This window comes from Arthrobacter sp. C152 (assembly GCF_054890965.1).
Genome location: NZ_JBTZSU010000001.1, coordinates 57,333 through 113,517 on the forward strand (window position 1 = coordinate 57,333; position 56,185 = coordinate 113,517).

Sequence of the window (56,185 nt, forward strand, 5' to 3'; positions counted from 1 at the left end):
CCCCAACTACGTGAAGCAGCAGGCGCGCGACCGCATTAACATGGTTATGCCGGGCGAAACCGGCTACTGGGTTTTCGGCAGCGACCTGCCGGCCGGAGAAAGCAGTAGCCCCACCGGCGCAGCAGCACAAGACCCCGCCGATCTGCCGTGGGTGGATTCCCTGTGGGAGTCCATCAGGCGCGCGGCCACAGACTGAACCGCACAGGAAGGACGGCCCGCGACAGTGGAAAACAACACGGCAGCCGCCCGGGACGAATCCCGCCAACCGACAGCACGAGACCTTGAAGTACTGAGCCGGCAGCTGGGACGCCCCGTCCGCGACGTCGTGGAAATCCCGGCACGCTGCGTGTGCGGCAACCCCCTCGTCGCCGCCACCGCGCCGCGGCTCAGCAACGGCACGCCGTTCCCCACCACCTTCTACCTGACGCACCCGGTCATCACGTCCGCGGTTTCCAGGCTGGAAGCCGGCGGAACCATGAATGACATGAACGACCAGCTCGCCGCCGATCCCGGCCTGGCCGCGGCCTACCGTGCCGCCCACGAGGCGTACCTTGCCGCCCGCGACGCGATCGGCCGGCGCTCGGGCATCGGAGCCGTCCCGGAAATCGACGGCGTTTCGGCCGGCGGGATGCCCACCCGCGTCAAGTGCCTGCACGTCCTGGTGGGCCATTCCCTGGCGGCGGGCAGCGGCGTCAACCCGCTGGGGGACCGGGCGCTGGAGATGATCAGCGAATGGTGGACCGCGGACAGGTGCTACTGCGACGGCGCCTGGGACACCGCCGGCGAAGCCCCTTCCAGGGACCTCAGCCGGCACGGACCCCAGGGCCTGCCGGACATCGTGGGCCGCCCGGCTCCCGTGCGGAAGTCCGCCGGCTCCGGGAAGGCAGCCGAATGACCCGCGTCGCCGCCATCGACTGCGGCACCAACTCCATCCGCCTCCTGATCGCCGACATCGACCGCGGTGACGACGGCACCAGGCTCACCGACGTCGTCCGCGAGATGCGCGTCGTCCGCCTGGGACAGGGCGTGGACGCCACGGGCGAGCTCGCGCCCGAGGCCCTGGAACGGACTTTCGCCGCCACCGCAGACTACGCCCGCCTGATCCGTGAACACGGCGCCACCCGTGTCCGGTTCGTGGCAACCTCAGCGAGCCGTGATGCCCGCAACCGCGACGTGTTCGTGGCCGGCATCAGGGACCTGCTGGGGGTGAAACCCGAAGTGATCTCCGGGGACGAGGAAGCGGCGCTGTCCTTCGCCGGCGCCAGCAGCGTCCTGCCCATCCTCGACGGCCACGAAGTGCTGGTGGTCGACCTCGGCGGGGGAAGCACCGAGTTCGTGCTGGGCACAGCCGCTGGCGTGACGGCGGCCAAGTCGGTGGACATCGGCTGCGTCCGGCTGACCGAACGGCACCTGCGCGACGATCCGCCCACCGCCGGCCAGATCGCCGCCGCGGAAGCCGACGTCGACGCCGCCATAGCCCGCGCCGGACGCGACGTGCCGCTGGAACGTGCCACCGCCGTCGTCGGTGTTGCCGGGTCCATCACCACCATCACCGCGCACGCCCTGCGCCTGCCGGAATACCGGCCCGACGCCATCCATGGCGCGGAACTGCCGATCGGCGAGGTCCGCGCCGCCGCCACCGACCTGCTCACCATGAGCCGGGACAAGCGCGCCGCCCTGCCCTACATGCATCCGGGCCGGGTTGACGTCATCGGCGCCGGGGGGCTGGTGTGGCGGCGCATCCTGGAACGCGTGGAAGCGTTGAGCGGCGGCAGGATCACGGCGGCCACCGCCAGCGAGCACGACATCCTCGACGGCATCGCCCTGAGCATCGGGTAGGCGGATGCAAACACCATCACCCGCACCCACCCTTTTCCGGCGGCTGGGCGCCGGCATGCTGGCCCTGCTGCTGCTTGCCTGCTGCCTGTGCGCCGGCCTGTTCACAGCCCCCGAAGCCAGTGCTGACGAATGGCGTGACAAGGAGTACTGGCTCGGGGACTCCGGCATCACCAAGGCCTGGGAGGTGTCAAAGGGCGCCAACGTCAAGGTGGCTGTGATCGACAGCGGCGTCGACGCCCAGCACCCGGACCTCAAGGGCGCTGTCACCGGCGGGTATGACGCCTCCGGCTCCGGCCAGCCCGACGGGCAGAAGAGCGTCGGTTCCAAACCGGAGCACGGCACCCTCGTTGCCACCATGCTGGCCGGACGCGGACACCAGCCCGCCAATGCCACCCCCAGCGCCAGCCCGAACCCCGGGCCGCCGCCGGAAGGCATCCTGGGCGTGGCCCCCGAAGCTCAGATCCTGTCCGTTTCCACGTGGCTGGGCTCACCCAACCCCGCCGGCAAGAGCGACCAGGACCAGATCCCCGAGGCCGTCCGCTGGGCCGTGGACAACGGCGCCAAGGTGATCAACATATCGCTGGGCAGCACCACGCCCGAGTGGCCACAGAGCTGGGACGCGGCGTTCCTCTATGCCGAACAGAAGGACGTGGTGATCGTCGCGGCCGCCGGCAACCGGGTGGGCGGCAACACCCAGGTGGGCGCTCCGGCCACCATCCCCGGCGTACTCACGGTGGCGGGCCTGGACCGCAAGAACGTGGCCAGCGTGGACGCGTCCTCCCAGGGGATCAGCATCGGCGTCGCTGCACCCGCCGAGAACCTGGTGGGCGGCCTTCCCGGCGGCAGCTACGCGGAATGGGCCGGAACCTCAGGGTCCACCCCGATCGTCGCCGGCGTGGCGGCCCTGATCCGTTCCAAGTGGCCCGACATGACCGCCGAGCAGGTGATCAACAGAATCGTCTCAACGGCCAAGGACGCCGGTGCCCCCGGGAAGGACCCGCTGTACGGTTACGGCATCCTAAACGCCGAAGCCGCCCTCAAGGCGGACGTCCCCGAGGTCACCGCCAACCCGCTGGGCTCGATCGCCGAGTGGATCCGCGTGCACCGGCGCGGCAACGCCGCGGCCCCCGCAGCCCCGCAGCCGGCGCCCACCCAGGTGCCGAGCGCCGCACCCACGCTGCCGGAGGCAACCGTACCCGCTGCCAAGGCGCCCTCCCAGCGGGACAGTGCCATTGGCGCCGCCGTCGTAATCGGGTTCGCCGCCCTCTTCGTAGCCATCATCGCGGCCGCGGTGGTGCAGCTCCGCCGCGCTGCCCGCAACCCGGCACTCGCCCGCGAGGAAGCCGATACCGGCGTGGTGGAAAAGGTGAATTCACGGCCGAATCCCTAGGTTACGCACCGGCCCGTGGCGGCTAGTGAAGATTTTCACAAACTCCTGTATCCTTAAATCATGGCAACCACCCCACAGCTCCAGGACCGTCCCCGCGTGCTCGTCGTCGGCGGCGGGTACGTCGGCCTGTACGTAGCACTGAAACTGCAGAAGAAGATCGCAAACGCCGGTGGCATCGTCACCGTCGTCGATCCGCTGCCCTACATGACTTACCAGCCCTTCCTTCCCGAGGTGGCCGGCGGCAACATCGAAGCCCGCCACGCTGTGGTGTCCCACCGCCAGCACCTCAAGCAGACGGAACTGATCCAGGGCCGCGTTACCTCGATCGACCACGAGAACCGGACTGCTGTCGTGGCTCCCGCCGACGGCGGCGAAAACTTCGAGATCCCGTACTTCGACGTCGTCCTCGCCGCCGGTGCCATCACCCGCACCTTCCCCATCAAGGGGCTGGCGGACAAGGGCATCGGCCTGAAGACCATCGAGGAAGCCGTTGCGCTGCGCAACAAGCTCCTGGAGCGCATCGAGGTTGCCTCCACCATGACCGACCCCGTGGCCCGCGCCCGGGCCCTCACCTTTGTGGTGGTCGGCGGTGGCTTCGCAGGCATCGAATGCATCACCGAGATGGAAGACCTCGCCCGCGCGGCCGTGCGCAACAACCCGCGCATCAAGCAGGAGGAAGTCCGCTTCGTCCTGGTCGAAGCCATGGGCCGGATCATGCCCGAGGTCACCGCGAAGCAGGCCGACTGGGTGGTTGAGCACCTGCGCAGCCGCGGCATCGAAGTTCTCCTGAACACCTCCCTGGACAGCGCAGAGGGCACCCTCAAGCTGATCAACCTCCCGGACAAGACCCCCGCGCAGGAATTCGAGGCCGACACCCTGGTGTGGACGGCCGGCGTGCAGGCGAACCCGATGGTCCGCTCCACCGACTTCCCGCTCGAACCCCGCGGCCGCGTCCGCGTCCTGCCCGACCTCCGCATCGCCGGCGACGAGGGCATCGTGGAGAACGCGTGGGCTGCCGGCGACATCGCCGCCGTGCCCGACCTCACCGGGAAGGGCCTGCCGGACGGCACCTGCGTCCCGAACGCCCAGCACGCCCTCCGCCAGGCCAAGCGCCTTGCCAAGAACCTGTGGGCCTCGCGCTGGGACAAGCCGCTGGCGGACTACAAGCACAAGAACCTCGGTGCTGTTGCCGGCTTCGGTGAATGGAAGGGTGTTGCCAACATCAACCTCCTGGGCCGCATCGGCCTCAAGGGCGGACTCGCCTGGCTGGCACACCGCGGCTACCACGGCCTGGCCATGCCCACCTTCGAGCGCAAGTTCCGCGTGATCCTGAACTGGATCATCGGCTTCTTCGCCGGACGCGACACCACCCAGCTGCTGGACCTGGACAACCCCCGCGGTGCGTTCGTGGCCGCTGCCACCCCGGCTCCGAAGCCGGCTGCTGCGCCCGCGCCCGTTCCGGCCGGCTCCGGTTCGACGGCCGCCGCGCCGAAGGAAACGGTGCCCGCCAGCGCCAAGTAGCCATCGCTGCAGGTTCCATAAGACGTACGACGGCGGCCGGTCCCTTTGTGGGGGCCGGCCGCCGTCGGCGTTTCCAGCCCGGGCCCCTTGGGCAGGTACCATTGACCCGGCGCCCCAGTAGCCCAATTGGCAGAGGCAGCGGACTTAAAATCCGCGTGTTGTGGGTTCGAGTCCCACCTGGGGTACATCGCGGCCGCGGCCACCCAGGCCCGCCGCCGCCGGAAGCCGCCTGTACCGCAGGCGGCTTCCGTCATTTAATTCCGGATAGGAAACGACTGTTATAAGGCTGTGACCTCAGTCACTCAGTTTCCCTGCGCTTCATGCATTAGCTTGAACCTAAATCAGGAACACCTGGTTTCACTCCGGGCGCCGCGGCGCCCCAAGGTTTCCGCATACGCATCGCATGGCACTGTTTCGGAAGGCAGACACATGTACCGAAAGAAAGTCCTAACCTCGTTGGCAGCAGCCGCCACATTCAGCATGCTGCTTTCGGCCTGCGCCAACCAGGCGGGCCCCGGCACTACTGAAAGTTCGGGCGCGTCCGGCAAAGTGAATATCCCCGCGATCTCCAAAGTGGATGTCCCTTCCGGTGCGGTCAAGCCAGCCGGCGACGGCAAGGCAACCTGCCCCTCCACCACCACCCTCGCCTACGCCGGTGCCCAGACCGGCCCCAACGCGCAGCTCGGCGTCAACATCTTCAACGGCATCCAGCTGGCCATCGACCAGCACAACAAGGCCAACCCGGGCTGCCAGGTGCAGTTCAAGAAGTTCGACACTGAAGGCGACCCGAACAAGGCGACCGGCCCGGTCACCCAGCTGGTCAGCGAGCCGGACATCGTCGGCGTCATCGGCCTCCCGTTCTCCGGTGAGTCCAAGGCCACGGGCAACATCTTCGAGCAGAAGGGCCTGGTGCACATCACGCCGTCGGCCACGAACCCGACCCTTACCGAGAATGGCTGGACCACGTTCTACCGGGGCCTGGGCAACGACGCCGTGCAGGGCCCCGCCGCAGCCAAGTTCCTGACGGGCAAGCTCGGGGCCAAGAAGGTGTACCTGGTCCAGGACGACTCCGACTACGGCATTGGCCTGGGAACGTCCACGTCCGCCGGCCTGGGCAGCGCCCTCGCAGGTACGGAGAAGGTGACCACGGGGCAGAAGGACTTCTCGGCGGTCATCTCCAAGATCATGAACGCCAAGGCTGACGCGGTCTTCTATTCCGGCTACTACGCCGAAGGCGCCCCCTTCGACCAGCAGCTCGTCGGCAAGGGCTTCACCGGCACCTTCGTGGCTCCGGACGGCGTGAAGGATGACCAGTTCATCAAGCAGGCAGGCGACGCATCCAACAACGCGTACTTCACCTGCCCCTGCATCCCGGGTGAACTGATCCCTGATTTCGCCTCGGCCTACAAGGACCTCGCCAAGGGCGCCGAACCCGGCACGTACTCGATCGAGGGCTACGACGCCGCCACCGTCCTCCTCTCAGGCATCGACGCCGGCAAGCAAAGCCGCGCCGACCTGCTCGGCTGGGTCAAGTCCTACGACAAGGACGGACTGAGTAAGCACTACAAGTGGGACGCCAAGGGCGAGCTCCAGGCACCCACGGTTTACGGCTACAAGGTGGAGAACGGGAAGATCGTTCCCATCGGCCCGATCGGGGAGTAGCAGCCCGGCGGAACAACGGCTGTGGGGCCAGCAATTGCGGGCCCCACAGCCTTTTCTTCGCTTGGCGGCAACCCAGCACCACACGTCTCTAGACATTATTCCCACGGCCGGGCCCCGGCGGCCGCGTGCAACTGGATCAGGATGTTCCCATGCTCCCCACTCTTGTCCAACTACTTCCCACCGAAAATGACTGGATCACCTTCGACATACCGTCCCTGGCGCAAAACTTCTGGAGCGCCACCTTTGATGGACTGACCTTCGGCGCCATTTACGCCCTGGTCGCCCTCGGCTACACCCTGGTCTACGGTGTCCTGAACCTCATCAACTTCGCCCACTCAGAGGTGTTCATCGTTGGCTGCTACGCCGTCTTCTTCACCCTGAGCAGCCTCGGGTTCGGCCCCTCCGTTCCCCGGCTGGGCCTGCCTGCCATCATCCTTAACCTGCTGCTGGCGCTGGTCCTGGCCATGGTCGCCTCCGCCGTGACAGCCTTCCTCCTGGAGCGGATCGCCTACAAGCCGCTGCGCCAACGCAACGCGCCGCGCCTGGTCTTCCTGATCACCGCGATCGGTGCCTCCTTCACCATCCAGTACCTCATCTACCTGTGGCGCGGACCCAGCCCCGAACTTGCGTTGACGATGTTCCGGCCCACGCCCATCTTCGACGTCTTCGGCACCATCGTCGATTCCCAGCAGCTGGTGATCATCATCGCCGCGGTCATCATGATGATCGGCATCGACCGGTTCATCAGCAAGTCACGCACGGGCCGCGGTATCCGCGCCGTCGCGCAGGACCCCGACACCGCCACGTTGATGGGCGTGAACAAAGAGCGCATCATTATTACCACCTTCGTCATCGGAGGCCTGCTTGCAGGAGCCGCCGCCTTGTTCTACGTCATGAAAATCCCCTCCGGTGTCCAGTACAGCGGCGGGTTCGTGCTGGGCATCAAGGCGTTCGCCGCCGCCGTACTGGGCGGTATCGGCAACGTCCGCGGCGCCCTGCTCGGCGGCCTGCTGCTTGGCCTGATCGGCAACTACGGCCAGATCCTGCTGGGCAACTCCCAGTGGACCGACGTCGTCGCGTTCGTGGTGCTGGTCCTCGTGCTGCTGCTGCGGCCGGAAGGCATCCTCGGAACCTCCCTTGGAAGGAGCAAAGCATGAGCATGACCGACGGCCCCACGCCGCTGCCCACGGCGGCCGCGGAGCAGGCTGCGGAGGACCGCGAAGCGTCATCGAAGGGCGCCGGCAAGAGCGACCTCCGGCAGCGCGGCAAGCGCAGGGGCGGCTACCTTTCCGACCGCTGGCACGCGCTGTCCCGCCAGCAGCAATGGGCGTTCCTGGTCATCGTCGTTGTCCTCGCCTACCTCCTTCCACTGCTCAATCCGCCCATCATCACCACCGAACCCGGCAACAACTTCGCGCTGGCATGCTTCGACATGGCACGCTTCGCGCTCATCGCCGTCGGCCTGAACGTGGTGGTGGGGTATGCCGGTCTGCTGGACCTTGGCTACGTCGCATTTTTCGCCGTGGGCTCCTATTGCGCCGCAATGCTCACCAGCCCGGACTCGCCCTACCTCCACATCCCGTACCTCTGGACGATTCCGGTGGCCATGGCGGTGACCATGTTCTTCGGGGTGATCCTGGGCGTGCCCACGCTGCGGCTCAGGGGCGACTACCTGGCCATCGTCACGCTCGGGTTCGGTGAAATCGTGCGCATCCTCGCCACGATCATCCCCGCCATGAAGGGCCAGGTTGGCTTCCAGAACGTCGGCCACCCACCGGGCCTGGAGCCCAGCGGTGCGCCGATCTTCTCCAACTCCAACGGGGTGCCCTGGTACTGGCTGACGCTGACCATCATCATCATCGTCACCCTCCTGGTGGGCAACCTGGAACGCAGCCGTGTGGGCCGGGCCTGGATCGCCATCCGCGAGGACGAGGACGCCGCCGAAATCATGGGCGTTCCCACGTTCAAATACAAGGTGTGGGCCTTCGCTATCGGCGCCGCGATCGGCGGCCTGTCCGGCGCCTTGTTCGCCGGGCAGGTGGGCTTTGTCAACAACCAGAAGTTCGACGTCACCACGTCCATCCTGTTCCTCGCCGCCGTCGTGCTGGGCGGCGCCGGCAACAAGGTGGGCGCCATCCTCGGCGGTGCCCTGGTCAGCTACATTCCGCTGCGGTTCACCGCCATCGCCGAATACAAGTACCTGATCTTCGGCATCGCGCTGGTGCTGATCATGATCTTCCGGTCCCAGGGCCTGCTCCCGGCGCGCCAGCGCCTGCTCGCCTACGGCCGGAGTGCGCTGAACCAGGTGACCGGCAAGGGCACGGGACCGAAGGACACCGACGTGCCGCCCGCGGGTCCGGAGATCCCGGCAAGCCGGCAGAGAGGAGCGGAGGCATGAGCCCCGAGGAACGGAACAGCGGGTCCAGCAGCATTGAGGAGCAGCCGGCCCGGACTCCTGCTGCAGAGGAGGGCCCGGGAACGCCCATCGCCCCCGAGTTGGACATGGAAGCCCTCGCGGAAGCCGGCGTGGACCAGGAGCTGGCCGAGAAGGTTGCCCCCGACCGCGACATCGCGGTCAAGGTGGGCGACAACATCGTGGAAGTGCAGAACCTCACTATCAAGTTCGGCGGCCTGGTGGCCCTGGACAACGTCAGCTTCAACATTAAGCGCGGCGAAATCCTGGGGTTGATCGGCCCCAACGGGGCCGGGAAGACCACCTGCTTCAACGCCATGACCGGCGTCTACAAACCCACCAGCGGCCAGGTGATGCTGGAGGGGCAGGTTCTGAACGGCATCAAGCAGCACAAGATCACCCGGCTGGGCCTGTCGCGCACCTTCCAGAACATCCGGCTGTTCGGGGAGATGACTGCCCTGGAAAATGTTGTGGTGGGCCTGGACGCACGGCACCGTACCAGCGTGGGCGGAGCCCTGCTGCGCCTGCCCACCCACATCAGGGAGGAAAAGTCGGCCATTGAGCGCGGCATGGCCCTGCTGGACTTCGTGGGCATCGCCTCCCATGCGCATGTCCTGTCGCGCCAGCTGCCCTATGGGTACCAGCGGAGGCTGGAGATTGCCCGTGCCCTGGCCACCGACCCCAAAGTGCTCTGCCTTGACGAGCCCGCTGCCGGCTTCAACCCTGCGGAGAAGGAGGAGCTCATGGCCCTGATCCGCACGATCCGGGACGAGGGCTATACCGTGCTCCTGATCGAGCACGACATGAAGCTCGTCATGGGTGTGACGGACCGGATCGTGGTGCTGGAATTCGGCAAGAAAATCGCGGACGGACTGCCCCGCGAAATCCGTGAAGACCCGCGTGTTATTGCCGCCTACCTAGGGGAGCCTGAAGATGACGTTGCTTGAACTCAAGGGAGTGTCCGTGCACTACGGACGCATCCAGGCCCTGCGGGACATCTCCTTCACCGTCAATGAAGGTGAAGTGGTGGCCCTGATCGGCGCCAACGGTGCGGGCAAGACCACCACCATGCGGACCATCTCGGGCCTGCTGCACTGTTCGCAGGGAAAGATCACTTTCGCGGGGCAGGACATCACCAAGATGAAGGCCCACATCCGCGTTGTCCACGGGATTTCCCAGGCTCCGGAAGGACGCGGCATCTTCCCGGGAATGACCGTCATGGAAAACCTGGACATGGGGACCTTCGGCCGCAAGGACAGGAGTGGCGTCGCCAAGGACCTGGAGCGTGTCTTTGACCTGTTTCCCCGGCTGAAGGAGCGCGAAAAGCAGTTCGGCGGCACCATGTCAGGTGGGGAACAACAGATGCTTGCCATCGGCCGGGCATTGATGTCCAACCCGAAGCTGCTGCTGCTCGACGAGCCGTCCATGGGCCTGGCACCGCAGTTCATCCGCCAGATCTTCAAGATCATCAAGGAGATCAACAAACAGGGCACCACGGTCCTGATGGTGGAGCAGAACGCCAACCAGGCGCTGGCAGGTGCCCACCGGGCGTTCGTCCTGGAGACCGGTGAGATCACGCACAGCGGCACCGGCAAGGAACTCCTGGAGGACCCTTCCGTCAAGGAGGCCTACCTGGGCGTCGGGTAGCAGGCGGCGCCCGGACTCGGGCCGGAAGGGCGCCGGCCGGAAGGGCGCAAGGGTCACGGTTAGGTTTCGGCCGGCAGGCGGCGGGAACTTTCAGGATCGGCCTGACGTGGGACTTGGTAGCGTACGAATACATCCATCACCCACACCCCACATGGAGGAACCCCGCAATGGCACTTGGCGGCAACCCGATCTTCAACGGAAAGAGTTTCCGTGGCGCCACCCAGGCGGCGCCTGTCCCGCCGGCTCCTTACGGCGCTCCCTACGGGCAGCAGCCATACGCCCAGGCCCCCTATGGCCAGCCGTACGGCCAGCAGGGCTGGAACACGCAGCCGCAAAGCATGACCGATGAGCAGCTGCGCCAGATGTACAGCCAGCCCTCGGCCGGCCCCGCAGATACCGGGCGGATGACGTTCGACGACGTCATCATGAAGACGGCGGCCTGCCTCGGCGCCGTGCTGGTGGGCGCCGCCATTACCCTCACGGTGGGGCTCCCGCTGGCCTCCATGCTGATGATCGTCGGTGCCCTGGGCGGGTTCGTGCTCGCCCTGGTCAACACCTTCAAGAAGCAGCCCTCGCCGGCACTGATCCTCGCCTACGCTGCGCTGGAAGGACTCTTCCTTGGCGGCCTCACCCGGATCCTGGACACGCAGTTCCCCGGCGTCGGCCTGCAGGCCGTCATCGGCACCCTGTCCGTGTTCGCCGTGACGCTGGTCCTCTTCAAGAGCGGCAAGGTCCGCGCCACCCCGAAAGCCATGCGGTTCTTCATGATCGCGGTCATCGGATATGCCGTGTTCGCCCTGGTCAACATGGTGATGATGTGGACCGGGGTGCTGCAGCAGCCGTTCGGCCTGCGCAGTGTTGAGATCATGGGCATCCCGCTGGGCGTCTTCATCGGCCTGCTGGCCATCGGCCTCGCGGCGTTCTCGCTCATCATGGACTTCACCAGCATTGAGGAGGGCGTCCGCAGCGGCGCTCCGCAGCGGTTCTCCTGGACTGCCGCCTTCGGCCTCACCGTCACGCTGGTCTGGCTCTATGTGGAGATCATCCGCCTGCTCGCCATCCTCCGCGGCGACGACTAGGCACTCCGGCAGCGTCCGCCGTCGTAAACCAAAAGACCGTGGGCCCCACCAAACTGGTGGGGCCCACGGTCTTTAAGCTGCTGCCCGCATCAACGGGCCGGAGCGCCCCCGGCGATGCGCATGGCTCCGGCGGCAGGGGAGACGGTGAAGATGTCCGGCGCCGCAAAGCCGGCGTCGGCGAAAGCCTTGGCGACGGCGTCACGCACCTTGTGTTCGGCGTCTACCGGTGTCAGGGCGATCGCCGCCCCGCCGAAGCCGCCGCCGGTCATCCGGGCACCAATCGCTCCGCTGGCCCGGGCCGTGTCCACGGCCAGGTCCAGTTCCGGACAGGAGATCTCGAAGTCGTCGCGCATGGAGGCATGGCTGGCGTCCAGCAGGGGGCCAATGGCCGCCGGACCCTGGCCGCCCAGCAGTTCCACCGTCTGGAGCACGCGGTCGTTCTCGGTGACCACATGGCGTACCCGCCGGAACGTGACTTCATCGAGGAGCCCGCTGGCCTCCTCGAGGTCGCCCACCTCCACATCCCTCAGGGCTTTGACGCCCAGCACCTCGGCGCCGAGCTCGCATGATGCCCGCCGGGAGGCGTAGCCGCCGTCGGCATGGGAGTGCGACACCTTGGTGTCAATCACCAGCAGCACCAGGCCGGCCGGTTCGGTCTCGAAGGGCACCAGGCGGGCCTGCTGGTTGCGGCAGTCCAGAAAGACGGCGTGCCCCTTTGAACCACGCAGCGACGCCGACTGGTCCATGATGCCGGTGGGTGCACCGACGAAGTCGTTTTCCGCCTGCTGGGTGGCCAGGACCATGTCCTCGGCCCCCAGACCGGCGCCGGTGAGCTCGTTCAGGGCGGAGATGACGGCACATTCAATGGCGTGCGAGGACGAGAGTCCTGCGCCGAGCGGGACGTTCGAGTCCAGCAGCAGGTCCACTCCGGGGACGTCGATGCCGCGCTCGCGCAGGGCCCACATGACGCCAAGCGGATACTTGGTCCACCCCTTGGCGGTGCCGGGCCGCAGCGACTGGACCGACGCGGTGACCACGCCCTGGTCCCCGTAGGTGGACAGCAGGCGCACGGTTGAATCCGTGCGGACCCTGACCGCCACCCGTGCCGTGCGGTCAATGGCGAACGGAAGGACGAACCCCTCGTTGTAGTCGGTGTGTTCCCCGATGAGGTTCACCCGCCCCGGCGCCTGCCAGACGCCGTCGGGCCTGCTGCCGAACTCCCGGGTGAAGCGGTCGGTCAATTCCCGGGCTTCGTCCGTTGCAGGACCGTCGCCGGGACGCGGGGCGGTGCTCATGCGGAGGCTCCTTCCGGTGTTGCCGCGAGTGCGGCAACGGGCTGGGACGACGGCGGGACGGCAACATGGCGCAGCCGTTCCGCCACGCTTTCCGGTGTGGTGTCGTTGATGAACGCACCCATGGCTGCTTCCGAACCCGCGAGGTACTTCAGCTTATCCGCGGCGCGGCGCGGGGAGGTCAGTTGCAGGTGCAGGTAGCCCGCGGGCCTCAACACGTCGTCCAGCGGCGCCTGGTGCCACGCGGAGATGTACGGGGTGGGTGTGGGGTAAAGGGCATCGACGCGCCGGAGCAGGTCCAGGTACAGGTGCGCGAGTTCATCCTTTTCCTCCCCGTTCAATGCCGCGAGGTCCGGAACGTGCCGGTGGGGCACCAGGTGGACCTCCAGGGGCCAGCGGGCGGCGAAGGGGACATAGGCGCTGAAATTGGCGCCTTCCAGGACCATCCGGCTGCCGTCCTCCCGCTCGGCGTGCAGCAGGGAGCCCGTCAGGGTTTCCCTGCCGTCCTTCGAGTCGTAGTATTTCCGGGCCGCCGCACCCAGGACACCGGCGCGCGGAGTGATGTAGGGGTAGGCGTAAATCTGCCCGTGCGGGTGGTGCAGCGTGACGCCGATGTCCGCGCCACGGTTTTCGAACGGGAACACCTGTTTGATGCCCTCCATGGCGCTGAGCGCGGCGGTACGCTGCGCCCAGGCCTCGATCACCGTGCGCGACCGCTCCGGGCCCAGGCCACTGAACGAACCCGTGTGCTCCGGGGTGAAGGAGACGACTTCGCAGCGGCCGTAGGCCGGTCCCTTCGTTCCCCACGCCGGGTCCGCCGGGACCGGCCCGAGAGCAGGGCCCAGGGAGGGGAAGCGGTTTTCGAAAACGACGACGTCGTAGTCCGCTGCAGGAATTTCCGAGGCGTTGGCCGGGGTGGTGGGGCAGATCGGGCACTGGTCAGCCGGTGGCAGGTGGGTGCGCGTTTGCCGGTGCGCTGCGACGGCCACCCACTCGTCCGTCAAGGCATCGAAACGGATCTCGCCCGGTTCCCCCCGGGGCGGCAGCCCGCGGTGGTCGGTCGTGAGGTCTGCGGCGCGGGAAGCCGTGGTAGCGGCGTCGTCGAAGTAAATCAGTTCGCGGCCGTCAGAAAGTTTGGTGCTGGTGATCCCGGTCATGAGGAAATCTTCCCACAAACGATCAAGAATGAATAGTTAACAACAAAAAGTAACAGAGTGCTGGTGGAGGAGTGGCGCGTCCCGTTGTACGGTAAGGCCCATGACAGCGTCTTCGATGGAACTTCCAGGTCCCACCAGCCCCCCTGCCTGCGCCACCGGCAGCCAGTACGAACTGCGCCGCGGTGACGCCGTGGCCGTAGTCACCGAACTGGCCGCGGGGCTCCGGTCCTATACCCGCCGTGGGGTCCTGCTAACGGAGACCTACGCCGATGGCGAGATCCCGCCCGGTGGGGCCGGCATCACCCTCGCGCCGTGGGCCAACAGGGTGGCGGACGGCCAGTGGGTCCTGGATGGCGCAATGCAGCAGCTGGACATCACCGAAGTGCCGCGCAACAACGCCAGCCACGGATTGCTGCGCAACACCGGCTACGCCCTGCTTGGCCGGACGGAACATTCCGTGTCGCTCGAAGCCACCATCTTTCCGCAGCACGGCTACCCGTTCCTCGCCCGGCACCGGGTCGACTACCAGCTGACGGAGGACCTGGGCCTGCGGGTCCGGCAGAGCCTGGCAAACGACTCGGCGGCGCCGGCCCCGTTCGTCCTGGGCGCCCACCCCTACCTCCGGCTGGGGGATACCCCGGTCGAGGAACTGGTCCTGACCGTTGCGGCCGACACCCGGCTCGTGGCCGACGAGCGGTTGATTCCACGCAGCTCCGCACCCGTCGAAGGGGACTCCGATTTCCGCTCGGGCGGACGGATCGCGGACCTGGCCATCGACGTTGCCCTCACGGATCTGCGGTACGACGCCGGCAGGGCCCGCCATGTGCTGGCTGCTGCAGACGGCAGCCAGGTGGTCCTCTGGCAGGACGAGGCGTGCCGGTACGTCCACATCTTCGTGAGCACGGTCTATCCCGGCCGGACGCGGGCGGTGGCGGTGGAGCCGATGACCGGACCCGCGAACGCCTTCAACTCCGGGGACGGCCTGAGGTGGCTTGCTCCCGGGGAAACTTTCAGCATTGAATGGGGCATCGACTATGTGCCCGCCACGGGCGCCCAGTAGTTTCCCATTAGGGCGGGGCTGGGGAAGTATTGCCTTATGAAGCCACACGAGGACAACGCTACCCAGGCAGAGCAACCTTCCGCGGCTCCCGCTGCGCCGCTGCGCGTGCTGACGGACCGGGAACTGGACATGGACATCCCGTACGGGGTGCGCATCGCGGCGTCCTGGTCATGGCGCCTGGGGCTGATCCTCCTCATGGCCGGAACCCTGGTGTGGCTGCTCAGCCACGTCACCCTCCTGCTCATCCCGGTCATGGTGGCAGCGCTCCTTGCCGGGCTGCTCAGCCCTGTCACCGCATGGCTGAAGCGTCGGGGGCTGCCCGCCGGGCTGTCCGTGGCCGTGACGGTCCTGGGCTTCATCGGCGTAATCGCAGGCGCCCTGGCGCTGGTGGGCCGCCAGCTCATCGTCGGATTTGGTGAGCTCTGGTCCCAGGCCCTTGAAGGCGTGCGGCAGGTCCAGGACTGGCTGTCCGCCGGCCCGCTGCACCTGACGGCCGCCCAGATCGACCAATACGTCAAAGAAGCCAGCGATGCGCTGCAGAACAACAGCAGCAGCATCCTCAGCGGCGCCCTCTCTTTCGGCAGCACCGCCGGGCACTTCGCCGCCGGCATGCTCCTGGCGCTGTTCATCCTGATCTTCTTCCTCCTGGAGGGCGACCGGATCTGGGCCTTCCTGGTCCGGCTGCTTCCCCGGAAGGCCCGGGCGGCGGCCTTTGGTGCGGGCCGCAAGGGCTGGGCGTCCATGGTCAGTTACGCCCGGATCCAGATGTTCGTCGCCGCCGTCGACGCAATCGGCATCGGTGTGGGTGCTGCGATCATCGGAGTTCCCCTGGCGCTGCCGCTGGGCGTCCTGGTCTTCCTCGGCTCCTTCATCCCGGTGGTGGGCGCCCTGGTCACCGGCGTCGTTGCCGTGCTGCTGGCCCTGGTGGCCAACGGGCCGGTCAACGCGCTGATCATGCTCGGAATCGTCCTCCTGGTCCAACAGCTGGAGGGGCACATCCTGCAGCCGCTGGTCATGGGCAAAGCCGTCTCGCTCCACCCCGTGGCCGTGATCCTGAGCGTTGCGGCCGGCTCCTACCTCGCCGGCATACCCGGTGCCCTGTTCTCGGTGCCCATCCTGGCCGTAGCAAACTCGGCCGTTCGCTACATCGCCGCGAGAACGTGGGAACATGAACAGGTGCCGGTAATTGCCGGAAAGCCCATCACGGCCGCAGCAGGCCCGGACAACACCATCGAGGACGTTGAACCGCCGGTCCCCTCCGGTGCCGGGAACGACGCGGCAGCCGGCACGACAGCTGAACACCGCGATGCCCGCACCGCCTCCCGACCGGGCAACGGGGCCGAACCCAGAGGAGAGTAGTCCGTGAAGATCCTTGAAACCCTTCCCGTCACACTGGACGATGTCCTGGAGGCGCAGAAGCTGCTCGACGGGATTATCGCGCGTACTCCCGTTGAGTCATCGCGGGCGCTGGGCACCATGGTGGGCGGGGACGTCTACTTCAAATGCGAAAACCTCCAGCGCGCCGGTTCGTTCAAGGTGCGCGGAGCCTACGTTCGCATGGCGCGGCTCTCGCCCGAAGAGAAGAAGCGCGGGGTGGTGGCAGCTTCCGCCGGCAACCACGCCCAGGGCGTCGCCGTCGCCGCCAAGAGCCTTGGCATCAAGGCCCGCATCTACATGCCGCTGGGCGTGGCGCTGCCCAAGCTCGCGGCAACCCGCAGCCACGGGGCCGAAGTGGTCCTCCACGGCCACAACGTCGACGAGGCGCTCGCCGAGGCGCAGCGGTACAGCAACGAGACGGGCACGGTGTTCGTCCACCCCTTCGACAACGTGGACGTCGTGGCAGGCCAGGGCACCCTGGGGCTGGAAATCCTCGAGCAGGTCCCCAACGTGGACACCGTCCTCATGGGGGTTGGCGGGGGCGGGCTCCTGGCCGGCGTCGCCGTCGCCATCAAGGCCCGGGCCAGGGAGCTGGGCCGGGAGATCCGGATCATCGGCGTGCAGGCCGAAAACGCCGCCGCCTACCCGCCGTCGCTCGCTGCCGACGCGCTGGTGCCGCTGAAGAAGGTGTCCACCATGGCGGACGGAATCGCCGTAGGGCGCCCCGGGCAGCTGCCCTTCAGCATCATCCGGGAGCTCGTCGATGACGTGGTCACCGTCAGCGAGGACTCGCTCGCCCGCGCCCTGATCTTCCTGCTCGAGCGGGCCAAGATGGTGGTCGAACCTGCCGGTGCCGTGGGCGTCGCTGCCCTGATGGACGGCAAGATCGAGAACCCCGGCACCACCGCCGTGGTGCTCTCCGGCGGCAACATCGATCCGATGCTGATGCTCAAGGTCATCCAGCGCGGCCTCTCCGCCGCAGGCCGCTACATGACCGTACGGATGATGCTCGACGACCGGCCCGGTTCGCTGGCCACGATCGCCCGCATCATCGCCGAAAACGACGCCAACGTCACCGGACTGGACCATACGCGGGTGGGCGGGTCGATCAGCATGGGGGACGTCTCCATCACCGTGAACCTGGAAACCAAGGGCCACCAGCACGGTGAGCAGGTCCTCAGCGCACTGCGCGCCGAAGGCTTCCAGCCGATCGTTGTGCACTAGGACCGGCCGTGGCCGGGCTGATGCGTAACGGGCGTTTTCCGGAATGGCAGGCCACAGCCTCCCGGGCCAGGGGCGGGCTGCTGGTGCTGGGCGGGTTCGTGGCGCTGCTGTTCGTCCTGGAACTGGCCAACAGCCTCATGCTGGGTGCGCTCAACCGGACCTTCGGGCTGCGGCCCAGGAGCGTGGACGGGCTGCTGGATATCTTCACGTTTCCGCTCCTGCACGCGAACCTGAACCACCTGCTCTCCAACAGCCTGCCACTGATCATCTTCGGCTTCCTGGTGTTCCTCTCCGGGCTCCGCGTCTTCCTGACCGCCCTGGCCTTCAGCTGGATCGGCAGTGGGCTTACAGTGTGGCTGATCGGCGACGGTGTCACCGTGGGCGCCTCGGGCCTGGTCTTCGGGCTTTTCTCGTTCCTCCTGGTGCGGGGCTTCTTCAACCGCAGCTGGCGGCAGATCCTGCTCGCGGTGGTCCTCTTCCTGGGCTACGGGAGCATCCTGCTGGGCGTCCTGCCGTTCGTGGCCGGATATGTCAGTTGGCAGGCCCATCTTGGCGGTGCCGCAGGGGGAGTGGTGGCGGCGCTCCTGCTTCGACCGCGCAGCCCTGAGACTTCCCGGGGTGTGTGAGGCCGCCGTTCATGCTGCGGCTTTAACGCACAACGGCGGCCGTCCCGTGAGGGCCGGCCGCCGTTTCCGCTGGGCTGGTATTAGCCCGTGTAGGGCTTGGCGGAGAGGATCTCCACCTTGATGTCCTTGCCGTTGGGTGCGACGTAGCTGAGGGTGTCGCCCTCCTTGTGGCCCACGATGGCAGCACCAAGGGGCGACTTTTCGCTGAACACGTCCAGGTCCGAATCGCCGGCGATTTCACGGGATCCCAGCAGGAACGTCTCCTCGTCGCCCGCAATCCTGGCCACGACAATCATGCCGGGCTCCACGATTCCGTCGTCGGCAGGGGCCGCGCCCACGTGGGCGTCGCGGAGGAGCACTGTCAGCTGGCGGATACGGGCCTCAATCTTGCCCTGTTCCTCCTTGGCCGCGTGGTAGCCCCCGTTTTCCTTGAGGTCCCCCTCTTGCCGGGCCGCTTCGATCTTCTGGACGATATCCGCCCGGCCAGCGCCGGAAAGGTGGTCCAGCTCTGCCTTCAGGCGGTCAAAAGCCTCCTGGGTAAGCCAGGTTGCAGATGCGCTGTTCGTGGTAGACACGGACTTCTCCTCTAGTGGTCCTACATGCAAAAGACCCCGCCACGGTGGCCACTTGTGGAACAGTAACCAGCTCAGCGGGGTGAAGGTATCTCCCTATTGTAGTCAATCCCTTGGAGATAACCCAACCTGAAAGCGTCCTGCATCACATGTTTTAATGCGCTTCCCCGGGGATCCAGCAGCTGTCGACGACCCCCGAGACGGACGCCGACTCCGTGCGCACGGCAACGCGCTGGGCGACTGTCCTGCCGCCGTCGGGCGTTCCATCCGCCTTGGACGGCGGAATGTCCACCACCTTCCAACCCACCACGGCAAACTTTGAGTCCAGTGCCTTAACTGCACACGTGACCGCCTTGCCGGGCTCGCGGGTCACCTGGAAATCGACTTCTGCCAACGTGGCGTCCGTGGTGCTGTAGCCGATGTCCTTGAATGTCACGCCGGACAGGGAATTGGATGTCGAAACCCATGCGAGGAACCCGATTCCCACGGCAAGCGCAACGCCGATGGCCGTGCGGGTGGCAGCAGGGGTGAGCCTGCGCTTCTTAGCACCATACCGATTGGCTAGGCTAGTGTCTGCGGGCGCGGGGCGGGCCGGCTGGTCCGGGGAAGTCACCAGACCAGTTTAGTGCCCTTTCCGCCGGCGCTCTGCGGGGGCGGGAGCCGCCGCGAACGCAGCACCCGCCTGGTCACCGGACCGTGGCGCCGCCACGGGCCGCGTCAAGAAGAATAAGGAGCAGTCCTGCCCATGACAGCGTCGAGCAATTCCCAGGTGCCGCTCCGGCTGCTCGCAGTCCACGCCCACCCGGATGACGAGTCAAGCAAGGGCGCCGCGACCATGGCCATGTATGCCGCGGCCGGGGTCGACGTCCTGGTGGCAACGTGCACGGACGGTTCGCGGGGCGACATCCAGAACCCGGCCGTCGAGGACGAACCGCACCCCAAACGGGACATGGCAGGTGCCCGCCGGCTGGAAATGGAGCGGGCAGCCGCCATCCTCAACATCCGGCAGCGGTGGCTGGGATTCGTGGATTCGGGGCTTCCCGAGGGCGACCCGCTGCCACCCCTCCCGGCCGGGTCCTTCGCGACGCTGCCGCTGCGCCAGGCCGCCGCGCCTTTGGTGCGGCTGGTCCGTTCCTTCAAGCCGCACGTGATCCTCAGCTATGACGAGAACGGCGGCTACCCCCATCCGGACCACATCATGGCGCACAGGGTCGCCGTGGAAGCCTTCGAGGCCGCGGGGGATCGGGAGCGTTATCCGGAAGCGGGCGAGCCCTGGGAGCCCAGCAAGCTCTACTATGACCGTGCGTTCAGTCCGGAGCGGTTCCGTGCCCTGCATTTCGCGCTCGAAGAGGCGGGGCTCCAGTCTCCGTATGCGGAGCGGCTGGCGGCATGGCTGGAGTCCGACGCCGAAGGCCACACTCCGCCGCCGGCTGCACACCCGACCACCACGCAGATCGACTGCGGGGACTTCTTTGAGGTGCGCGACGACGCCCTGCGCGCCCACCGGACGCAGGTCGACCCGCTGGGGTTCTTCTTCGCCGTCTCACCCGAAATGCAGCGGCGCGCCTGGCCCTGGGAGGACTACTCGCTGATCCATTCCAGGGTGCCGTCCGAACTGCCTGAGAAGGACCTGTTTGCCGGGCTAAGATAGACACAGCAGGCTATTTCTATCTGCCGTAGAAGACAGCTGCGGCCCCGGCCGGTCCTGTCCGCTCCCTGCTGCATCCGTTCCACCAGAAGGTATCCACCGTGCATTCTCTGCTGCTCAGCCTCGCCACCACCCCGACTCCGTTGCCCACTCCGACGCTCCGGAACGGGATCTCCGAGGACCAGGTAACACCGGGCCTGCTGGGGTTCATCATGACCGCCTTCTTCGTGGTGGCCACGGCGCTGCTGATCGTGGACATGGTGCGGCGGATCCGCCGGGTCCGCTACCGGGCCCAGGTGGAGGAGGAACGCCTGGCGGCTGCCGCCGCAGCCGACGTTGAGGCCGCCGATGCCCAGGAAGGGCTGGACGACCCCACCCGGTCAGCCGCGCCGGACTCCGACGGCGGCTCCGGCCCCGGACTCCCGCGGCCCCGCGACTGACCGGAGGCCCCTGCCGGCCGGCGTGAATGCCGTCAGCCGAGGACCGCGATGGCGATTGCGGTGAAATGCGCCGCGAACGCGAAGACGGTCAACGCGTGGAACAGTTCGTGGAAGCCGAAGTGGTGGTAACTGAAGTTGGGCTTCTTGAGGGCGTAGAAAACGGCCCCCGTGATGTACAGGACGCCGCCCACGCAGATCAGGACGGCTGACGGAAGGCTGGCCTGGAAGAACCGGGGCAGATAGAACAACGCGCCACAGCCCAGGGCTATGTAGATGGGCACGTAGAGCCAGCGGGGTGCGTCCGTCCACAGCAGCCGGAAGAGGACGCCGAGGATGGCGCCTGACCAGATGACCCACAGCAGCAGGACGGCCTGCTGCCGCTCCAGGAGCGTCCATGCCAGCGGCGTGTAGCTGCCGGCAATGACGAGCATGATGTTGGTGTGGTCCAGCCGCTTCAGGACAAGCTTCACCCGCGGCGACCAGTTGCCGCGGTGGTAGACGGCGCTCACGCCGAACAGCAGGACGCCGGTTGCGGCGTAGATCGCCGAGGTGATCTTGCGGTCCGGCGCCGGCGCGAGGATCACCAGGACGATACCGGCTGCGAGGGCCAGCGGCGCGGTCACGGTGTGGATCCAGCCCCGCCACTTCGGTTTGATCATCAGCAACTCGGCGAGCTTGACTGCGGCGTCATCCACCGCGCTTGGCCCGGAACCTGCAGCGGCGCCGTTCTGGTCCTCGGGCTGCGGCGTCAGCGGACCCTTCGGAGAGTGGCTGTTCATTGGTCCAGAATAACTTACGGCCCGGTAAGTTACTGGTGGGTAACGAGTGTGGCCGGCCGCCCCGGCATTGCGGGAAGTACCGGCATGCGGCGGGCGGTAGCCTAGGATGTGCAAGTACGTACGGCAGGAAAGTCAGGTGAGTGGACGCGTGGAGTTGCCCGGGTTCCTCTACGGCTATTACGAGCGCCGGCTGCTCAAGGACCTTCCGCGGGACCGGATTCCCCGCCACATCGGCGTCATGGTTGACGGCAACCGGCGCTGGGCCAAGCAGTTCAACGCCCCCACCAGCCAGGGCCACCAGGCCGGCGCGGACAAGATCCACGAATTCCTCGGCTGGTGCCAGGAGCTGGGTGTCAAGGTGGTCACCCTCTACATGCTGTCCACGGACAACATGAACCGTTCCAGCGAGGAACTGGACCTCCTGATGGGCATCATCGCCAACACCCTCGACCGGCTTGACGAGGACGCGAACATTTCCGTGCATGCCATGGGTGCACCTGAACTGCTGCCCGGCTACCTGGCCGAACGGCTCAACAAGCTGACGGCCCGGACCCCCGTGCGGGAGAAACTGCACGTCAACGTAGCTGTCGGGTACGGCGGGCGCAGGGAGATCGTCGACGCCGTCCGCGAACTCCTGCATGACGCCGTCGGCAAGGGGATGGACATCTCCAAGCTCGCGGACGACCTGTGCGTCGACGACATTTCGCGTTTCCTGTACACCCGTGGCCAGCCGGACCCGGACCTGGTGATCAGGACGTCGGGGGAGCAGCGGCTGTCCGGTTTCCTGATGTGGCAGAGCGCCTACAGCGAGTTCTACTTCTGCGAGGCGCTGTGGCCGGCCTTCCGGAAGGTGGACTTCCTGCGCGCCCTGCGCGATTACGCCGGCCGGCAGCGCCGCTTCGGCGCCTGACATCCCCGGTTCACGGCAAGTTCACCGGGCCGCAACAGGAATCGCCGGGTAATGGTTGCGGAAATTACCTGGGGTGGATTTACGTTATATCCATCAGCAGGCAAAACCGCCGGCTGATCGGGGAGGCCAGTACATGGAGCGAAACATCGCACCGGTTGTATGGGAGGCCGGACCCGGCCTCGTGGCCGAGCCGCCTCACCAATAACAAAGCCGGGCTGGGGCCCGGGGCTGGAGTCGATGTGGCTACTTCTGAAAAACTGCACGGGGTCCTTTCCGACCAGGCAGGAAAAGCTACCTCTCGCGCCGCGCGAGCCACTACTGAAACCGGCACAGCGACTGAAGCTGTGGCCGGTTTTGCCGTCTCCGGAAGGGAATCCCTCATCCACACGTTCGTGATCGACACGTCCGTCCTCATATCCGACCCGCGGGCGTTGCTCCGGTTCGCCGAACACGAAGTGGTGGTCCCCGTTGTGGTCATCACCGAACTCGAAGCCAAGCGCCATGATCCCGAGCTGGGCTACTTTGCCCGCAAGGCCCTCCGGCTCCTCGACGACCTCCGGGTCAAGCACGGCGGCCTGAACGAGCCCATTCCCATCGGTGACGAGGGCGGCACGCTCACCGTGGAGCTCAACCACATTTCGTCCGAGGTGCTGCCCCTTGGGTTCCGCAGCGGGGACAATGACAGCCGCATCCTCGCCGTCGCCAAGAACCTTGCCAACGAGGGCCGGAACGTCACCGTGGTGTCCAAGGACCTGCCAATGCGCGTCAAAGCGTCCGCCATGGGCCTGACCGCGGATGAATACCGCAATGAACTGGTCAAGGACTCCGGTTGGACAGGGGTGGCCGAAATTGAAGCCAACGAACAGGAGATCTCCACCCTGTACGGCCACGAGCCGGTCTTCATCCCGGCCGCCGCGGAACTGCCCGTCAACACCGGGCTGGTACTGCTCTCCAACCGCGGCTCTGCCCTGGGCAGGGTCGGGGCGGACAAGCAGGTCCGCCTGGTCAAGGGCGACCGCGACGTGTTCGGCCTCCATGGCAGGTCCGCCGAGCAGCGGCTGGCCATCGACATGCTGATGGACCCGTCCGTCGGCATCGTCTCCATCGGTGGGCGCGCAGGAACCGGAAAGTCCGCGCTCGCCCTCTGCGCCGGCCTGGAAGCGGTGCTGGAACGCCGTGAACATCGCAAAGTGATCGTCTTCCGTCCCCTCTTCGCGGTGGGCGGCCAGGAGCTGGGCTACCTGCCGGGCTCCGAGTCCGAGAAGATGAACCCGTGGGCGCAAGCGGTGTTCGACACGCTCGGCGCCCTGGTCAGCCAGGAAGTGGTGGAAGAGGTCATGGACCGGGGCATGCTCGAGGTCATGCCCCTCACCCACATCCGCGGACGGTCGCTCCACGACGCCTTCGTGATCGTTGACGAGGCCCAGTCGCTGGAGAAGAACGTCCTCCTGACCGTCATGAGCCGCATCGGGCAGAACTCCAAGATCGTGCTGACCCACGACGTCGCCCAGCGCGACAACCTCCGCGTCGGCCGGCACGACGGAATCGCCGCCGTCGTCGAAACCCTGAAAGGACACCCGCTCTTTGGCCACATCACGCTGACCCGTTCGGAACGCTCGCCGATCGCCGCCCTGGTGACGGAACTGCTGGAGGGCTAGGTCACCTGCGGAAGGGGCCGTGGTCCGGCTCGCCGGGCCACGGCCCTTCGCCGTCGCATAGACACCTCCCGACGCGCCGCTCCGGTCGCTGGGCGACCTGCGCAGCGCTCTGGTCGGCGATGCGCTCCTGCGCGAAGGACCGTAACCCGGCTTGTGGTCAGGTCACCTTCAGGAACATTGCAGCCGCCTCATGGCCCTCAACCTGCAATTCCCACTCCGGCCGCCTGAACCTTTCCGGGGTGAGCCGGACGTGCTGCACTGTATGGACTTCCGTGCCCCACTGCTTACGGGAGGTGCCGTTGGGTTCGTAGCCGAGGGACCGCGAGACCCCCAGGGATGCTTCGTTCCAGTCCGCCGCTTCGGATTCGGCCACTTCGGCACCAAGCCAGTCAAAGGCCCAGAGGACGACTGCGGCGCGCATCTCCTTGCCCAGGCCTTGGCCCTGGACGGACTGCCTGAGCCAGGATCCGGTGCTGACCGTTTTGAGGGCGGCGAAATTGGCGGCGCCGACGTCCTGGCAGCCAACAAATTCGCCGTCACGCCAAATGCCAAGGAGCAACGTCCATTTTTCCGGCGTGCACTCTGCCCGGCACCGCCAGTACCAGCGGGCCATGTTGGTTCCCAGCTCGTCGTCGGACACGTCGGTCCACGGGATGCTGAAGGGGCTTTTGCCCGGCTCGTGGATGCCGCTCCTGGCGGCGTCCACGGCTGCCGGAATGTCGGCGTCAGTGATGGGACGAAGCTCCAGCCGTGGGCTGGCAAGCCTGAGGTCGAACAGCGGCCAAATTGAACCCAGCGTAGTCATTGGCGCAGCCTAGCCCATCCGCGGGGCAGGCAGTCTTCAGGCGGGAATGTCCCACGTGATGTGCCGGCGCACGTCCGTGAGGTTCATGGACTCGGCCAGGAACAGGTCGTCCAGCATGTATTCATCCACGGCGATGATGCGAAGCCAGTGCCCGTGCCCCGCAGTTTCCGGCTCCAGCGACTGGCTGGACACACAGACTCCCGTGCCGACATCCAGGCGCAACCGGGACCGGCCGGGAAGGCAGAGCGGGGCGGCAGGGTCACCGGGATGGTAGGCGGGATTCGGCGCCGTCTCGGCCTCAAGGACAGGCCGCCCCTCGTGTTCGGCAAACTGGACCTGGAGCAGGTCCAAGGCGTTGCTCCCGGGGAACTCAAGCGGCACCGGAGCGCTGCCGGCCAGTTCCACGGGATCGAGTGCAGCCGAGAACCGTCCGTTGCCGAAGCCCGGCTCGCCGTAGGCCGCCTCCGGACGGCGGCGCACCAGTCCGGCGCCGTCGTACACCGGCGTCACCAGGGACGGGGGAAGGAGCCAGGATTTCCGGGTGGCGCTGACGTAGAAAACATCCCGGGAATCGTTGATGCCTGTGGTGCTGTACAGAACCTGGCCGTCCGGGTTCTCCAGCCGCAGCGCCCCTGGCCGGCGCAGCCACGCCCGGACAAACGGCGCGGCAGGATCCGGAGCCGCGTCAAAAGGCCGGTCCCAGTATTCGAAGCGCAGCGACTGCCACTTCCACGGCGAGGACCGGCACAGGTTCCGGAACATGGTTGCCAGGTCCGCGGGGGCGGTTTTGGCGTCCGGATGCGCCCCGTGCCGGGAGTCCCAGGTCGACATATCCACATTTTACGCGGGAGCACTGTGGCGGGAATGGCCGGATCCAGTAGCATCCGAGGGGTGATCGGACGACTGGGGGACCTCTGGCAGCACAGCCCGCCTGCCTTCTGGCTGGTGCTGGCAGCCTGCGTCTACTTCGCGGTGATGGCGATCCGGCTCACCATCATCGACGTCAGGCACCACCTGCTGCCCAACCGCATCGTCTTCCCGTCCTACGCAGTGGCAGGCGTGCTCCTGCTGGCGGCTGCCGCCGTCACGTGGGCTGGCCCCGTCCCGGCTCCCGGGGACAGCGCCGCCGGATTCCTGGCCGTTCCGGCGCTCCGGATCCTTGCCGGGGCGGCCATCCTGTGGGTGTTCTACTTCATCCTGCGGGCCGTCTATCCGGCCGGGATGGGGTTTGGCGACGTCAAACTCGCGGGGGTACTGGGAATGTACCTTGGCTACCTCGGGTGGGGGCACCTGTTCGCCGGGACCTTCCTGGCCTTCCTCCTCGGCGGGCTGTGGTCCGTGGCGCTCCTTGCCGCCCGGCGCGGGACGCTGAAATCGGCCATTCCGTTTGGTCCGTTCATGCTTGCCGGAACCGCCGCCGCGATGTTGCTGCCGGCCTGAGATGCCCGCTGCCTTGGGTAGGCTGGCGTTATGCCTGCACCCGAATACGTCCTGAAGCTGCGCAAGAAGATCGGCAACGACCCCCTCTGGGTTCCCGGTGTCCGGGGCGTCGTGGTTGACGGCGCCGGCAGGATCCTGCTGGCCCAGCGCGCAGACAACCGGCAATGGGCCCTGATCAGCGGCATGCTGGATCCGGGGGAGCAGCCTGCCCGCGGCCTGGTCCGGGAGATCTTCGAGGAGACTGCAGTCGTGGCGGAAGCCGAACGCGTCGTGTCGGTGGGCGCTGTTGGCCCGGTGACCTACCCCAACGGCGATGTCTGCGAGTTCCTGGACGTGGTGTTCCTCTGCCGTTACGTCTCCGGCGAAGCCAGGGTCAACGACGACGAATCCCTGGCTGTCGGCTGGTTCAGCCTGGACGGGCTTCCCCCACTGATGCCGGGGCATCTCACCAGCATCCGGCAGGCGCTGGCGCCGGCAGGAACGGTCCATTTCGAACCCTGAACCGGCCCCTGGCGGGCCCGGAGCCGCTAGGGCAGTTGAGCGGCGGCCAGCCGCTCGGCTTCCTCCCCGCCCACTGCCTCGCCGCGGGCCACCATGCCGGCCGTGTCCGAGAGCGGAATCTGCTTCAGCGTGATGGCCAGCAGCAGCGCGGCGGCGATGAAGGGAAGCAGGTACCAGAACACTGGTGCCAGGGAGTCGGCGTAGGCGTTCACGATGGCGTCCCGCAGTTGCCCGGGGAGCTGGCCCAGCGCCTGCGGGTCCAGGGTCCGGGTGGACTGCCCGGCCTGCTCGGCGGAGGCTCCTGCCCCAGTGAACGCAGAGGTCAGGGCCTCGGAGAGGCGCGTGGTGAAAATGGAGCCGAACACAGCCACGCCCATGGCGGCGCCCACCTCGCGGAAGTAGTTGTTGGTGCTGGTGGCGGTGCCGATCTGGTCCGCCGGGACCGAGTTCTGGACCACCAGGACCACCACCTGCATGATCAGGCCCAGGCCCGCGCCGAACACGAACAGCTGGAGGCAGATGATCCAGATGGGGGTGCTGGCAGCGAGGGTTGTCATCCACAGCATGGCGGCCATGGTGAGCGCCGCGCCCAGGATGGGGAACATTTTGTACTTGCCGGTCTTGGAGATCCTGATGCCGGAGTAGATGGAGGTGCCCATGAGGCCGGCCATCATCGGAAGCATCAGGAGCCCGGATTCGGCCGCCGAGGTGCCGGAGGACATCTGCAGGAAGGTGGGGACGAACGCGATCGCGGAGAACATGCCCAGCCCCAGGGTGAAGCCGATGGCGGTGGCGTTGATGAATATGCGGTTGCGGAACAGGCTGAGCGGGATGATCGGGTCCTCGGCCCGGCGCTCCACCATGACGAACGCGGCGGCGGACAGCAGCAGGCCTGCGCCGAACGCCCAGGTCAGCGGCGAATCCCAGCCTTCGTCCTTCTTGCCGCCGAAATCGGTGAAGAAGATAAGGCAGGTTGTGGCGGCCGAAAGCAGGACCACTCCCAGGACGTCGATCCGCTTCTCAGCCCTTTTGCTGGGCAGTGTGAGGGCGAACCAGGCGATGGCGAAAGCGGCCAGGCCCACGGGGATGTTGATGTAGAAGGCCCACTCCCAGGTGAGGTGGTCTACGAAGAAGCCGCCCAGCAGCGGGCCGGCCACGGCGGAGAGGCCAAAAATGGCGCCCAGTGGTCCCATGTACTTGCCGCGGTCCTTGGCGGGCACGATGTCGGCGATGATCGCCTGCGAAAGAATCATCAGGCCGCCGCCGCCCAGGCCCTGGATGGCCCGGAAGACCACGAAGCCCCAGAAATCCGTGGCCAGGGCGCAGCCGATGGACGCGAGGGTGAACAGTGCGATGGCCACCAGGAAGAGGTTGCGCCGCCCCAGGATGTCGCCGAACTTGCCGTAGATGGGCATCACGATGGTGGTGGCCAGCAGGTAGGCGGTGGTGATCCAGGCCTGGTGCTCCACGCCGCCGAGCTTGCCCACGATGGTGGGCATGGCGGTGGAGACGATGGTCTGGTCCAGGCTGGACAGGAGCATCCCGGCGATCAGCGCGGAGAAGATGGTCCAGATGCGTTTTTGGGTCAGCAGCAGGGGCCCTGCCGGCGGTGTGGCGGTTGCGGTGGTCATGGTTGTCCTTTGGCTGCGGAGGCGTCCGGAATGTCGAATGCCTGGGAGAAAAGAAGGCTGGCCGCGGAGATGTTCTCCAGCAGCAGTTCCTGGTAGCTGCGGGTGTTGCCGTCGGAGAAGTAGGCCATGCTGCTCTTGCGCGCAATGGTGCTCAGCAGCACCACCGCCATCTGCACGACAGGATGGTCCGGGGCAACACCCTCGCGGCGCGCAACGTCGCGGGCGAACTGGGCTTCACGCTGTTCCGTGACGCCGATGAGGCGCAGGATCAGTTGGGGTTCCTTCTTGACGACGGCGATCAGCTGCCGCGTTTCCTCTTCCGAGGCCGACATGCCCTCCGCCAGGCGCAGGGAGAGCCGGACCAGGTCGCGGAACAGGGTGGGTGAGATGACGCCGGCGGGGGAGTCCGCGCCCCCCGCGACGAAGTCATCGATGATGTCCGCCGGCACGTCGTCGTCCGCGTGGCCGATGATGGCATCTTCCTTGGTGGGGAAGTAATTGAAGAAGGTCCGGCGCGAAATGCCGGCGGCCTCGCAGACTTCCTCCACGGTGTAGCCGTTGAGGCCTTTTTCGGAGGTCAGGGTCCGGGCTGCGGCGGTGATGGCTGTCCGGGTCGCGGCCCGCTTCCGTTGACGCAGGCCGGAGCCAGAAGATGCACTATCGTTCACAGAGTAAAGTTTTGCACTTAGTAACTATTAGTGCAACTTTTCGGGGTGGTGTCCCGCGACCCGCTTAAAGCACGACGGCGGCCGTTGCCTTTCATCCGAAAGGCAACGGCCGCCGTCGTGGTTCAGTGCGGTGCCGCTAACGGACCAAACTACGCCTTGTGCGCCGGGGCCGTCATGGTGGTGACGTCCAGGGCCTTGTCGAGGTCGGCCTCGGAGACCTTGCCGTCGCCGTCGCCAACGAAGCCCAGCTTCTCGGTGGCCTGGCGGATGGTCAGGCCTTCCTTGACGGCGGTCTTGGCGATCTTGGCGGCGTTCTCGTAGCCGATGTACTTGTTCAGCGGCGTCACGATGGACGGCGACGCTTCGGCCAGGAAGCGGGCGCGCTCCACGTTGGCGGTGATGCCGTCGATCATCTTGTCAGCCATGACGCGGCTGGTGTTGGCCAGCAGGCGGATGGATTCGAGCAGGTTGGCAGCCATGACCGGAATGCCGACGTTCAGCTCGAAGGCGCCGTTGGTGCCGGACCAGGCGATGGCGGTGTCGTTGCCGATAACCTGGGCGGCCACCATGATGGACGCCTCGCAGATGACCGGGTTGACCTTGCCGGGCATGATCGAGGAGCCGGGCTGCAGGTCGGGGATGGCGATTTCGCCGAGGCCCGTGTTGGGGCCGGAACCCATCCAGCGCAGGTCGTTGTTGATCTTCATGAAGGAGATCGCGATGTTGCGCAGCTGGCTGGACGCCTCGATCAGGCCGTCGCGGTTGGCCTGCGCTTCGAAGTGGTCGCGTGCTTCGGTCAGCGGCAGGCCGGTGTCCGTGGCGAGCAGTTCGATGACGCGCTCGGGGAAACCGGCGGGGGTGTTGATGCCGGTGCCCACGGCGGTTCCGCCCAGCGGAACCTCCGCAACGCGGGGGAGTGAGGCGTTGATGCGCTCGATGCCGTACCGGACCTGTGCCGCGTAGCCGCCGAACTCCTGGCCCAGGGTCACCGGGGTGGCGTCCATCAGGTGGGTGCGGCCGGACTTGACGACGTCCTTGAATTCAACGGCCTTGCGCTCCAGCGATTCTGCGAGGTAGCCCAGGGCGGGGATCAGGTCGTTGATCAGCGCCGAGGTGGCTGCAACGTGCACCGACGTGGGGAACACGTCGTTGGAGGACTGCGAGGCGTTGACGTGGTCGTTCGGGTGGACCACCTTGTCGCTGCCGGCGGCCTTCAGGGCACGGGTCGCCAGTTCTGCCAGGACCTCGTTGGTGTTCATGTTCGACGAGGTGCCGGAACCGGTCTGGAAGACGTCGATCGGGAAGTCGCCGTCGTACTTGCCGGCAGCCACCTCGTCGGCAGCGTCTGCAATCGCCTTGGCCAGCTCGCCGTCGAGCACGCCCAGTTCAGCGTTGGCCTGGGCGGCAGCCTTCTTGACCCGGGCGAGCGCCTCGATGTGGGTGCGCTCCAGGGTCTTGCCGGAAATAGGGAAGTTCTCCACTGCCCGCTGCGTCTGCGCGCGGTACAGTGCGTTCACGGGGACGCGGACTTCGCCCATCGTGTCATGTTCAATGCGGAACTCTTCAGTGGAAGTCATGGGGCTAGCTTAGGGCGATCCGGCGCCCCATCGAAAACCGTGAAGCCGGTCCTGCGGGCGGCCTGTCCGGCCGCCCGCAGGCAGTGCCTAGAGCTCGCCGATTCCGGAAACCAGCTCCGCGTGGCCCTCGGCCAGGCTGTAGGACAGGCCGATGACGGCGGTGCGGCCGCCGGCAATTGCGTCCGAAATCACACGCGAGCTGTCCACCAGGCGCTGGGACGTCTGCTTGACGTGCTCCACCACCATGTCATTGACCTCCGGCTGGTCGTTGCGCAGCGACGTCAGGACCGAGGGCGTGATGCGCTCCACGAGGTCCCGGATGAAGCCTGCCGGCATGTCGCCGGTCTCCACAGCGGCCTTCGTGGCGGTCACGGCGCCGCAGCTGTCGTGGCCCAGGATGACAATCAGCGGCACATTCAGCACGCCGACGCTGTACTCCAGGGAGCCCAGCACTGCGTCGTCGATCACCTGGCCGGCAGTCCGGACCACGAAGACGTCACCCAGGCCGACGTCGAAAATAATTTCCGCGGCGAGCCGTGAATCGGAGCAGCCAAAAATCACCGCGAACGGGTTCTGCGTCTCCACCAGCGACGACCGCCGGGAAGCGTTCTGGTTCGGGTGCGAGGATTCGCCGTTGACAAAACGTTCATTGCCTTCGCGCAGGCGGCGCCAGGCCAGTGCAGGAGTCAGATAAGTCGTCACGGCCCTTACCTTACGGCGTGCTGCTGGCTGAGGGGGAAACTGTGACGGTGCTGCCGCCCTCAAGGGACTTCACGACGGCGTCCGCCAGGGTGGCGAATTCGTCCAGTTGGGCAGCACCCGAGAGGATGACGGTGGTGCCCCGGTACGCGAGGACGAGCGACTTGTCGCCCTTCCCGGTGTCCCGCAGCTCCCATTCCTGGCCGCCGGCGTTCCGGGAACCGGTGACGGGCGCGTTCCTGGTCTGCTGGAGCAGCCAGGTGGGGTTGGCGCTCTTGGTCTGGACCAGGCCGATGAAGGAGCCCTTGGGCGTCAGGTAGCCGACCTCCCAGGTGGGCACTCCGGTGCCGGTGCCGGCTTCCCACCGGGCGTAGTTGGCCCGGAATGCGTTGCCCGTATCCGGGGCGACGGGTGTGAATCCCGCCACATCGGCGGCGTTCTGTGCGACCGACGCGACATCGATGTCCGGCCGGTAGCCCTCGCTTTTGGGCTGGGGATTCATCAGGACAACGGGCAGGAAGGCAGCGATGCTGAGGAGCAGTGCAATGACCATGCCGATGACCGAAGCGTTGGCCCGTTTGGCCGCTGCTGCCGGAATGACGGGCTTTACCGGGGTGTCGGCGCTGCTGCCGGCGGGGAGGGGGCGCCCTTCCGGTCCGGGCTGGCCGGAGTTCGGGCTTGCGGTTTCCTGCATGTCATTCACCCCTCCATAGTCCCCCATGGGTGAGCCTGACTTCCATTCGGCCGTTCCGGTGCCGACGTGCCGCTGCCCGCGCACATTGCGGGGACGCGTCATGCGCCCCTCGGGGACCCGGCGCCACGACTATGATCGATAGCAGAGGAATCACCGCTCCGCTGCCGGCGGGCGGACTCAATGATCGCCACTCGAAGAAGAGGTTCACGTGTCACCAGCGTCCATGACCCAGAAGTACTCCACGCTTTCCCCGTCGCTCGCCGTCGGCATCGACGAGCCGGACCGCAACCTTGCCTTGGAACTGGTCCGCGTCACCGAGGCTGCGGCCATCGCCGGCGGCCACTGGGTCGGTTTTGGCGACAAGAACAAGGCCGACGGCGCCGCCGTCGACGCCATGCGCTCCTTCCTGCAGACCGTCCACTTCAACGGCGTCGTGGTGATCGGCGAAGGCGAAAAAGACGAAGCCCCGATGCTGTTCAACGGTGAGCGCGTCGGCGACGGCACCGGCCCCGAGGTGGACGTCGCGGTTGATCCCATCGATGGGACCCGGCTGACCGCACTGGGCATCAACAACGCCCTGGCCGTCCTGGCTGTTGCCGAGCGTGGCTCCATGTTCGATCCTTCTGCCGTGTTCTACATGGAAAAGCTCGTCACCGGTCCCGAAGCCGCGGACATGGTGGACCTGCGCCTGCCGGTCAAGCAGAACCTGCACCTGATCGCCAAGGCCAAGGGCGTGAAGGTCAACCAGCTCAACGTGATGATCCTGGACCGTGACCGCCACCGCCCGCTGGTGGAGGAGATCCGCGAGGCCGGCGCACGCACCAAGTTCATCATGGACGGCGACGTTGCCGGCGCCATTGCCGCGGCCCGCTCGGGCACCGGCGTGGACGCCCTGATGGGCATCGGCGGAACCCCGGAAGGCATTGTGGCGGCCTGCGCCATCAAGTCCCTGGGCGGCGTCATCCAGGGCCGCCTCTGGCCCACCAGCGACGAGGAGAAGCAGAAGGCGATCGACGCCGGGCACGACCTGGAACGGGTGCTTTCCACCAATGACCTCGTCTCCAGCGACAACTGCTACTTCGCCGCCACCGGCATCACCGACGGCGACCTCCTGAAGGGCGTGCGCTACTCCAAGGACAAGGTCCTGACCCAGTCCATCGTGATGCGCTCCAAGTCGGGCACCATCCGTTTCGTGGACGGCGAGCACCGCGCCGACAAGTGGGAAGGTTACGCCCGCAAGAGCTGACCCGGACCCAGTGCCGCAGGCCGAAGCCCCGGGAGCGCCGACTGCGCTCCCGGGGCTTCGGCGTTAACGCGTTGGTATAGGGTTTAAGCCATGATTCCTGCTGTTGTGCCCTGTACTGACCGCGCCCTTTGGGACGACAACGTCGACCGGTTCCAGGGGCATCCGCAGCAGCTCTGGGGCTGGGGCGAAACCAAGGCCATGCACGGCTGGTCCGTGGACCGGGTCCTGGTGAAGGCCGGGGACCGGACCATTGGCGGCGCCCAGCTCATGGTCCGCAGGTTGCCCTTCCCGTTCAAGGCGCTGGTCTACATTCCGCGCGGTCCCCTGTGCGCAGTCGGGGATACGCAGGAGGTCCTCAACCGGCTGGCCGAATACGCCGCCTCCCGCCACCACGCTGTCGCCCTGAGCATCGAACCGGACTGGGACCGGGAGTCCGCCTACGCCGGCGCCGTGGCCGCGGCAGGCTTCCGGGAATCCACCAACACCATCCTCATTCCGCGCACGCTCATCCTGGACCTGGCCCGGTCCGACGAAGAACTGATGGCGGACATGTCGAAGTCGACCCGGGCGAACATCCGCAAGGCCATGCGCAGCGACGTGGAATTCCGCAAGGTCAAGAACGACTCCGAGCTGGAGCAGGTGCTGGCCATCTACCATGACACCGCCGAACGGGCGGGCTTCGGTATCCACGAGGACCAGTACTACCGGGACATCTTCCGGAACCTGGGGGACGCCTCCCCGATCATCGGGGCGTTCGACGGCGAGCAGCTCCTGGCGTTCACCTGGCTGTCGCGGAGCGGAACCACAGCGTTCGAGCTGTACGGCGGCGTCTCCGCCGAAGGGCAGAAGCAGCGTGTCAACTACGGCGTGAAATGGGCGGCCCTGACGTCCATGCGCGAGGACGGCTGCAGCCGGTACGACTTCAACGGCCTGCTCAACGACGGCATCTCCGATTTCAAGAAGCAGTTCGCCAAGCACGAGGACCTGCTCCTGGGCACCTGGGAGAAGCCCCTCTCGCCGTTCTACCCCGCCTACGCGCAGGCCATGCCGCTGGCCCGCAAGGGGCTGCAGGCGGCCCGCCGCGCCGCCAAGGCCGCGGCAGGCCGCGCCCGTACCCTGCTGCGGCGCGGCCAGGCCGGCTAGAGCCCCGTGGTCACCGCGAAGGCGAGGGCCGTTCCGGTGCTGCCGGCCACCCTGTGGACATTGACCGGGGCTTCCGCGGCGGCCACAAACGCACTGCCGCCGTGGGTGAGCTCCAGATCGCCCTTGGGGGAGTCCAGGTAGACGGCGCCGGCCACGACGATGACCACCGCAGGTCCGGCCTGCGCCAACGGAACGGGGCCGGCTTCCGGGCCCAATTCAATGCGCTGGAGCTGGAACTCCCCGAAGGGAGGACGGAACAGTTCCTGGTCCATTACCGTCTTTTCGGCGCGGAGCATCGGCACGGCCACCGGGTGGAAATCGATGGTGCGCAGCAGCTCCGGAACATCGACGAACTTCGGCGTCAGGCCGCCGCGCAGGACGTTGTCCGATGAGGCCATGACCTCCACGCCCAGGCCGTGGAGGTAGGCGTGGACGTTGCCTGCGGGCAGGTAGACGGCCTCGCCGGGCTGCAGCGAGATCCTGTTCAGGAGCAGGGAGATCAGGACGCCGGGGTCCCCCGGGTACTTCTCGTTGAGGCTGATCACGGTCCGCAGTTCGGCCTCGTACGGCGTCAGCGGGGCACCTGACAGCAGGGCCGCCACCACCAGCGCGGTCTCCTCCGCCACGGCCTGGCCGCCGGTGATCAGGCGTTCAAAGGCGCGGTGCAGGCCCGCGCCCTGATCCGCGTTGGCGAGATCCTCGAGGAGGTCCTCCAGCAGTGCCGGCGCCTGTCCGCCCGCCGGGAAGGCCGCGGCAATATGCTGCAGGATCTTCCGGGTCTCACCGGCGGGGCGGAACCCGCACAGCGCCTCGAAGGGCGTGAGGGCGAAGATCATCTCCGGCTTGTGGTTGTCATCCTTGTAATTCCGGTTCGGGGCATGGGGATCGAGCCCGGCGTCGTTTTCCCGGGCGAAGCCCGCCCTGGCCTGTGCCAGGCTCGGGTGGACCTGGAGGGAAAGCGGCTGTGCAGCGGCAAGGACCTTGGCCAGGAACGGCAGCCGGGGGCCGAAGGCGGCCATTGATTCGGCGCCCAGGAAGTGGTCCGGATCCGAGGCGATGAGGGCGTCGAGGGGGCGCGTCCCGTCCCCGGGCAGCTGCGCCACCGATGGAGAGTCCGGATGCGCTCCGATCCAGAGCTCCGCCTCCGGTTGGCCCGATTCGGGCCGGCCGAGCAGCGAAGCGATCGCCGTCGTCGAACCCCAGGCGTAGTTCCGCAGGACGTTCTCAATCTCGTACAAGGATGGTTCCGTTTCCGTAGCTGGTGGTGGTTGCGGTTACAGCGCGGCGCATTGCCCGTTGGTGGCCACGAGGTCGCGGATGGCCTGCTCGTTGCCCTCGCGCTTGAGATCGTTCAGCATCTCCTCGGTGATCGGCTCACCGTCCGGGGTGGTGGTCACAGGCGTGAAGTCCGACGGCGCGGGAGACTCCTGTGCGAGGCCTCCGTTGTTGGGCCGGGGGAGGGCTGCGGCGGGGCCGGCCGCCTGCACATGTCCGGCACCGGCCACCGGAGCCACGATGCCGTCCTCCGGCGCTGCGGCGGCCTGGGCGCCGGACGCGGAGGCCAGCAGCTGGTCGACGCGCTGGTGGATCTCGTCGAAATCAGGGTTCGTGGAGAACGTCGGATTGAAGTCCGGCGGGCCGAGGGTGAGCCGTTTGGCTTCCTTGCCCTTGGCCTTCATCGCCAGGTCCAGGAAGCTGCCCAGCTGGGAGGCGGAGATGTTGGAATCGACGACCTTGGTGCCGGCATCGGCGATGTCTTCGAACTTGGACAGCAAGGTGGCAGGGTCAAGCTGCTTGAGCATGGCCTGCTGGACGCACTGCTGGCGGGCAATCCGGGCGTAGTCGTCCACGAATTCACGCGAGCGGCCGTACCAGAGGGCGTGGTAGCCGTCCAACGTGTTGTCGCCGGCGGGAATCCAGCCCAGCGGCATGCCATGGATGCCGTTGGCCTCATCGATGGTTTCGCCGCTGATGGGGACCCAGCCGCCGGCCTTGATCCGGATGCCGCCCATGGCATCGATGAGCTTGGAAAAGCCGTCCATGTCCACCAGCACATAGGCCTGGATGTCCATGCCCAGCGTTCCGGAGACCGCTTCGAGGGTGGCCTGCGCCCCGGGGTCGGCAACGCCGGGGTAGAGGTCGGCATGTTCGTTGGTGACCTCTGTGTTGATGGCGTTGATGAGGCACTCGTCCCCGCAGTCGTAGCCGTCGGGATAGATCTTCCGCATGGGCGAATCCGCGCTGAACTGTGCGTTCTGGAAGTTCCGGGGGATGGAAATGATGGCTGTCTGCCCCGTCTTGGCGTCCACGCTCAGCACGGAGAGGCTGTCGGGGCGGCGGCCGGTCCGGTCGTCGCCTGCGTCACCGCCGATCATGAGGAAGTTGTAGCGGCCTTCGACCGGTTCGATGGCCGGCCCGGACGAAAAGATGCTGCCAATCGCGTTCCGGCCCACGTTCAACAGATACGCCGCGTAACCCAGGGATCCGCTGCCCAGTACCAGTGCCAGCACCAAGGCGATGCCGACGGCGGGCCGCGCCGGCGGTGCCAGCAGGACGGGGCGGATCAGGCGCAGGGTGTTGACGAACAGGAGGGCCCAGCCCACGGCGAGTGCCGCCAGGAGCAGCACCACCACCAGCGACGTGACCGGGTTGGTGATGATGCTGATGAGCAGGGTCCGGTTGACCAGCAGCAGGACAAGTGCCAGGAGAAGGGCAGCCCAGACGCAGAGGGTGACGCGCAGTGCGGTGCGGCCCAGCCTGCGGTCACCGGCCACCAGCTGCGCACTGCCGGGAACCAGGAGCGTCAGCAGGACCAGCACGAACGCCCGCTTGGTGCGGACCCCGGGGGACGCGCTGGCCGGATACCGGACGGGGTCGGTCAGGAGTGCTCCGGGACCTGACTGCTGCAGGTTGCTGCTGGCCATGCCCGCCGCCTAACGGCTGCCCCGGAGGGTTCCCGGGCCTTCGGGGAAGACCTCGCTGACTTTCTGCCGGAGGCTCGCGCCTTTGCGGCTGGCAACGGCGTTCAGGTCGGCGGCGAAGTCCAGGAGGTCCGCGCGCAGTGACGCGGCGAGCTCATCGGTGCCGGAGGCCAGCATCCGCACGGCCAGCAGGCCGGCATTGCGTGCCCCCGCGATGGAGACGGTGGCCACCGGGACGCCTGCCGGCATCTGGACGATGGACAGCAGCGAGTCCATGCCATCCAGCGTCTTGAGGGGAACCGGAACCCCGATCACCGGCAGCGGGGTGACGCTCGCCAGCATGCCCGGAAGGTGCGCGGCGCCGCCGGCGCCGGCGATGATGACGCGCAGGCCACGCTCGTGCGCCGTCTGGCCGTAGCGGATCATCTCGGTGGGCATCCGGTGTGCCGAGACCACGTCCGCCTCGAACGGGATCCCGAACTCGGCCAGGGCGTCTGCCGCGGCCTCCATGACGGGCCAGTCAGAGTCGGACCCCATGACCAGGCCCACCAGCGGGCCGGCGGCGGGGGTGGCTTCGGCACTCATGCGTTCTCCTCAAAGATTACTGACGGTTCCTCGGTGGTGGCCCGGCCGTCCCGGATGATGCCGGCCACGGCGGCGGCCCGGCGGCGCACCGAGTCGACGTCCGCCGTCGACGTGCCCACCAGGTTGACGTGGCCGATCTTGCGGCCCGGCCGCACGGACTTGCCGTAGCAGTGGACCTTGGCGGCCGGTTCGCTGGCCATGGCCAGCGGGAAGGCGGAGTACAGGTCCTGGTTTTCGCCGCCCAGGAAGTTCTTCATCACCGTCACCGGGGCCAGCGCGTCGGTGGCGCCCAGGGGCAGGTCCAGGACTGCACGAAGGTGCTGCTCGAACTGGCTGGTGATGGAGCCGTCCTGGGTCCAGTGTCCGGTGTTGTGCGGACGCATCGCCAGTTCGTTGATCAGGAACCCGGCTCCGGTGCCGGGGGTTTCGAAGAGTTCCACGGCCAGGACGCCGGTGACGTCCAGTTCGGCGGCGATGCGCAGGGCTGCGTCTTCGGCAGCGGCGGCGACTTCCACCGGGATATCCAGGGCGGGGGCGATGACCTCGTCGCAGACACCGTCCACCTGGATGGTGTGGACCACGGGCCAGGCCCTGGCTTCGCCGGAAGGAGTGCGGGCAACCAGGGCTGAGAGTTCGCGGGTGAATTCCACCTTGGCCTCGGCCAGCAGCGGGCTCATGGCGGCGAACCAGTCCTCGGCGCCGGCTGCCTCCTCCGCGGAGGCGATGATCCGGACGCCCTTGCCGTCGTAACCGCCGCGGGGCATCTTCAGCACCACGGGCCAGCCCGTCTTTTCGCCGAAGCTGACCAGGGCCGGGACGTCGTCAACCGAGGCCCAGGCGGGGTTGGGAAGCTCGAGCCGGTCCACTGCGGCACGCATCACCAGCTTGTCCTGGGCATGCTCCAAGGCGTCGGGTCCGGGCTGGATATTGACCCCGGCCTCCTGGAGGGCGCGCAGGTGCGACGAGGGCACATGCTCGTGGTCGAACGTCATCACGTCCAGGCCCTGGGCGAAGTCCAGGAGGGTCTGCAGGTCCTTGTAGTCGCCCACCGGGGTGGCCGGTACAGCGGAGACCGCGGAAACGTCGTGGCCTTCTGCCAAAACGCGGAGTTCAAAGCCGAGGGCTGTCGCAGCGGGGGCCATCATGCGCGCGAGTTGGCCGCCGCCAACCACACCTATCACTGGAAAAGTCACATCTGCCAGCCTACCGAAGTCGGCAGCAGTATCCCGCTTTTACGTCCGTCAGGGAAGAGATTTCCACCCTCGCCGCACCCCTCGACTGCATCGGCCTGGGGCGGGCCGGAGTTTTGGGAGCTAAAATGGAGCTTTGGCCGAGTGGCCCACAGTTCGTCACGGCCATGGAGGGTCATGTTTAGCGCACTTGCAGATCGTATCCGGGGGCTTGCCTCACTTTTCTGGCGCGAAGTGGCAAAGTTCGGCGCCGTGGGCGGTGTGGCGTTCGTCATCGACAACGGCCTGACGTACTACCTCATGCACGGGCCGATGTCCGACAGCGAAGCAAAAGCCCGGTTCGTGGGCGCCACTGCGGCGACGGTCTTCTCCTGGATTGCCAACCGCTTCTGGACTTTCCGGCACCGGCGGCAGGCCAACATACTGCGCGAATTCCTCATGTTCGTGCTCATCAACGGCATTGGCATTGGAATTTCCACCGGTTTCACGGCGCTGGCCAAGTATGGCCTGGGGATCGACAACAAGAACCTGCTGTTCCTGGCCGGCGTGGCAGGCATCCTCGTGGCCACCGTGGTCCGCTTCTTCGCCTACCGCTTCCTCGTCTTCAACCAGGAACTGGACCAGGAACCGGAGTTCTCCCACGACCACGAACTCATCGAAGTGCACCCGCATAAGGAACATGCAGCCCGGACCCAGCCGGCCGATGACCGCGAGCCTTCGGCCGATGGACGGCCGCAGGCCTAAGACCGGAGCGTCCTGGTGCCCGGCGCTTAGGCGCCGTGGATCCGTTCGTCCGCCAGCAGCTTGTCAGTGAGTGCCACGTCCGGGTGCGTCAATACCAGCGAGCCTCCCTGGCTCCAAATACCCACGGCGTCCGACAGTACGGACTCGAGCCCCTGGCCTGCGGGGACGTGCAGCCGGGCCCCCTCTCCGTGGGGGCGCGCGAAGCCGCTGATGAGGTCGGCATGCAGGATCCTGCGGCCGTCATGTGTCACCACCGCGCACTGTGCCGGATCGGGGTCGCCGTGCGGCATGAACACATCCCCGTGGGAACGCACCTCGGCTGCGTAGTCAATGCAGCCTCGTGGAAGTTCCCCCGCCCACCGCATGGCGAGGGCGGGCAGCGCCACCGCCACGACGGCGTCGTACTCGTCCTCGACTTGCCCCGGTTCGTCCGTTGCCAGGAAGTCAGCGGGGCCGCCGTCGAGCACCAGCTCCAGTCCAAGCTGCCACCCGGCAAGCGCCCACACCATGGATTTCCAGTGGGCGGGAAGGCCCAGCCGGAGCCGCATTCCAGGTTCCGCATCGAGCTCGTCCTGCAGCAGGTTGCTGGTCTTCGCCGCCCAGTTGTCCAGCACGCGGCCTGACAGCTCGACGCGCTCGGCGTCGGGCCCGTACCAGGTAAGGCGCGGAGCGGTGGAATTGCCCGAGCGCAGCAGCGCTGTCAGTTCAGTGGCCGGGATAGTCGTCATGGCTCCATCCTGCCATTGGCACCGCAGCCCGTCACTGGTCCCCAGCCAAGGCCGCCACCCGGACGGGCGCCCGATGTGATTCTTATCACAAACGATGCTAAGCGTGCTTGCTATTTGTTGTGGAAGCGGGTATTTTCCCGCCAGTGGGCCCTTTTTCGGGGCCCATGTCCGGCGAATGCGGCGCTGGCGGCAGGGGCCGGGAGCTTGTCATAAAAAATGACGGGCGTGGCGTGCCCGATGTTCCCCGGCCGCACTGATTATTATCCCGGCGACGGCTTGACTCGCCCTAGTTACACACGTGTAATTAGGTAACTAAAGCAATTGCGTAAATACCGGCACACAAACCGAGTGTCCACGTATCCAGGCAGTGGCTGCAACATCAGGAGGGTCGCCATGGGGCAAGCAGAGCGTATCCAGGAAGATGCCGTCGTAGCCGGCCAGGCAACGGCGAAGTACCGCGCACGGGGGGTGCCCAGCGACTGGTATGTGGATCCCGCGGATCCTGATGCGGCCGAGCGCTACAACATGAACTCCGGCAGCGTCCTGGAAGACCAGGCCACCGCATTCCTGGCGGCCCACGAGGCCCTCTTGGAGGGCGGCGAAGATCTTGAGGACGACCTCGACCCGCCCATGGAACTGCCTGCCGCCGGGGTGGCCCAGCCGGTATGGATCGGACTGCCGCTCCAGCACGATTTCGACGACGAGGGCGAACTGGGCTGGCAAACAGATGCCCTGTGCGCCCAGACCGACCCGGAAGCATTCTTCCCGGAAAAAGGCGGCTCAACCCGCGACGCCAAGAAAGTATGCGGTGCGTGCAACGTCCGGTCGCAGTGCCTGGAGTACGCCCTGGCGAACGACGAGCGTTTCGGTATTTGGGGAGGCCTTTCCGAGCGTGAGCGCCGCCGGTTGAGGAAGCGGGCAATCTAATTCTTCAGGATGTTCACGTCACTGCCGTTGTGGTCGCCCACAACGGCAGTGCCTATCTGCCCAGAACCTTATCGGCCCTGGCACGCCAGACCCGGCCGGTGGACCGTGCCGTCGGTGTGGACACGGGGTCCACCGACGCCTCGCCAGGCCTGCTCGTGCAGGCCCTGGGTGAAGCCAGCGTCATCAGCCATCCCCGGGGCAGGGGCGGCATGGGGGCGGCCGTTGCCGCCGCCCTCGAAGCGCTGGCACCGGCCCGGGGGGCCGAAGATGACAGGACCGAATGGGTCTGGCTGCTCCATGACGATGCCGCCCCCGCGCCGGAAGCCCTCGCCGAACTCCTGGGCGCCGTCGAGCGGGCTCCGTCCGTCACCGTGGCCGGCTGCAAGCAGTTGGACTGGCACGCACCCCGGAAGCTGATCGACGTCGGGCTGTCAACGAGCCGCTGGGCCGAGCGGCTGACCCTCATCGACGCCGATGAGCTGGACCAGGGCCAGTACGACGGCCGCAGCGACACTTTCGCCGTCAACTCCGCCGGCATGCTGGTGCGCCGGGACATCTGGGAGCACCTTGGCGGCTTTGACCCCGCCCTGCCGGGCAGCGGAGACGACGTCGACTTCTGCTGGCGGAACCGCCTTGCCGGCCACCGCGTGGTAGTGGTTCCGGCCGCCCGGATGTTCCACGTTGCCCACCGCCCCCATGCCCTGGGAAACCCGGCAGCTGCCCGCAAGGCCCAGGTCCACCTGCGCCTGAAGCACAGTCCGCCCTGGATGGTCCCCGTCCATGCGGTCGGAGCCCTCCTGGGCAGCCTCTTCAAACTTGTCCTGAGCATCGTCGTCAAGGACCCGGGGCACGGCATTTCCCAGCTCCTCGCCACGTGCGCTGCCCTGGGGCGCCCCGGGGCGGTGGCCAGGGCGCGGCACGCGGCGCGAAGAACCCGGCGGATCCGCCGTTCAGTGATCCGCAAACTCCAGACCCCCCGCCGGGAAGTCTGGAGCCACCGCCGCTCCCTGATGGAGGCGCTCGGCTCGGATGGATCCGGAGCCGACGACCTCGTCCAGGACCCCCTGGCCCACCAGCCCACGGGCGACGCGGCGGACGATTTTGCATCGTTGGCGGTCAGCAAACGGGGCTGGGTCGGCAACGGCGCCCTGGCGGCCATCCTCATCGCGTCTGTCGCCTCGCTCCTGGCGCTGGCAGGGCTCTTCCGCGCCCCCGCGGTGACCGGCGGCGCCCTGATTCCCGTCTCGGCCACCCTCGGCGACATCTGGCACCATGCATCCGGCTGGTGGGCCTCCCTCGGAGCCGGGCTTCCCGGGCACGGTGACCCGTTCGACTACGTCCTGTGGATCATCGGCGTCCTCGGCGGGGGAGACGCCAACGCGGCCATGGCCTGGCTGCTCCTTCTGGGTGCCCCGCTCTCCGGGCTCACGGCCTGGTTCGCAGCCGGCGGCCTGACTGCCAGGCGCCGCCTTCGCCTCGTTGCTGCCCTCTTCTGGGCGGCGGCCCCGGCCCTGCAGGTCGCCCTCAACCAGGGACGGACAGGTGCCCTGGCTGCCCACATCATGATTCCGCTGGTGGTCCTCGGCCTGCTCCGCGCCACCGGCTCGGCAACAGGCCATGGACGCTCCCTGCCACCTGCCCACGGTGAGGAGCGTGCCGGAGACCAGTACGCCACCAAACCAGGAGTCAACGGCACGCCGTCCTGGACCGCCGCGGCAGCGGCGGGCCTGGCGCTGGCCGCCACCACGGCCGCTGCGCCCGCCCTGCTCGTCCCCGCCACAGTACTGGTCGTGCTCTGCGGCCTCCTGATGGGCCGGCGCGGGCGCACAGTCTGGTGGGCGCTGCTTCCCAGCGCCGCACTGTTCATTCCGTTCGGGCTCTCCGTGCTGGACCGGCCCCGGGCACTGCTGGCGGACCCCGGCCTGCCGTTGGCGTTCAACGCAGCCCCGCTGTGGCAGCAGATCCTGGGCCAGCCCCTGCAGTTCGACCCCGCGGGCGGCCTGCAGGGACTGCCGGCCTTTGCCGGCGGGAGCGTGCCGTGGGCCCTGCTGCTCGCCGTGCTGGTCGCTGCGCCAGTCCTGGCCCTTGCCGTCGTCGGGCTCTTTGTCCCGGGACGCCGGGCCGGTACCGCAAAGTGGTTCTGGATTGCCGCGGTCATTGCGCTGGCCTTCGGCTGGCTGGCCAGCCACGTCGCCACCGGCTTGAACGCGGACCTGCTGGTGACCCCCTTTACCGGGCCCGCCGTGTCCGCCGCCGCGTTCGCGCTCCTTGGGGCCGCACTCCTGGGCGCTGAGCAGTTGCTGGCCCGCGGGGATACCGCTGCCGCCCGCGGAACCCGGCCCCGGAGGGCGGTGCGGGCCGGTGCTGCCGTGGGCATGGCGGTACTCCTCGCCGGACCGCTCGCCGGGATGGCAGCCTGGTCCGCCCAGAACCTGCTGCGTCCAGCGGCCGTCCAGGCGGGATCCGCTGCGGGGGCCCGGGAGGACCAGCCGGCACCGGTCACCGCTGCCGGGGACGCCCTGGGCGCACCGCGGCTGGTGGAAGCCCGGACGGCGCGGACCCTTCCTGCCACGGCCATCGACCGTGGCACGGGCCCCGAGCAGACCCGCACACTCCTGATCAGCACCGGTGACGACGGCACGTTCTCCGCCTCGCTTGTCCGCGGGGCCGGGACCACGCTTGACAGCCTCTCGGCCGTGGCATCCGCCCGCAACATCCTCGGCGCCCCTGGGGCCGAAGAGGTGCGCACGGACGACGACGTCACTGCCGCCATCCGGCGGGTTGTCGCCACCCTGGTGGCCGGCCAGGGCGTGGACCCGCGTCAGGACCTCGAGCAGCTCGGAGCCGGATTCGTGGTGCTCCGCTCCGCCGACACCGCCGCCCAGCTCACCGCCAGCAGGATGGACGCCGTGCCCGGCTTGGTGGCAGTGGGGCAGACGGACGTTGGATGGCTCTGGCGCATCAGCCCGCTGAACCAGCCGGTGGTCCAGGCTGCCGACGTCGCCCACCGCGTACGGATCATCGATCCGCAGGGCGCCACCGTGGGGCAGCTCCCTTCGGGAAAGACCGACGTCGACACCGCTGTCCCGGCGGGGCCGGAAGGCCGCCTGGTGGTTCTTGCCGAGCGTGCCGACCCCGGCTGGAGCGCATGGCTGGATGGCAGGAAGCTGACCTCAACCACATCCGGCTGGGCGCAGGCATTCACCCTGCCCGCGTCAGGCGGCCAGCTCAAGGTCCGCTATGAAAACCCCTGGGCCTGGTGGGCTGCTGCTGCCCAGATCACCGTGATTGGTTTAACCGTCATCCTCGCCATCCCCATGCCCGCGCAGCGGCCGCGGACCGGCCTCTCGCGCGATGAAGGCTCCCTGCGTAAGGAACACCAGCATGCATGAGCACCCCCCGGCCCCGGCCCGCAAGCCGGATATCGCTGTAACGGAGCCTGTAGCGGATGCATCGGCGCCGGCCGGAGCCGGGAAAGGCCGGGACGGAAAAAGCGCCGGCAGCAGTGCCACAGCCACGTCCAAGGGCAGGGCCCGCACGGCCGCCGTCGCCGGGGCGGCGGCAGGGGCCATCATCCTCGCCGGCGGCACCGCCCTGGTGGTGGCCGGCTCGCTGCTGCCCCTGCCGGAGTCAAGCCGCAGCATTCCAGCGGCCGCCGCGGCTGTCCCCGCCGGAGCCAGCATTGGCGTCTGCCCCGGGCCGGCCAGGCTCCTGGAGGGCACCGACGCAGGCACCGACGCACAGTTCAGGCCGGAGTCGGCAACCGCTGCAACCACGGTGACCGCGGCCGTGCTGGGTGCCGGCGGTGTGCTGCCCGGCAGCCGGCTGGCACGCCTCGACGGCAGCGGGGCAGTGGAGATCACCAAGGATCCAGGCCCGGCACCTGCCACGGCCGCGCCGCAGGAACTCCTCGCCGGAGTGGCAGCGGACAAGTCCGCCGACCAGGTGCGGGTCCTCAGCGCAAATGCGGTGGCAAACCAGAACGCCTCCGCGGCCGCTGCCATGAAATACACCGCCGGCGACGGCGACCTCCAGGGCAGTGCCGCGGCGAGCTGCACCCAGCCCTCGAACGATCAGTGGCTCGCCGGGGCCAGCACCACCGTCGGACGCACATCCGTGCTGGCACTGACAAATGCTTCCAGTACTCCGGCCACCGTGAGCCTCGAGTTGTTCGGGCCAGGCGGAAAGATCCAGGCGCCCGGCAGCCGCGGCCTGCTGGTCGCCCCGGGCACCACCCGGTCCGTCGTCCTTGCCGGGCTGGCGGCAAACCAGTCCCAGCTCAGCGTGCATGTCCGCAGCACCGGCGGGCCCGTCGCCGCCTCCATCCAGCAAAGCGTCCTGCGGGGACTGACCCCCGGCGGCGTCGACTTCATCGCACCCGGGACCGCCCCCGCCATCCGGCAGGTGGTCACCGGCGTGGACATCCAGGACCCTGCCGGCGTCTCTGCCCTCACCGGACGCTCCGGATACGCGGACGCCGGGCCGTCCCTGCAGTTAACGGTCCCCGGGGCTTCGGACGCGGTGGTGCAAATCAAGCTGTACGGGCGGGACGGCCAGAAGGCACTGCCCTCCGGCGGCGTCATCACCGCCAAAGCCGGCGCGGTCACCGAGGTGTCGCTGGCCGGCGTCCCGGCCGGCCAGTACACCATTGCAGCCTCGTCCGACGTCTCTTTCATTGCCGCGGCCCGCATGAGCCGCGGGCTCGAGGCAGGGCAGCCCTCGGATGTTGCCTGGGCCGCCTCCGGCGTACGGCTGGGCAGCCAGCACGTCGTTCCTGTTCCCAAGGGCGGGGTGCGCCAACTGGTATTCGGCGCGCTGGACACCAGGGCCACCATTTCCTACGCCCCGATCACGGCCGACGGGAAAGTGCGGGCCGCTGCCACTGCCGACATCGCCGGCGGCACCACGGCTTCGATCGCGATACCCGGGCAGGTCGACGGGGCCGACGTCGTGGGCTATGTTGTCTCGGCCTCCGGGGACGCCGCCTATGGTGCTGTGCTGCTGGGCCAGGACGGGCGGAACGACGTCTCGGCACTGGCGTTCCTGCCGGCAGCCGCGGGGCAGGAATCAGTGCCCGTCAGCCTGGGGTTCTAGCGCCGCATGGCCGGTCTCGCCGCGGAACCTGGCACCTGCCTGCGTAAATAGCGGCCCGTGTCAGTAGCGGCGGCGGTAGACGGGGTCCAGGGTCTCCGGGGCGACCCCCAGCATCTCGGCCGTGTGCTCCACCACCACGTCGTGGACCAGGTCCTGGAGCTCCTCCGCGGAGGAGCACGCCTGCTCAACCACCCGCCGGTACACCGTGATCATGGGCCCTTCCCCTCCGGCTGCGGGGGTGTAGGAGCCCATCGGCACCTGGGTGGCGTTGGCAGCCAGTTCCTCAAGGTCGGGCGGAATTTCATCAACGCCGAAGCGTACGCCGTCGAGCGTTTTGCCCCAGATATCGTGCAACCGCTGGGCGGAATCCAGCACCATGTCGTCAAAGCGGTCAGACCGTGTCCGGTAACCGGGGTGGGTGGGCAGAACCACCTCGCCGCGAAGGCCGCGCCCGTGGCGGTTGCGGCGGCGCCGTACGAAGCTGCGTCCCGCGGGCTCCGCGCCCGGGGCAACAGGGGCATCCGGGTCAGCCAACCGGACCGAAAAACCTGATTCATGGTTCGATGACTGCATATATTGACTCTAAACCCGGGCGTGGCTTTACGCGATACATTGCCCCGGCGGGAAAGACGTGTCCGGGGGGCCGGCAATGCGCGGTTTCGCCGGCGCAACGGGGTAGTCTGGGATGTCGTGGGAGCTATCCGTCAGTGTTCAAGGTCTGCCTGCCGCCAGTCAGCGGTAGCCACCTTGACGTACGTCTATGCGGATTCCACCGCGGTCCTGGGCCCGCTGGCCACCTATGCCGAACCGCACTGCTACGACCTCTGCGAGCAGCACGCCGACTCGTTGACAGTTCCCCGCGGCTGGGAAGTCCTGCGCCTGGCGATGCCGTCAACGCCGCAGCAGCCCGGGCCGGACGACCTGCTGGCCCTCGCCAACGCGGTGCGCGACGCCGCTGCCCTGCCGCCGGAGGCGCAGCCGCCGGCGCAGCGCGGGCACCATGCCGCACTGGAAGCGCCGCCGGGGGCCGAAGGGGTCCGCCGCGGGCACCTGCGGGTCCTGCGGGAACCGTCCTAGGGCGCATCTGGCGGTACGCTGGAGGCTGCACATCTTTTCCGCTACCGGCGCGAGCGCGCCCGCCAGGGAGCATGAACAAATGCCAAAGATCAGCCCCGAGCTGTTGTCCGTCCTGCGTTGCCCCGTGACCGGTTCCCCCTTGGTCCAGGAAGGCGAAGAACTCGTCGCCACCGCGGCCGGGCAGGACGGCGTGAAGAACCGCTACGCCATCGAGGACGGGATCCCCCTGCTGCTGCCGCCGGAACTGTTGGCCGCGGCAGCGTCCGCCGGCTCGGACCAGCACGATTCGGACGCCGCGGCGCGCTAGTTCCGCCCGTACGACTTTCAGAACCCAGCAGCACGGGAACCGGACGGAACCCGGACACAGCAAAGGACCACCCATGACGTTTGACTACAAGGTTGCCGACATCTCCCTGGCTGAAGCAGGACGGCACCAGATCCGCCTGGCCGAGCACGAGATGCCCGGGCTGATGTCCCTGCGCGAGGAATTCGGACCCACCCAGCCACTCAAGGGCGCCCGGATCGCAGGCTCGCTGCACATGACGGTTCAGACGGCGGTCCTGATCGAGACCCTCACCGCGCTGGGCGCCGAGGTCCGCTGGGCTTCCTGCAACATCTTCTCCACCCAGGATGAGGCCGCCGCGGCCGTCGTCGTGGGCACCGGCACCGTTGAGGACCCGCAAGGCGTCCCGGTCTTCGCCTGGAAGGGCGAAACCCTTGAGGAATACTGGTGGACCGCCGAGCAGATCCTCACCTGGCCGGGCGCGGAGTCAAACCCTGAGCTGGGCCCCAACATGATCCTTGACGACGGCGGCGACGCCACGATGCTGGTCCACAAGGGCGTCGAGTTCGAGGCACTGGGCGCCGTTCCGTCCGCGGCGGAGGAGGACTCCGAGGAATACGGCATCTTCCTGGAGGTATTGCGGCGCTCCATCGCCGCCGACCCGCAAAAGTGGACCCGCACGGCCGCCACCATCAAGGGCGTCAGTGAGGAAACCACTACCGGCGTGCACCGCCTCTACCAGCTCGCGGACCAGGGCAAGCTGCTCTTCCCGGCAATCAACGTCAACGACTCCGTCACGAAGAGCAAGTTCGACAACAAGTACGGCATCCGGCACTCCCTGCCCGACGGCATCAACCGGGCCACCGACGTGCTCATGGGCGGCAAGGTCGCCGTCGTCTGCGGCTACGGCGACGTCGGCAAGGGCGCTGCCGAGGCGCTCCGCGGCCAGGGCTCACGCGTGATCGTCACGGAGATCGACCCGATCTGCGCCCTGCAGGCTGCAATGGACGGCTACCAGGTGGCCAAGCTGGAGTCTGTCCTGGCGCAGGGGGACATCTTCATCACCACCACCGGCAACAAGGACGTCATCATGGCCGAGCACATGGCGGGCATGAAGAACAAGGCCATCGTGGGCAACATCGGGCACTTCGACAACGAAATCGACATCGCCGGGCTGGCCCGCATCCCCGGCGTCAAGAAGGTGGAAATCAAGCCGCAGGTCCACGAGTGGGTCTTCGATGAAGGCACCGGTGCAGAGCGTTCCATCATCGTCCTGTCCGAGGGCCGCCTGCTGAACCTGGGCAACGCCACGGGGCATCCGTCCTTCGTCATGAGCAACTCCTTCGCGAACCAGACCATCGCGCAGATCGAGCTGTGGACCAAGAAGGACCAGCAGGAATACGCCAACGAGGTCTACGTCCTGCCCAAGGTCCTGGATGAGAAGGTTGCCCGACTGCACCTGGACGCCCTGGGAGTGGAGCTCACCGAACTGACGAAGGACCAGGCGGAATACCTGGACATCGACGTCGCCGGCCCGTACAAGCCGGAACACTACCGTTACTGAGATGTAAGGGCCCGGGCGCCGCAACGCGTCCGGGCCGTTATTTTTTGCGCCTAGGATCGAAAACATGGAGCCTGATGTGAAGCCCCGGCGCCGGGGGACAGTGAAGAAAATCCTTGCCGTGGCTGCCGTCTGCGTGCTGGCCGCCGTCGGAGGGGTCTTCGCCGCCGTCGCACCGGGACTTGCCGGCGGGCTCCTGGAATCGGAGGCCGGCTCGGCGCTGCGCACCTCGCCCGGCATCGCTTCGCCCGTGGTCCCCCCGGTGACCCTTGACGCGGCGCCGGCCAACGGTGCCAAGCAAGTGAACCCCGCCGCTCCTGTCTCCCTGAAGGTGGGCAACGGCACCATCGAGCGGGTCACCCTGACCAGCACCGCCGGAAAGATCATCGAGGGCAGCATCGACTCCAACCGCACGGCATGGACCGCGTCCGGGCCCCTGGAGTTCAATACCGACTACAGCTACACGTACGTGGTCAAGGACGCTGCGGGACGCGAAACGAGCACCACCCAGTCCTTCAACACCGTCTCCAGCTCGCACGAAGCCGACGCCGCCATCTACCCGCTGAACGGCATGAAGGTGGGCGTCGGCCAGCCCCTGCAGATCATCTTCAGCGAGCCGGTGGTCAACCGCGACGCGGTGGAAAAGGCCATCACCATCACCACCACCGCGGGGCAAAAGGGCGCCTTCCACTGGTACAGCGACACCATGGTCCGGTACCGCCCGGAAAACTTCTGGACAGCAAACTCCACGATCACCATGGACATGCAGCTCTTCGGCGTTGACCTGGGCAACGGCCAGATTGCCAACTTCAACAAGAAGGTCAACGTCTCCATCGGTGACAAGAAGGTGGCCGTCGCCGATGCCACTGCCCACACGTTCACGCTCAGCATCAACGACCAGCCGGTCAAGACCCTGCCCGTGAGCATGGGGGACAAGCGCTTCCCCTCGGCCAAGGGCTACGCGGTGCTGATGGAGAAGAACCGGTATGACCACTTCCGGGCATCGAGCATCGGGCTGAAGCCCGACGATCCGGCCTACTACGGTGAAGCCGACGTCGAATACACCATCCGCCTGACCCTCAGCGGCGCCTACATCCACCAGGCACTGGAGTCCGCCTACCCCTACATCGGAAACACCAACGTCTCCCACGGCTGCATCGGCTTCCTGCCCGACGGCGCAGCGTGGGTATTCGACAACATGGGCACCGGGGACGTGGTGCAGATCATCAACACCGAGGGCGACTACGCCGCCCACACCGACGGCTACGGGGACTGGAACATCCCCTGGAACGAGTACGACAACTAGCTCACCCGCCGAACGGCAGCTTCTGCAGCCGCTCGCCCACCACGGCGTTCCGGTGGCGGGACCTGGCCAGCCTGCTGAGTTCCCTGGCCCTGCGCTCAGCGACCACCGCGGCCAGGTAATCCTCCGGCCCGGTCCCCGGCGGCGGGGCGGGGGCCACGTGCGCGGACAGTTCCGCCGCGACGGACGCAGCCATCGCGGTCCGGGACCCCGGGGCCATGCGGACCGCCGAGCGGATGAACTGTGCGGCCCGGCGCGCCGTGACGTCGGGAATCCTCCCGATGTCCGCCGTCGAGGCCCAGGACTGCAGGTGTGGCGGAACGAAGACCGGCGCTGCCGGCTCCACCGGAACCCGGGCGCGCACGGAGTAGGTCCCGGCCAGCAGGTCGCCGACCCGCCTGGACTTGTCGTTGAAGAGAGCGGCGGCCAGTGCCAGTCCGCCGAACGACAGGTAGATTTCCAGGAAACCGGTCAGCCCGCGGATCAGGGCGTGCCGGAACCGGATGGCGCCGCCGTCTTCGCGCACCACCCGCAAGCCGGTGGCAAGCTTCCCCAGGGACCGGCCCCTGGTCAGGGCCTCCGTCGCCACGGGAACCACGACCAGGCACAATACGACGGCGGAAAGCACCAGGGCGCGCCCGGCGGCGTCATCGAGGTCCCGGCCGGCCGCCGACAAACCGAGCAGGGCAGCGACGAGCAGGACTGCGTGGAAAACCACGTCAACGGCCAGGCCCAGGGCCCGGGCAGCAAAGGACGCGGGCCTCAGTTCCAGGACCACGGCCTCACCGGTGACTATCAGGCTCACGCTGCGGTCCCTGTTCTACGTGGCTGGGTGCGGACGGTCACAGTCTAATGCGGGGACGCTAGGCTGGGGCCGTGGATATGGACGCCTTCTCCGCCGTCAACGCGGACAAGTGGTCGCGCCTGCACGGCCTGGCCGCCAAACGCAGGCTGACCGGCGGCGAAGCCGATGAGTTGCTGGCGCTGTACCAGGCCGCGTCCGGCCACCTGTCCCTGATCCGTTCCGTGGCTCCCGAAAGCACGCTGTCCGCCTCGCTGTCTGCCACCCTCGCCCTGGCCAGGACCCGTTTCACCGGGGCCCGGTCCAACGCCATGGCGGACCTTGCACGGTTCTTCCTGGTGGCCCTGCCCGCGGCGTTGTACCGGCTGACGTGGCTGACCCTGGCATGCGGTACCGCGTTTGCCATCATCGCCGCTGCCTACGCCGCCTGGCTGGGGACATCCCCGGACGCACTCCGCGCCGTCGCCTCCGAGGCCGAAGCGGCACGGTACGTGAATGAGGACTTCATCGACTACTACTCGGAAAACCCCGCGGCCTCCTTTGCCGGCGCCGTGTGGACCAACAACGCCTGGATCAGCGCGCAGGCGGTGGCACTGGGAATCACCGGGGCCTGGGTGCCGATGATCCTGTTCAGCAATGCCCAAGGCGTGGGAATCGCGGCCGGCATTTTCGCTGCGGCAGGCAAGTCGGACGTCTTCTTCACCTACATCCTGCCGCATGGCCTGATGGAGCTCACCGCCGTCTTCACCGCCTGCGCCGCAGGTTTACGTATCTTCTGGGCAATGGTGTCGCCCGGGCGTCAAACCAGGCGCCGCGCGGTGGCCGGTGAAGGGCGGTCGCTGATCACGGTGGCCCTGGGACTGGTCCTGGTGCTGTTCGTCTCGGGGCTGGTGGAAGGGTTCGTCACGCCCAGCCCGCTGCCGGCCTGGGCGCGCATCGGGATCGGCGCGTCGGTGCTTACCGCGTATTGGATGTACGTCCTGGTGTGGGGACGGCGTGCATACCTCGCCGGGGAACGCGGGGATCTTCGGCCCGAGGATTCCGGGTACACGGAAATCGCTGCCTGAATCGTTGTAATCCAGCCGGGGTGGTTCCTCGCCGTGCCGAAGTCCCGGACGGTAGGCTCGTCAACAGAATGAATCGCGCCGGCGTACTGGGTCCGGCGCGGAACCCAACGGAAGTGACGCTGCTGTGAACGACGAAACACCGGCCCGCGCCAAAAGCGCTGCGCCGCAGCCGGAACCTTTCCTGGACACGTCCGGGGACTCCGACGAGCCCGCGTTTTCCTGGCTGAAGCCCGCCGGCGGGGAAGACTCCGGTGCCCAGGACGACGGGGACGCCGCCGCCATCCACAAGGCAGCCCAGCCCGAAAGCAGGGCGGACCGCAAGGCCGCCGAAGCCGCCGTCGAACCTTCTGTTCCCTCCCACCGCGCCGCGCATTCCGACGACCCGGCGGAGGGCAAGTCCGGTTCCTCCGAGTTCCGGGAGTCCCTGCCTACGTCGGCGCTGCACGTCCGCCCTCCCGAGGAGGAGGTGGAACGCCGCAACGCCGAGCGTGAGAGCGCAGCCAACGCCCGGCCCGTGGCGCCGCGCGTCATGCAGGTCCTGCTGGCCATCGCCTACCCGTTCATCCTCCTGATCCTGGCCGTCCGCGCGGTCACCAGCCCGCTCTTCCTGTGGGTGGAGTACAACCGTCCCGGGTTCCCGGGTGACGGCTACGGGTTCAGCACCGACGACAGGATGACCTACGGCTCCTACGCCGTGGACTACCTCAGCAACTGGGCCGGCCCGCGCTACCTCGGTGATTTGGTGCACCGCGGCGGCGACAAACTGTTCAAGGACGGCGAAGTCAGCCACATGGCGGACGTGAAGGCGGTCATCCTTTCGTCATTCGGCGCAGGGACCCTCCTGCTCCTCCTCGCCCTCGTGGCCATCCTCTACCTGCGCAGGCGGAGCACCGGCGGGATCCGGCGCGGACTGTTTGCGGGCTCGGTCATCACGCTGGTGCTGATCCTTGGCCTCGGCACGCTGGCGGCCCTGGGCTGGCAGCAGTTCTTCACCGAATTCCACCGGATCTTCTTCGCCGACGGGTCATGGACCTTCAGCCTGGATGACACACTGATCAGGCTGTTCCCGGGCCAGTTCTGGATCGATGCGGGAATTGGCATTGCCGGCCTGGCGCTGCTGACGGCGTTGGTGACCCTGGTGCTCACCTGGCCCACCCGCCGGCGCCGCGGCGTGGCGCCGCAGGAGCGCCCCGCCGAAGAGGCGTAGCAGCTCAGCCGTACAGCCTGGCGATCTCCGCCTCAAAGTCCTGTACGACGACGGCCCGCTTCAGTTTCAAGGACGGCGTCAGGTGCCCGGATTCCACGCTGAAGTCCGCGTCCAGGAGCGCGAACGTCCGCACCGATTCGGCCTTGGATACCAGCTGGTTCGCGTGGTCGACGGCCTCCTGCACGGCGGCACGGACCTGTGGGTCCGTGACGGCTTCCCGAAGGGGGAGCGGAGGCAGGCCGCGTTCCGAGCGCCAGTTGGCGACGCCTTCCGGATCCAGGGTGAGCAGGGCTGACACGAACGGCCTGCCGTCGCCCACGACGACGGCGTGTCCCACCAGCTGGTGGGCGCGGATCCGTTCCTCCAGTGGCCCGGGCGCCACATTCTTGCCGCCGGCGGTCACCAGCAGGTCCTTCTTCCGCCCCGTGACGGTCAGGAACCCGTCCGCGTCCAGGACACCGAAGTCGCCGGTGCGGAAGAAACCGTCCACGAAGGCTTCAGCGTTGGCTGCGGGGTTGGCGTGGTAGCCCTTGAAGACTCCGATGCCCTTCACCAGGATCTCGCCGTCCTCCGCCACGCGGATGGTGGTTCCGGGAATGGGGATGCCCACCGTGCCCACCTTGGTGCGGGACGGCGTATTGGCCGTGCATGGCGCCGTGGTTTCGGTCAGTCCGTACCCTTCCAGGACGGGGATGCCCACGCCTCGGAAAAAGTGGGCGTCGTCCAAGGCCAGGGGGCTGGCGCCGGACACGGTGTAGCCCACCTCGCCGCCGAGGGCCTGGCGGAGCCGCGGGTACAGCAGCCGGTCGTAGACTGCATGCCGCACCCGGCACATCAGCCCGGGGCCGGGTCCCTTGCCCCGGCTCTGCCTGTCCTGCTCCCGAGAGTAGTCGATGGCGGCGGCGGAGGCGGCCGCGAAAAGGCGCCCCCTGCCCGCCAGGGCTGCCTTGTGCGCCGCCGTTGCCCGGACCTTTTCGAAAATCCGCGGAACCACCAGCAGGAACGTGGGCCGGAATGACCCCAGATCCTCCAGCAGTTGCGCCGCGCCGGGGGTGTGCGCCAAGGTTGCTCCGGCAGTGAGGCACACCACCTGGACCGCCCGGGCCAGAACGTGGGCCAAGGGCAGGAACATCAACGTACGGGCGTTATCGTGCTGCAGGATTTCCGGCAGGAAGGCAACGATGTTCTTCGCCACCAGGGCAAAGTTGCCGTGCGTGATCTCGCACCCCTTGGGCCTGCCGGTGGTCCCGGACGTGTACACCAGGGACGCGGTGTCATCCAGCCCGGCACGGCTCCGGTGCCGCTCAAGCTCCGCGTCGCTGACCCCGGCGCCAGCAGCGGCGAGGCTGGCAAGGTCCGGTGCTTCGCCGTCGTAATCCATCCGCACCACGTTGACCAGGCGGTCGCGGAGGGCGGCGGACTCCGCCACCACGCTGTTGACCAGGTGGACGGTGGCGCGGTCGCCGGCGAAAACGCGGCGCACTCCGGCGTCCTGGATGATCCATTCAACCTGGCCCGGGGAGGAGGTTTCATAGATGGGCACCGTGACGCCGCCGGCGAACCAAATGGCAAAGTCCACCAACGTCCACTCGTAAGAGGTCCGTGACATCACCGCCACGGTGTCCCCGGGCTCCAGGCCTCCGGCGATCAGCCCCTTAGCCAGGGCGCTGACGTCCTGCAGGAATTTCTGCGCGGACACATCCACCCATCCGTTGGGACCCTTCCGCCGGTAGAGGGCGTGGGCGGGGTTGGCGGCGTGCTGCTCCAGCAGCAGGTCAGTCACGTTGCTGTCGGCGTCAAGCTCAACCAGCAGTTCCGTGCTTGCTTCTCTCACAGCAGGTCTCCGTTTCCGCTGCCACGCCGCGGCAGCGGCTCCTCAGGGGGTCTCATGCAATCCTGCCCTAGATCCAGGACGGCATCCACATCCGGACTTTCCAGTCCACGTAGGGGATGACCTCCCCGGTCCAGACCGGGTAGAAGAACGCCGACAGCAGGACG

Annotated in this window: 54 protein-coding genes and 1 tRNA gene (2 of these 55 only partly in view); 34 read left to right on the top strand and 21 right to left on the bottom strand. The window is 67.5% G+C overall.

The window, feature by feature from the left end; genetic code table 11:
- The 12 genes from ACYSM9_RS00260 to ACYSM9_RS00315 all read left to right on the top strand — a co-directional run.
- Positions 1-196: the 3' portion of an FtsB family cell division protein gene (locus ACYSM9_RS00260; RefSeq protein ID WP_461854978.1), read on the top strand. The gene continues 473 nt to the left of window position 1, outside the view; the window shows 196 of its 669 coding nt (coding positions 474-669); its start codon lies beyond the left edge, outside the window; the stop codon is at positions 194-196.
- Positions 197-223: 27 nt separating this feature from the next.
- The gene (locus ACYSM9_RS00265) at positions 224-895 is read left to right on the top strand and encodes a DUF501 domain-containing protein (RefSeq protein WP_461854979.1); all 672 of its coding nucleotides are present in this window, start codon (positions 224-226) and stop codon (positions 893-895) included.
- Entirely contained in the window at positions 892-1,839 is a 948-nt protein-coding gene (locus tag ACYSM9_RS00270; protein WP_461854980.1) for a Ppx/GppA phosphatase family protein, read from the top strand. The genes ACYSM9_RS00265 and ACYSM9_RS00270 overlap by 4 nt, the downstream gene beginning before the upstream one ends.
- A 4-nt stretch (positions 1,840-1,843) precedes the next feature.
- Positions 1,844-3,229: a S8 family serine peptidase gene (locus ACYSM9_RS00275; RefSeq protein WP_461854981.1), complete on the top strand. Its 1,386-nt coding sequence runs from the start codon at positions 1,844-1,846 to the stop codon at positions 3,227-3,229.
- A 60-nt stretch (positions 3,230-3,289) separates the two neighbouring features.
- Entirely contained in the window at positions 3,290-4,750 is a 1,461-nt protein-coding gene (locus tag ACYSM9_RS00280) for an NAD(P)/FAD-dependent oxidoreductase (protein WP_461854982.1), read from the top strand.
- A 111-nt stretch (positions 4,751-4,861) separates the two neighbouring features.
- A tRNA-Leu gene (locus ACYSM9_RS00285) sits at positions 4,862-4,935 on the top strand.
- A 244-nt stretch (positions 4,936-5,179) separates the two neighbouring features.
- Positions 5,180-6,412 (top strand): branched-chain amino acid ABC transporter substrate-binding protein, encoded by a 1,233-nt coding sequence (locus ACYSM9_RS00290; RefSeq protein ID WP_461854983.1) that lies wholly within the window; start codon positions 5,180-5,182, stop codon positions 6,410-6,412.
- A 149-nt stretch (positions 6,413-6,561) separates the two neighbouring features.
- Positions 6,562-7,569, top strand: coding sequence for a branched-chain amino acid ABC transporter permease (locus ACYSM9_RS00295; RefSeq protein WP_461854984.1), 1,008 nt, complete (start codon positions 6,562-6,564; stop codon positions 7,567-7,569).
- Positions 7,566-8,810 (top strand): branched-chain amino acid ABC transporter permease, encoded by a 1,245-nt coding sequence (locus tag ACYSM9_RS00300; protein ID WP_461854985.1) that lies wholly within the window; start codon positions 7,566-7,568, stop codon positions 8,808-8,810. Before ACYSM9_RS00295 ends, ACYSM9_RS00300 begins: the two co-directional genes overlap by 4 nt.
- Positions 8,807-9,772 carry an ABC transporter ATP-binding protein gene (locus tag ACYSM9_RS00305; protein WP_461854986.1) on the top strand — a complete coding sequence of 322 codons (966 nt, stop codon included), beginning with the start codon at positions 8,807-8,809 and terminating at the stop codon, positions 9,770-9,772. The genes ACYSM9_RS00300 and ACYSM9_RS00305 overlap by 4 nt, the downstream gene beginning before the upstream one ends.
- Complete coding sequence (locus ACYSM9_RS00310) at positions 9,759-10,472, top strand: ABC transporter ATP-binding protein (protein WP_461854987.1); 714 nt, start codon at positions 9,759-9,761, stop codon at positions 10,470-10,472. The genes ACYSM9_RS00305 and ACYSM9_RS00310 overlap by 14 nt, the downstream gene beginning before the upstream one ends.
- A 167-nt stretch (positions 10,473-10,639) precedes the next feature.
- On the top strand, positions 10,640-11,551 hold the full coding sequence (locus tag ACYSM9_RS00315) for a Bax inhibitor-1/YccA family membrane protein (protein WP_461854988.1): 912 nt from the start codon (positions 10,640-10,642) through the stop codon (positions 11,549-11,551).
- A gap of 89 nt (positions 11,552-11,640) precedes the next feature.
- Here the strand turns inward: ACYSM9_RS00315 and galK are convergent, their stop codons facing one another.
- Positions 11,641-12,846, bottom strand: a complete 1,206-nt coding sequence (gene galK / locus ACYSM9_RS00320) for a galactokinase (RefSeq protein ID WP_461854989.1) — start codon at positions 12,844-12,846, stop codon at positions 11,641-11,643.
- The gene (galT, locus tag ACYSM9_RS00325) at positions 12,843-14,000 is read right to left on the bottom strand and encodes a galactose-1-phosphate uridylyltransferase (protein ID WP_461854990.1); all 1,158 of its coding nucleotides are present in this window, start codon (positions 13,998-14,000) and stop codon (positions 12,843-12,845) included. The genes galK and galT overlap by 4 nt, the downstream gene beginning before the upstream one ends.
- A 100-nt stretch (positions 14,001-14,100) precedes the next feature.
- On the opposite strand from galT, the gene ACYSM9_RS00330 reads away from it, so the two are divergent.
- The 4 genes from ACYSM9_RS00330 to ACYSM9_RS00345 are packed head-to-tail and all read left to right on the top strand — an operon-like array spanning position 14,101 to position 18,287.
- Positions 14,101-15,060: an aldose 1-epimerase family protein gene (locus tag ACYSM9_RS00330; RefSeq protein ID WP_461854991.1), complete on the top strand. Its 960-nt coding sequence runs from the start codon at positions 14,101-14,103 to the stop codon at positions 15,058-15,060.
- Between the two features lie 36 nt (positions 15,061-15,096).
- Complete coding sequence (locus ACYSM9_RS00335) at positions 15,097-16,419, top strand: AI-2E family transporter (protein WP_461854992.1); 1,323 nt, start codon at positions 15,097-15,099, stop codon at positions 16,417-16,419.
- 3 nt (positions 16,420-16,422) lie between these two features.
- On the top strand, positions 16,423-17,661 hold the full coding sequence (gene ilvA / locus ACYSM9_RS00340; RefSeq protein ID WP_461854993.1) for a threonine ammonia-lyase: 1,239 nt from the start codon (positions 16,423-16,425) through the stop codon (positions 17,659-17,661).
- A gap of 8 nt (positions 17,662-17,669) precedes the next feature.
- Complete coding sequence (locus ACYSM9_RS00345; RefSeq protein ID WP_461854994.1) at positions 17,670-18,287, top strand: rhomboid family intramembrane serine protease; 618 nt, start codon at positions 17,670-17,672, stop codon at positions 18,285-18,287.
- 80 nt (positions 18,288-18,367) lie between these two features.
- Here the strand turns inward: ACYSM9_RS00345 and greA are convergent, their stop codons facing one another.
- Both greA and ACYSM9_RS00355 read right to left on the bottom strand, forming a co-directional pair.
- Positions 18,368-18,862 carry a transcription elongation factor GreA gene (greA, locus tag ACYSM9_RS00350; RefSeq protein ID WP_461854995.1) on the bottom strand — a complete coding sequence of 165 codons (495 nt, stop codon included), beginning with the start codon at positions 18,860-18,862 and terminating at the stop codon, positions 18,368-18,370.
- Positions 18,863-19,013: 151 nt separating this feature from the next.
- Positions 19,014-19,472 carry a DUF4307 domain-containing protein gene (locus tag ACYSM9_RS00355; protein ID WP_461854996.1) on the bottom strand — a complete coding sequence of 153 codons (459 nt, stop codon included), beginning with the start codon at positions 19,470-19,472 and terminating at the stop codon, positions 19,014-19,016.
- A gap of 132 nt (positions 19,473-19,604) precedes the next feature.
- Between ACYSM9_RS00355 and mca the strand changes: the two genes are divergently transcribed.
- Positions 19,605-20,510 carry a mycothiol conjugate amidase Mca gene (gene mca, locus ACYSM9_RS00360; RefSeq protein ID WP_461854997.1) on the top strand — a complete coding sequence of 302 codons (906 nt, stop codon included), beginning with the start codon at positions 19,605-19,607 and terminating at the stop codon, positions 20,508-20,510.
- 98 nt (positions 20,511-20,608) lie between these two features.
- Positions 20,609-20,947: a hypothetical protein gene (locus ACYSM9_RS00365; RefSeq protein WP_461854998.1), complete on the top strand. Its 339-nt coding sequence runs from the start codon at positions 20,609-20,611 to the stop codon at positions 20,945-20,947.
- 32 nt (positions 20,948-20,979) lie between these two features.
- Here ACYSM9_RS00365 and trhA read toward each other — a convergent pair whose 3' ends face one another.
- Complete coding sequence (gene trhA / locus ACYSM9_RS00370; protein WP_461854999.1) at positions 20,980-21,726, bottom strand: PAQR family membrane homeostasis protein TrhA; 747 nt, start codon at positions 21,724-21,726, stop codon at positions 20,980-20,982.
- Between the two features lie 148 nt (positions 21,727-21,874).
- On the opposite strand from trhA, the gene ACYSM9_RS00375 reads away from it, so the two are divergent.
- Together ACYSM9_RS00375 and ACYSM9_RS00380 are read left to right on the top strand one after the other, a co-directional pair.
- Positions 21,875-22,636 (top strand): isoprenyl transferase, encoded by a 762-nt coding sequence (locus ACYSM9_RS00375; protein ID WP_461855195.1) that lies wholly within the window; start codon positions 21,875-21,877, stop codon positions 22,634-22,636.
- A 239-nt stretch (positions 22,637-22,875) separates the two neighbouring features.
- Entirely contained in the window at positions 22,876-24,294 is a 1,419-nt protein-coding gene (locus ACYSM9_RS00380; RefSeq protein WP_461855000.1) for a PhoH family protein, read from the top strand.
- Positions 24,295-24,451: 157 nt separating this feature from the next.
- Here the strand turns inward: ACYSM9_RS00380 and ACYSM9_RS00385 are convergent, their stop codons facing one another.
- Together ACYSM9_RS00385 and ACYSM9_RS00390 are read right to left on the bottom strand one after the other, a co-directional pair.
- Positions 24,452-25,099 carry a GNAT family N-acetyltransferase gene (locus ACYSM9_RS00385; protein WP_461855001.1) on the bottom strand — a complete coding sequence of 216 codons (648 nt, stop codon included), beginning with the start codon at positions 25,097-25,099 and terminating at the stop codon, positions 24,452-24,454.
- 36 nt (positions 25,100-25,135) lie between these two features.
- A complete protein-coding gene (locus ACYSM9_RS00390) occupies positions 25,136-25,930 on the bottom strand; it encodes a hypothetical protein (protein WP_461855002.1) in 795 nt (264 codons plus the stop codon).
- Between the two features lie 60 nt (positions 25,931-25,990).
- On the opposite strand from ACYSM9_RS00390, the gene ACYSM9_RS00395 reads away from it, so the two are divergent.
- Positions 25,991-26,539 (top strand): prepilin peptidase, encoded by a 549-nt coding sequence (locus ACYSM9_RS00395; protein ID WP_461855003.1) that lies wholly within the window; start codon positions 25,991-25,993, stop codon positions 26,537-26,539.
- Between the two features lie 30 nt (positions 26,540-26,569).
- Positions 26,570-27,040 (top strand): NUDIX hydrolase, encoded by a 471-nt coding sequence (locus tag ACYSM9_RS00400; RefSeq protein WP_461855004.1) that lies wholly within the window; start codon positions 26,570-26,572, stop codon positions 27,038-27,040.
- A gap of 26 nt (positions 27,041-27,066) precedes the next feature.
- Here ACYSM9_RS00400 and ACYSM9_RS00405 read toward each other — a convergent pair whose 3' ends face one another.
- The 5 genes from ACYSM9_RS00405 to ACYSM9_RS00425 all read right to left on the bottom strand — a co-directional run bounded on the left by ACYSM9_RS00405 (position 27,067) and on the right by ACYSM9_RS00425 (position 32,336).
- On the bottom strand, positions 27,067-28,671 hold the full coding sequence (locus ACYSM9_RS00405) for an MDR family MFS transporter (RefSeq protein ID WP_461855005.1): 1,605 nt from the start codon (positions 28,669-28,671) through the stop codon (positions 27,067-27,069).
- Positions 28,668-29,339 (bottom strand): TetR/AcrR family transcriptional regulator, encoded by a 672-nt coding sequence (locus ACYSM9_RS00410; protein ID WP_461855006.1) that lies wholly within the window; start codon positions 29,337-29,339, stop codon positions 28,668-28,670. Before ACYSM9_RS00410 ends, ACYSM9_RS00405 begins: the two co-directional genes overlap by 4 nt.
- A 149-nt stretch (positions 29,340-29,488) precedes the next feature.
- Positions 29,489-30,916: a class II fumarate hydratase gene (locus ACYSM9_RS00415; protein WP_461855007.1), complete on the bottom strand. Its 1,428-nt coding sequence runs from the start codon at positions 30,914-30,916 to the stop codon at positions 29,489-29,491.
- Positions 30,917-31,003: 87 nt separating this feature from the next.
- Positions 31,004-31,618 (bottom strand): carbonic anhydrase, encoded by a 615-nt coding sequence (locus ACYSM9_RS00420; RefSeq protein ID WP_461855008.1) that lies wholly within the window; start codon positions 31,616-31,618, stop codon positions 31,004-31,006.
- A 10-nt stretch (positions 31,619-31,628) separates the two neighbouring features.
- A complete protein-coding gene (locus ACYSM9_RS00425) occupies positions 31,629-32,336 on the bottom strand; it encodes a DUF4245 domain-containing protein (protein ID WP_461855196.1) in 708 nt (235 codons plus the stop codon).
- A gap of 196 nt (positions 32,337-32,532) precedes the next feature.
- On the opposite strand from ACYSM9_RS00425, the gene glpX reads away from it, so the two are divergent.
- Positions 32,533-33,555 (top strand): class II fructose-bisphosphatase, encoded by a 1,023-nt coding sequence (gene glpX, locus ACYSM9_RS00430; protein ID WP_461855197.1) that lies wholly within the window; start codon positions 32,533-32,535, stop codon positions 33,553-33,555.
- Positions 33,556-33,645: 90 nt separating this feature from the next.
- Positions 33,646-34,698 (top strand): lipid II:glycine glycyltransferase FemX, encoded by a 1,053-nt coding sequence (locus tag ACYSM9_RS00435; protein WP_461855009.1) that lies wholly within the window; start codon positions 33,646-33,648, stop codon positions 34,696-34,698.
- Here the strand turns inward: ACYSM9_RS00435 and manA are convergent.
- The 4 genes from manA to ACYSM9_RS00455 are packed head-to-tail and all read right to left on the bottom strand — an operon-like array spanning position 34,695 to position 39,349.
- The gene (gene manA, locus ACYSM9_RS00440; RefSeq protein ID WP_461855010.1) at positions 34,695-35,936 is read right to left on the bottom strand and encodes a mannose-6-phosphate isomerase, class I; all 1,242 of its coding nucleotides are present in this window, start codon (positions 35,934-35,936) and stop codon (positions 34,695-34,697) included. The genes ACYSM9_RS00435 and manA overlap by 4 nt on opposite strands.
- 36 nt (positions 35,937-35,972) lie before the next feature.
- Positions 35,973-37,622 carry an LCP family protein gene (locus tag ACYSM9_RS00445; protein WP_461855011.1) on the bottom strand — a complete coding sequence of 550 codons (1,650 nt, stop codon included), beginning with the start codon at positions 37,620-37,622 and terminating at the stop codon, positions 35,973-35,975.
- 9 nt (positions 37,623-37,631) lie between these two features.
- Positions 37,632-38,204 (bottom strand): 5-(carboxyamino)imidazole ribonucleotide mutase, encoded by a 573-nt coding sequence (purE, locus tag ACYSM9_RS00450; RefSeq protein WP_461855012.1) that lies wholly within the window; start codon positions 38,202-38,204, stop codon positions 37,632-37,634.
- Positions 38,201-39,349, bottom strand: a complete 1,149-nt coding sequence (locus tag ACYSM9_RS00455) for a 5-(carboxyamino)imidazole ribonucleotide synthase (protein ID WP_461855198.1) — start codon at positions 39,347-39,349, stop codon at positions 38,201-38,203. Before ACYSM9_RS00455 ends, purE begins: the two co-directional genes overlap by 4 nt.
- Positions 39,350-39,571: 222 nt before the next feature.
- Between ACYSM9_RS00455 and ACYSM9_RS00460 the strand changes: the two genes are divergently transcribed.
- Entirely contained in the window at positions 39,572-40,138 is a 567-nt protein-coding gene (locus ACYSM9_RS00460) for a GtrA family protein (protein ID WP_461855013.1), read from the top strand.
- Between the two features lie 26 nt (positions 40,139-40,164).
- Here ACYSM9_RS00460 and ACYSM9_RS00465 read toward each other — a convergent pair whose 3' ends face one another.
- On the bottom strand, positions 40,165-40,866 hold the full coding sequence (locus ACYSM9_RS00465; RefSeq protein ID WP_461855014.1) for a TIGR03089 family protein: 702 nt from the start codon (positions 40,864-40,866) through the stop codon (positions 40,165-40,167).
- 393 nt (positions 40,867-41,259) lie between these two features.
- Between ACYSM9_RS00465 and ACYSM9_RS00470 the strand changes: the two genes are divergently transcribed.
- The 3 genes from ACYSM9_RS00470 to ACYSM9_RS00480 are packed head-to-tail and all read left to right on the top strand — an operon-like array spanning position 41,260 to position 46,887.
- Positions 41,260-41,793: a WhiB family transcriptional regulator gene (locus tag ACYSM9_RS00470; protein WP_461855015.1), complete on the top strand. Its 534-nt coding sequence runs from the start codon at positions 41,260-41,262 to the stop codon at positions 41,791-41,793.
- Positions 41,794-41,822: 29 nt separating this feature from the next.
- Positions 41,823-45,185 (top strand): glycosyltransferase family 2 protein, encoded by a 3,363-nt coding sequence (locus ACYSM9_RS00475; RefSeq protein ID WP_461855016.1) that lies wholly within the window; start codon positions 41,823-41,825, stop codon positions 45,183-45,185.
- On the top strand, positions 45,178-46,887 hold the full coding sequence (locus tag ACYSM9_RS00480; protein WP_461855017.1) for a DUF5719 family protein: 1,710 nt from the start codon (positions 45,178-45,180) through the stop codon (positions 46,885-46,887). The genes ACYSM9_RS00475 and ACYSM9_RS00480 overlap by 8 nt, the downstream gene beginning before the upstream one ends.
- Positions 46,888-46,947: 60 nt before the next feature.
- Here the strand turns inward: ACYSM9_RS00480 and ACYSM9_RS00485 are convergent, their stop codons facing one another.
- The gene (locus tag ACYSM9_RS00485; RefSeq protein WP_461855018.1) at positions 46,948-47,460 is read right to left on the bottom strand and encodes a metallopeptidase family protein; all 513 of its coding nucleotides are present in this window, start codon (positions 47,458-47,460) and stop codon (positions 46,948-46,950) included.
- Between the two features lie 117 nt (positions 47,461-47,577).
- Between ACYSM9_RS00485 and ACYSM9_RS00490 the strand changes: the two genes are divergently transcribed.
- The 4 genes from ACYSM9_RS00490 (at position 47,578) to ACYSM9_RS00505 (ending at position 51,114) form a co-directional block, all read left to right on the top strand.
- A complete protein-coding gene (locus ACYSM9_RS00490; protein WP_461855019.1) occupies positions 47,578-47,964 on the top strand; it encodes a DUF3499 domain-containing protein in 387 nt (128 codons plus the stop codon).
- Between the two features lie 79 nt (positions 47,965-48,043).
- Complete coding sequence (locus ACYSM9_RS00495; RefSeq protein ID WP_461855020.1) at positions 48,044-48,271, top strand: Trm112 family protein; 228 nt, start codon at positions 48,044-48,046, stop codon at positions 48,269-48,271.
- A 73-nt stretch (positions 48,272-48,344) separates the two neighbouring features.
- Positions 48,345-49,811, top strand: coding sequence for an adenosylhomocysteinase (gene ahcY / locus ACYSM9_RS00500; protein WP_461855021.1), 1,467 nt, complete (start codon positions 48,345-48,347; stop codon positions 49,809-49,811).
- 64 nt (positions 49,812-49,875) lie between these two features.
- On the top strand, positions 49,876-51,114 hold the full coding sequence (locus ACYSM9_RS00505) for a L,D-transpeptidase (RefSeq protein ID WP_461855022.1): 1,239 nt from the start codon (positions 49,876-49,878) through the stop codon (positions 51,112-51,114).
- A 1-nt stretch (position 51,115) separates the two neighbouring features.
- Here the strand turns inward: ACYSM9_RS00505 and ACYSM9_RS00510 are convergent, their stop codons facing one another.
- Complete coding sequence (locus ACYSM9_RS00510) at positions 51,116-51,916, bottom strand: RDD family protein (protein ID WP_461855023.1); 801 nt, start codon at positions 51,914-51,916, stop codon at positions 51,116-51,118.
- Between the two features lie 71 nt (positions 51,917-51,987).
- Between ACYSM9_RS00510 and ACYSM9_RS00515 the strand changes: the two genes are divergently transcribed.
- Both ACYSM9_RS00515 and ACYSM9_RS00520 read left to right on the top strand, forming a co-directional pair.
- Positions 51,988-52,980 carry a stage II sporulation protein M gene (locus ACYSM9_RS00515; protein WP_461855024.1) on the top strand — a complete coding sequence of 331 codons (993 nt, stop codon included), beginning with the start codon at positions 51,988-51,990 and terminating at the stop codon, positions 52,978-52,980.
- A 124-nt stretch (positions 52,981-53,104) separates the two neighbouring features.
- Entirely contained in the window at positions 53,105-54,187 is a 1,083-nt protein-coding gene (locus ACYSM9_RS00520; protein WP_461855025.1) for a TIGR01906 family membrane protein, read from the top strand.
- A gap of 4 nt (positions 54,188-54,191) precedes the next feature.
- Here the strand turns inward: ACYSM9_RS00520 and ACYSM9_RS00525 are convergent, their stop codons facing one another.
- Positions 54,192-56,021 (bottom strand): AMP-dependent synthetase/ligase, encoded by a 1,830-nt coding sequence (locus ACYSM9_RS00525; RefSeq protein ID WP_461855026.1) that lies wholly within the window; start codon positions 56,019-56,021, stop codon positions 54,192-54,194.
- Positions 56,022-56,088: 67 nt separating this feature from the next.
- Positions 56,089-56,185, bottom strand: the 3' end of a protein-coding gene (locus ACYSM9_RS00530) for a dolichyl-phosphate-mannose--protein mannosyltransferase (RefSeq protein WP_461855027.1). 1,631 nt of this gene lie beyond the right edge of the window; the window shows 97 of its 1,728 coding nt (coding positions 1,632-1,728); its start codon lies beyond the right edge, outside the window — the gene reads right to left on this strand; the stop codon is at positions 56,089-56,091.

What these genes read in the sequence shown, in the direction of transcription:
- ACYSM9_RS00495 (WP_461855020.1), top strand. Translation starts at nt 48,044, where the DNA reads ATGCCAAAGATCAGCCCCGAGCTGTTGTCCGTCCTGCGTTGCCCCGTG.
- ACYSM9_RS00460 (WP_461855013.1), top strand. Translation starts at nt 39,572, where the DNA reads ATGTTTAGCGCACTTGCAGATCGTATCCGGGGGCTTGCCTCACTTTTC.
- ACYSM9_RS00405 (WP_461855005.1), bottom strand. Translation starts at nt 28,671, where the DNA reads ATGACCACCGCAACCGCCACACCGCCGGCAGGGCCCCTGCTGCTGACC.
- galK (WP_461854989.1), bottom strand. Translation starts at nt 12,846, where the DNA reads ATGAGCACCGCCCCGCGTCCCGGCGACGGTCCTGCAACGGACGAAGCC.
- ACYSM9_RS00480 (WP_461855017.1), top strand. Translation starts at nt 45,178, where the DNA reads ATGCATGAGCACCCCCCGGCCCCGGCCCGCAAGCCGGATATCGCTGTA.
- ACYSM9_RS00485 (WP_461855018.1), bottom strand. Translation starts at nt 47,460, where the DNA reads ATGCAGTCATCGAACCATGAATCAGGTTTTTCGGTCCGGTTGGCTGAC.
- ACYSM9_RS00275 (WP_461854981.1), top strand. Translation starts at nt 1,844, where the DNA reads ATGCAAACACCATCACCCGCACCCACCCTTTTCCGGCGGCTGGGCGCC.
- ACYSM9_RS00390 (WP_461855002.1), bottom strand. Translation starts at nt 25,930, where the DNA reads ATGTCGACCTGGGACTCCCGGCACGGGGCGCATCCGGACGCCAAAACC.
- ahcY (WP_461855021.1), top strand. Translation starts at nt 48,345, where the DNA reads ATGACGTTTGACTACAAGGTTGCCGACATCTCCCTGGCTGAAGCAGGA.
- trhA (WP_461854999.1), bottom strand. Translation starts at nt 21,726, where the DNA reads ATGAACAGCCACTCTCCGAAGGGTCCGCTGACGCCGCAGCCCGAGGAC.
- ACYSM9_RS00385 (WP_461855001.1), bottom strand. Translation starts at nt 25,099, where the DNA reads ATGACTACGCTGGGTTCAATTTGGCCGCTGTTCGACCTCAGGCTTGCC.
- ACYSM9_RS00330 (WP_461854991.1), top strand. Translation starts at nt 14,101, where the DNA reads ATGACAGCGTCTTCGATGGAACTTCCAGGTCCCACCAGCCCCCCTGCC.
- ACYSM9_RS00445 (WP_461855011.1), bottom strand. Translation starts at nt 37,622, where the DNA reads ATGGCCAGCAGCAACCTGCAGCAGTCAGGTCCCGGAGCACTCCTGACC.
- purE (WP_461855012.1), bottom strand. Translation starts at nt 38,204, where the DNA reads ATGAGTGCCGAAGCCACCCCCGCCGCCGGCCCGCTGGTGGGCCTGGTC.
- ACYSM9_RS00465 (WP_461855014.1), bottom strand. Translation starts at nt 40,866, where the DNA reads ATGACGACTATCCCGGCCACTGAACTGACAGCGCTGCTGCGCTCGGGC.
- ACYSM9_RS00335 (WP_461854992.1), top strand. Translation starts at nt 15,097, where the DNA reads ATGAAGCCACACGAGGACAACGCTACCCAGGCAGAGCAACCTTCCGCG.
- ACYSM9_RS00455 (WP_461855198.1), bottom strand. Translation starts at nt 39,349, where the DNA reads ATGATGGCCCCCGCTGCGACAGCCCTCGGCTTTGAACTCCGCGTTTTG.
- ACYSM9_RS00310 (WP_461854987.1), top strand. Translation starts at nt 9,759, where the DNA reads ATGACGTTGCTTGAACTCAAGGGAGTGTCCGTGCACTACGGACGCATC.
- ACYSM9_RS00290 (WP_461854983.1), top strand. Translation starts at nt 5,180, where the DNA reads ATGTACCGAAAGAAAGTCCTAACCTCGTTGGCAGCAGCCGCCACATTC.
- ACYSM9_RS00270 (WP_461854980.1), top strand. Translation starts at nt 892, where the DNA reads ATGACCCGCGTCGCCGCCATCGACTGCGGCACCAACTCCATCCGCCTC.
- ACYSM9_RS00435 (WP_461855009.1), top strand. Translation starts at nt 33,646, where the DNA reads ATGATTCCTGCTGTTGTGCCCTGTACTGACCGCGCCCTTTGGGACGAC.
- ACYSM9_RS00280 (WP_461854982.1), top strand. Translation starts at nt 3,290, where the DNA reads ATGGCAACCACCCCACAGCTCCAGGACCGTCCCCGCGTGCTCGTCGTC.
- ACYSM9_RS00470 (WP_461855015.1), top strand. Translation starts at nt 41,260, where the DNA reads ATGGGGCAAGCAGAGCGTATCCAGGAAGATGCCGTCGTAGCCGGCCAG.
- ACYSM9_RS00295 (WP_461854984.1), top strand. Translation starts at nt 6,562, where the DNA reads ATGCTCCCCACTCTTGTCCAACTACTTCCCACCGAAAATGACTGGATC.
- ACYSM9_RS00415 (WP_461855007.1), bottom strand. Translation starts at nt 30,916, where the DNA reads ATGACTTCCACTGAAGAGTTCCGCATTGAACATGACACGATGGGCGAA.
- glpX (WP_461855197.1), top strand. Translation starts at nt 32,533, where the DNA reads ATGACCCAGAAGTACTCCACGCTTTCCCCGTCGCTCGCCGTCGGCATC.
- ACYSM9_RS00505 (WP_461855022.1), top strand. Translation starts at nt 49,876, where the DNA reads ATGGAGCCTGATGTGAAGCCCCGGCGCCGGGGGACAGTGAAGAAAATC.
- galT (WP_461854990.1), bottom strand. Translation starts at nt 14,000, where the DNA reads ATGACCGGGATCACCAGCACCAAACTTTCTGACGGCCGCGAACTGATT.
- ACYSM9_RS00400 (WP_461855004.1), top strand. Translation starts at nt 26,570, where the DNA reads ATGCCTGCACCCGAATACGTCCTGAAGCTGCGCAAGAAGATCGGCAAC.
- ACYSM9_RS00305 (WP_461854986.1), top strand. Translation starts at nt 8,807, where the DNA reads ATGAGCCCCGAGGAACGGAACAGCGGGTCCAGCAGCATTGAGGAGCAG.
- mca (WP_461854997.1), top strand. Translation starts at nt 19,605, where the DNA reads ATGACAGCGTCGAGCAATTCCCAGGTGCCGCTCCGGCTGCTCGCAGTC.
- ACYSM9_RS00300 (WP_461854985.1), top strand. Translation starts at nt 7,566, where the DNA reads ATGAGCATGACCGACGGCCCCACGCCGCTGCCCACGGCGGCCGCGGAG.
- ACYSM9_RS00315 (WP_461854988.1), top strand. Translation starts at nt 10,640, where the DNA reads ATGGCACTTGGCGGCAACCCGATCTTCAACGGAAAGAGTTTCCGTGGC.
- ACYSM9_RS00425 (WP_461855196.1), bottom strand. Translation starts at nt 32,336, where the DNA reads ATGGGGGACTATGGAGGGGTGAATGACATGCAGGAAACCGCAAGCCCG.